The 57,671-nt window shown below is 48.3% G+C and carries 47 protein-coding genes, 5 tRNA genes and 1 other RNA gene (1 of these 53 running past the window's edge); 15 read left to right on the top strand and 38 right to left on the bottom strand.

From position 1 onward, the window contains the following. The 5 genes from ACFVS2_RS27220 to ACFVS2_RS27200 form a co-directional block, all read right to left on the bottom strand. Positions 1-5,232: the 5' portion of an SDR family NAD(P)-dependent oxidoreductase gene (locus tag ACFVS2_RS27220; RefSeq protein WP_390239518.1), read on the bottom strand. The gene continues 4,500 nt to the left of window position 1, outside the view; the window shows 5,232 of its 9,732 coding nt (coding positions 1-5,232); its start codon is at positions 5,230-5,232; its stop codon lies beyond the left edge, outside the window. 49 nt (positions 5,233-5,281) lie between these two features. Continuing rightward, positions 5,282-9,838 carry an SDR family NAD(P)-dependent oxidoreductase gene (locus tag ACFVS2_RS27215; protein WP_390239517.1) on the bottom strand — a complete coding sequence of 1,519 codons (4,557 nt, stop codon included), beginning with the start codon at positions 9,836-9,838 and terminating at the stop codon, positions 5,282-5,284. 17 nt (positions 9,839-9,855) lie between these two features. After that, positions 9,856-13,149: an ACP S-malonyltransferase gene (gene fabD, locus ACFVS2_RS27210; RefSeq protein WP_390239516.1), complete on the bottom strand. Its 3,294-nt coding sequence runs from the start codon at positions 13,147-13,149 to the stop codon at positions 9,856-9,858. Between the two features lie 13 nt (positions 13,150-13,162). Further along, on the bottom strand, positions 13,163-13,855 hold the full coding sequence (locus ACFVS2_RS27205; protein WP_390239515.1) for an MBL fold metallo-hydrolase: 693 nt from the start codon (positions 13,853-13,855) through the stop codon (positions 13,163-13,165). 98 nt (positions 13,856-13,953) lie between these two features. After that, positions 13,954-14,733 carry a 4'-phosphopantetheinyl transferase family protein gene (locus ACFVS2_RS27200; protein ID WP_390239514.1) on the bottom strand — a complete coding sequence of 260 codons (780 nt, stop codon included), beginning with the start codon at positions 14,731-14,733 and terminating at the stop codon, positions 13,954-13,956. Between the two features lie 276 nt (positions 14,734-15,009). On the opposite strand from ACFVS2_RS27200, the gene loaP reads away from it, so the two are divergent. Beyond that, positions 15,010-15,540 (top strand): antiterminator LoaP, encoded by a 531-nt coding sequence (gene loaP / locus ACFVS2_RS27195; RefSeq protein ID WP_173616943.1) that lies wholly within the window; start codon positions 15,010-15,012, stop codon positions 15,538-15,540. Positions 15,541-15,927: 387 nt separating this feature from the next. On the opposite strand, the gene ssrA is transcribed toward loaP, so the two are convergent. The 4 genes from ssrA to secG all read right to left on the bottom strand — a co-directional run bounded on the left by ssrA (position 15,928) and on the right by secG (position 19,971). Further along, positions 15,928-16,283: a transfer-messenger RNA gene (gene ssrA, locus ACFVS2_RS27190) on the bottom strand. Positions 16,284-16,441: 158 nt separating this feature from the next. Continuing rightward, positions 16,442-16,915, bottom strand: coding sequence for an SsrA-binding protein SmpB (gene smpB / locus ACFVS2_RS27185; protein ID WP_173616944.1), 474 nt, complete (start codon positions 16,913-16,915; stop codon positions 16,442-16,444). Between the two features lie 148 nt (positions 16,916-17,063). Then, positions 17,064-19,586 carry a ribonuclease R gene (gene rnr, locus ACFVS2_RS27180; RefSeq protein WP_390239513.1) on the bottom strand — a complete coding sequence of 841 codons (2,523 nt, stop codon included), beginning with the start codon at positions 19,584-19,586 and terminating at the stop codon, positions 17,064-17,066. A 142-nt stretch (positions 19,587-19,728) separates the two neighbouring features. Then, positions 19,729-19,971 carry a preprotein translocase subunit SecG gene (gene secG / locus ACFVS2_RS27175; RefSeq protein WP_007728789.1) on the bottom strand — a complete coding sequence of 81 codons (243 nt, stop codon included), beginning with the start codon at positions 19,969-19,971 and terminating at the stop codon, positions 19,729-19,731. A gap of 281 nt (positions 19,972-20,252) precedes the next feature. Here secG and ACFVS2_RS27170 point away from each other — a divergent pair, with 281 nt between their 5' ends. The 5 genes from ACFVS2_RS27170 to ACFVS2_RS27150 all read left to right on the top strand — a co-directional run bounded on the left by ACFVS2_RS27170 (position 20,253) and on the right by ACFVS2_RS27150 (position 24,103). Beyond that, the gene (locus ACFVS2_RS27170) at positions 20,253-20,648 is read left to right on the top strand and encodes a YqzM family protein (protein ID WP_007728788.1); all 396 of its coding nucleotides are present in this window, start codon (positions 20,253-20,255) and stop codon (positions 20,646-20,648) included. Between the two features lie 82 nt (positions 20,649-20,730). Beyond that, positions 20,731-21,483, top strand: a complete 753-nt coding sequence (locus ACFVS2_RS27165; RefSeq protein ID WP_390239512.1) for an ABC transporter ATP-binding protein — start codon at positions 20,731-20,733, stop codon at positions 21,481-21,483. After that, on the top strand, positions 21,480-22,244 hold the full coding sequence (locus ACFVS2_RS27160; RefSeq protein ID WP_173616947.1) for an ABC transporter permease: 765 nt from the start codon (positions 21,480-21,482) through the stop codon (positions 22,242-22,244). Before ACFVS2_RS27165 ends, ACFVS2_RS27160 begins: the two co-directional genes overlap by 4 nt. Positions 22,245-22,350: 106 nt before the next feature. Continuing rightward, complete coding sequence (locus tag ACFVS2_RS27155) at positions 22,351-22,875, top strand: RNA polymerase sigma factor (protein ID WP_390239511.1); 525 nt, start codon at positions 22,351-22,353, stop codon at positions 22,873-22,875. Continuing rightward, complete coding sequence (locus ACFVS2_RS27150) at positions 22,865-24,103, top strand: YjgB family protein (protein ID WP_390239510.1); 1,239 nt, start codon at positions 22,865-22,867, stop codon at positions 24,101-24,103. The genes ACFVS2_RS27155 and ACFVS2_RS27150 overlap by 11 nt, the downstream gene beginning before the upstream one ends. A gap of 41 nt (positions 24,104-24,144) precedes the next feature. On the opposite strand, the gene ACFVS2_RS27145 is transcribed toward ACFVS2_RS27150, so the two are convergent. After that, positions 24,145-25,155, bottom strand: coding sequence for an ABC transporter substrate-binding protein (locus tag ACFVS2_RS27145; protein ID WP_390239509.1), 1,011 nt, complete (start codon positions 25,153-25,155; stop codon positions 24,145-24,147). 183 nt (positions 25,156-25,338) lie between these two features. Here ACFVS2_RS27145 and ACFVS2_RS27140 point away from each other — a divergent pair, with 183 nt between their 5' ends. The 3 genes from ACFVS2_RS27140 to ACFVS2_RS27130 all read left to right on the top strand — a co-directional run bounded on the left by ACFVS2_RS27140 (position 25,339) and on the right by ACFVS2_RS27130 (position 28,791). Beyond that, complete coding sequence (locus tag ACFVS2_RS27140; protein WP_173616951.1) at positions 25,339-26,346, top strand: FecCD family ABC transporter permease; 1,008 nt, start codon at positions 25,339-25,341, stop codon at positions 26,344-26,346. After that, the gene (locus ACFVS2_RS27135) at positions 26,346-27,383 is read left to right on the top strand and encodes a FecCD family ABC transporter permease (protein WP_390239508.1); all 1,038 of its coding nucleotides are present in this window, start codon (positions 26,346-26,348) and stop codon (positions 27,381-27,383) included. Before ACFVS2_RS27140 ends, ACFVS2_RS27135 begins: the two co-directional genes overlap by 1 nt. A gap of 580 nt (positions 27,384-27,963) precedes the next feature. Continuing rightward, on the top strand, positions 27,964-28,791 hold the full coding sequence (locus ACFVS2_RS27130; RefSeq protein WP_007729437.1) for an ABC transporter ATP-binding protein: 828 nt from the start codon (positions 27,964-27,966) through the stop codon (positions 28,789-28,791). A gap of 192 nt (positions 28,792-28,983) precedes the next feature. On the opposite strand, the gene eno is transcribed toward ACFVS2_RS27130, so the two are convergent. The 9 genes from eno to rpoN form a co-directional block, all read right to left on the bottom strand. Next, on the bottom strand, positions 28,984-30,270 hold the full coding sequence (gene eno, locus ACFVS2_RS27125; RefSeq protein WP_173616953.1) for a phosphopyruvate hydratase: 1,287 nt from the start codon (positions 30,268-30,270) through the stop codon (positions 28,984-28,986). Positions 30,271-30,357: 87 nt separating this feature from the next. Beyond that, positions 30,358-31,899 carry a 2,3-bisphosphoglycerate-independent phosphoglycerate mutase gene (gene gpmI, locus ACFVS2_RS27120; RefSeq protein ID WP_390239507.1) on the bottom strand — a complete coding sequence of 514 codons (1,542 nt, stop codon included), beginning with the start codon at positions 31,897-31,899 and terminating at the stop codon, positions 30,358-30,360. 12 nt (positions 31,900-31,911) lie between these two features. Beyond that, on the bottom strand, positions 31,912-32,670 hold the full coding sequence (gene tpiA / locus ACFVS2_RS27115; RefSeq protein WP_390239506.1) for a triose-phosphate isomerase: 759 nt from the start codon (positions 32,668-32,670) through the stop codon (positions 31,912-31,914). A 24-nt stretch (positions 32,671-32,694) separates the two neighbouring features. Then, entirely contained in the window at positions 32,695-33,876 is a 1,182-nt protein-coding gene (locus ACFVS2_RS27110) for a phosphoglycerate kinase (RefSeq protein ID WP_390239505.1), read from the bottom strand. A gap of 99 nt (positions 33,877-33,975) precedes the next feature. Beyond that, positions 33,976-34,980 carry a type I glyceraldehyde-3-phosphate dehydrogenase gene (gene gap, locus ACFVS2_RS27105; RefSeq protein ID WP_390239504.1) on the bottom strand — a complete coding sequence of 335 codons (1,005 nt, stop codon included), beginning with the start codon at positions 34,978-34,980 and terminating at the stop codon, positions 33,976-33,978. A gap of 19 nt (positions 34,981-34,999) precedes the next feature. After that, positions 35,000-36,364 (bottom strand): Na+/H+ antiporter NhaC family protein, encoded by a 1,365-nt coding sequence (locus tag ACFVS2_RS27100; protein ID WP_390239503.1) that lies wholly within the window; start codon positions 36,362-36,364, stop codon positions 35,000-35,002. Between the two features lie 18 nt (positions 36,365-36,382). Continuing rightward, positions 36,383-37,408 carry a sugar-binding transcriptional regulator gene (locus ACFVS2_RS27095; protein ID WP_173616958.1) on the bottom strand — a complete coding sequence of 342 codons (1,026 nt, stop codon included), beginning with the start codon at positions 37,406-37,408 and terminating at the stop codon, positions 36,383-36,385. Between the two features lie 167 nt (positions 37,409-37,575). Next, on the bottom strand, positions 37,576-37,854 hold the full coding sequence (locus tag ACFVS2_RS27090; protein WP_390239502.1) for a glutaredoxin family protein: 279 nt from the start codon (positions 37,852-37,854) through the stop codon (positions 37,576-37,578). After that, positions 37,854-39,227: an RNA polymerase factor sigma-54 gene (gene rpoN, locus ACFVS2_RS27085; protein ID WP_390239501.1), complete on the bottom strand. Its 1,374-nt coding sequence runs from the start codon at positions 39,225-39,227 to the stop codon at positions 37,854-37,856. The genes ACFVS2_RS27090 and rpoN overlap by 1 nt, the downstream gene beginning before the upstream one ends. A 242-nt stretch (positions 39,228-39,469) precedes the next feature. On the opposite strand from rpoN, the gene ACFVS2_RS27080 reads away from it, so the two are divergent. Continuing rightward, positions 39,470-39,544 (top strand) — tRNA-Arg (locus ACFVS2_RS27080). A 165-nt stretch (positions 39,545-39,709) separates the two neighbouring features. Here ACFVS2_RS27080 and ACFVS2_RS27075 read toward each other — a convergent pair. The 4 genes from ACFVS2_RS27075 to ACFVS2_RS27060 all read right to left on the bottom strand — a co-directional run bounded on the left by ACFVS2_RS27075 (position 39,710) and on the right by ACFVS2_RS27060 (position 43,167). Continuing rightward, positions 39,710-40,192, bottom strand: a complete 483-nt coding sequence (locus ACFVS2_RS27075; protein WP_390239500.1) for a hypothetical protein — start codon at positions 40,190-40,192, stop codon at positions 39,710-39,712. Between the two features lie 42 nt (positions 40,193-40,234). After that, on the bottom strand, positions 40,235-40,726 hold the full coding sequence (locus ACFVS2_RS27070) for a hypothetical protein (RefSeq protein WP_390239499.1): 492 nt from the start codon (positions 40,724-40,726) through the stop codon (positions 40,235-40,237). Positions 40,727-41,117: 391 nt separating this feature from the next. Beyond that, positions 41,118-42,158, bottom strand: coding sequence for a FecCD family ABC transporter permease (locus ACFVS2_RS27065; RefSeq protein WP_390239498.1), 1,041 nt, complete (start codon positions 42,156-42,158; stop codon positions 41,118-41,120). After that, the gene (locus tag ACFVS2_RS27060; protein ID WP_390239497.1) at positions 42,151-43,167 is read right to left on the bottom strand and encodes a FecCD family ABC transporter permease; all 1,017 of its coding nucleotides are present in this window, start codon (positions 43,165-43,167) and stop codon (positions 42,151-42,153) included. The genes ACFVS2_RS27065 and ACFVS2_RS27060 overlap by 8 nt, the downstream gene beginning before the upstream one ends. A 266-nt stretch (positions 43,168-43,433) precedes the next feature. On the opposite strand from ACFVS2_RS27060, the gene ACFVS2_RS27055 reads away from it, so the two are divergent. After that, the gene (locus ACFVS2_RS27055; RefSeq protein ID WP_390239496.1) at positions 43,434-44,450 is read left to right on the top strand and encodes an ABC transporter substrate-binding protein; all 1,017 of its coding nucleotides are present in this window, start codon (positions 43,434-43,436) and stop codon (positions 44,448-44,450) included. Between the two features lie 75 nt (positions 44,451-44,525). On the opposite strand, the gene ACFVS2_RS27050 is transcribed toward ACFVS2_RS27055, so the two are convergent. Continuing rightward, on the bottom strand, positions 44,526-44,684 hold the full coding sequence (locus tag ACFVS2_RS27050) for a hypothetical protein (protein ID WP_390239495.1): 159 nt from the start codon (positions 44,682-44,684) through the stop codon (positions 44,526-44,528). Positions 44,685-44,878: 194 nt separating this feature from the next. On the opposite strand from ACFVS2_RS27050, the gene ACFVS2_RS27045 reads away from it, so the two are divergent. Continuing rightward, positions 44,879-46,747 (top strand): PAS domain-containing sensor histidine kinase, encoded by a 1,869-nt coding sequence (locus ACFVS2_RS27045; protein ID WP_173616967.1) that lies wholly within the window; start codon positions 44,879-44,881, stop codon positions 46,745-46,747. Between the two features lie 35 nt (positions 46,748-46,782). Beyond that, positions 46,783-46,917 carry a DUF4023 domain-containing protein gene (locus ACFVS2_RS27040; RefSeq protein WP_007720451.1) on the top strand — a complete coding sequence of 45 codons (135 nt, stop codon included), beginning with the start codon at positions 46,783-46,785 and terminating at the stop codon, positions 46,915-46,917. Between the two features lie 249 nt (positions 46,918-47,166). Here the strand turns inward: ACFVS2_RS27040 and ACFVS2_RS27035 are convergent, their stop codons facing one another. Both ACFVS2_RS27035 and ACFVS2_RS27030 read right to left on the bottom strand, forming a co-directional pair. Beyond that, positions 47,167-48,402, bottom strand: coding sequence for a branched-chain amino acid ABC transporter substrate-binding protein (locus ACFVS2_RS27035; RefSeq protein ID WP_390239494.1), 1,236 nt, complete (start codon positions 48,400-48,402; stop codon positions 47,167-47,169). Positions 48,403-48,619: 217 nt separating this feature from the next. Beyond that, positions 48,620-49,087 (bottom strand): copper amine oxidase N-terminal domain-containing protein, encoded by a 468-nt coding sequence (locus tag ACFVS2_RS27030; protein WP_390239493.1) that lies wholly within the window; start codon positions 49,085-49,087, stop codon positions 48,620-48,622. Positions 49,088-49,302: 215 nt separating this feature from the next. Here ACFVS2_RS27030 and ACFVS2_RS27025 point away from each other — a divergent pair, with 215 nt between their 5' ends. Then, entirely contained in the window at positions 49,303-49,524 is a 222-nt protein-coding gene (locus ACFVS2_RS27025) for a hypothetical protein (RefSeq protein ID WP_390239492.1), read from the top strand. A gap of 131 nt (positions 49,525-49,655) precedes the next feature. Then, positions 49,656-50,258, top strand: coding sequence for an ATP-dependent Clp endopeptidase proteolytic subunit ClpP (gene clpP / locus ACFVS2_RS27020; protein WP_304502538.1), 603 nt, complete (start codon positions 49,656-49,658; stop codon positions 50,256-50,258). Between the two features lie 114 nt (positions 50,259-50,372). Here clpP and ACFVS2_RS27015 read toward each other — a convergent pair whose 3' ends face one another. From ACFVS2_RS27015 to ACFVS2_RS26960, 12 genes are all read right to left on the bottom strand, one after another. Continuing rightward, positions 50,373-50,558: an H-type small acid-soluble spore protein gene (locus tag ACFVS2_RS27015; RefSeq protein WP_173616971.1), complete on the bottom strand. Its 186-nt coding sequence runs from the start codon at positions 50,556-50,558 to the stop codon at positions 50,373-50,375. A 10-nt stretch (positions 50,559-50,568) separates the two neighbouring features. Further along, positions 50,569-50,751, bottom strand: a complete 183-nt coding sequence (locus tag ACFVS2_RS27010) for a hypothetical protein (RefSeq protein WP_390239491.1) — start codon at positions 50,749-50,751, stop codon at positions 50,569-50,571. Between the two features lie 128 nt (positions 50,752-50,879). Then, on the bottom strand, positions 50,880-51,137 hold the full coding sequence (locus tag ACFVS2_RS27005) for an HPr family phosphocarrier protein (RefSeq protein WP_173616972.1): 258 nt from the start codon (positions 51,135-51,137) through the stop codon (positions 50,880-50,882). 49 nt (positions 51,138-51,186) lie between these two features. After that, complete coding sequence (gene whiA, locus ACFVS2_RS27000; RefSeq protein WP_106656365.1) at positions 51,187-52,134, bottom strand: DNA-binding protein WhiA; 948 nt, start codon at positions 52,132-52,134, stop codon at positions 51,187-51,189. A gap of 8 nt (positions 52,135-52,142) precedes the next feature. After that, positions 52,143-53,153: a gluconeogenesis factor YvcK family protein gene (locus tag ACFVS2_RS26995; protein ID WP_390239490.1), complete on the bottom strand. Its 1,011-nt coding sequence runs from the start codon at positions 53,151-53,153 to the stop codon at positions 52,143-52,145. Positions 53,154-53,231: 78 nt separating this feature from the next. Then, positions 53,232-54,113, bottom strand: coding sequence for an RNase adapter RapZ (gene rapZ / locus ACFVS2_RS26990; protein WP_173616975.1), 882 nt, complete (start codon positions 54,111-54,113; stop codon positions 53,232-53,234). A gap of 235 nt (positions 54,114-54,348) precedes the next feature. Next, positions 54,349-55,308 carry a thioredoxin-disulfide reductase gene (gene trxB, locus ACFVS2_RS26985; protein ID WP_173616976.1) on the bottom strand — a complete coding sequence of 320 codons (960 nt, stop codon included), beginning with the start codon at positions 55,306-55,308 and terminating at the stop codon, positions 54,349-54,351. A gap of 64 nt (positions 55,309-55,372) precedes the next feature. Then, the gene (locus ACFVS2_RS26980) at positions 55,373-57,019 is read right to left on the bottom strand and encodes a tetratricopeptide repeat protein (RefSeq protein ID WP_390239489.1); all 1,647 of its coding nucleotides are present in this window, start codon (positions 57,017-57,019) and stop codon (positions 55,373-55,375) included. A 146-nt stretch (positions 57,020-57,165) separates the two neighbouring features. Continuing rightward, positions 57,166-57,241, bottom strand: a tRNA-Gly gene (locus ACFVS2_RS26975). A 41-nt stretch (positions 57,242-57,282) separates the two neighbouring features. Then, positions 57,283-57,358: transfer RNA gene (locus ACFVS2_RS26970), tRNA-Lys, on the bottom strand. Between the two features lie 5 nt (positions 57,359-57,363). Further along, positions 57,364-57,439: transfer RNA gene (locus tag ACFVS2_RS26965), tRNA-Phe, on the bottom strand. A gap of 31 nt (positions 57,440-57,470) precedes the next feature. After that, positions 57,471-57,547: transfer RNA gene (locus tag ACFVS2_RS26960), tRNA-Asp, on the bottom strand. Positions 57,548-57,671: the final 124 nt, after the last annotated feature.

The raw sequence follows: 57,671 nt of genomic DNA, 5'->3' as shown, positions 1-57,671 counted from the left end.
ATGCTTCGTTGCTTGATCCAGGTGGACGAGCCCCGAAACCTTAGGAGCCAATACCGCATTCCATTCGTCCTTGCTTTTGCGAAGTAAATAATTATCCGCATGCACGCCTGCACTGTGAAGGACCCCGTTCAATCCGCCGTATTCCGTCTCGATAGCGTGAACCAGCCGCTTTACCTCTTCCATCCGTGTCATATCGGCTTGCTTGTATACAATGTCGGCGTTTCCCGAAACTGAATTTTTGATCTCGTACAGCTTATTTGGATCGCACTGCGCTCGGCCGGTCAGAATGATCGTCGCTCCGCGTACGGCTCGTGCGATTTCCTTCGCAAAAATGATACCCAAGCCGCCTGCTCCGCCCGTAATGAGATAAACGCCATCGTCCTTCCATAACCGGGAATTCGTTCCCTCTTCAGGAGCCCGCCTCTTGAGCGTCATCACCATACGGCGGGAACCTTGATAGCCGATATGCGTATCCTCGGGATGATCGAGATTATCGCGAAGCTTTTGCACGATTGCGAGCTCTGTATCGTCTTGCGATATTTCGATCAGTTGCCCTGACATATGCGGGTTTTCCAGACGCATCGTTTTTAGCAGCCCGCGCAGTCCCGCTAGCAGCTCGTGTCCGCTACCGGGGGTATAGACGATCTGTATGACGCCTCTCCCTGTTACTTGGCGTAGTAAGCGCTGGGTCTCTTCGAAGATCCGCTGCGCGAAGTGGCTGAATCTCTGCTCCATGGCGGCCTCTTCAGCTGTCAGCACCAAGCAACGGACGCCGGGAAATGTGCTTTTCACTGATGCTTGCAGCATGGGAGCAGGCTCGCACAAGATCACGGTATGCTCGGTTACCGGCGAATTCGCAATTCCAGGCTGCGGAGCTTTGTCACTCCATTCCGGAACCATAAAGAGGACATCCTCTTGCCTGGTACCCGCCTCCATCGCTCTGGCGCAATACCCCTTCATTCGCACGCAAATATTACCCTGCTCGTCCAGCAGATCGATGTCAAGGCTTGGAAGCTGATTGTGCCGACCGCTGCCGCTACTGAAGCGGGCGAAAGCCCACATAACAGGCAGGCATTCATTCAGCAGCTCCATCTCCTGCAACGCAAAAGGAAGCGGAGGGTAGGTACCTGGTTGGCAGCCGGCTTCCGTATCGAGTCCGAGCAGCAGGCATGAAGCTGCCTGCAGCGCGCCGTCCAGCAAGCTCGGGTGCAACGCAAAACTCCGCACAGACGCAGCTAAGGATTCGGGAAGCACCAGCTTCGCAAGCGCCTTGCCCTGTCCGGTGAGCAGAATGTCCATGACCTGATGAGAAGGACCATAATGGACACCGATCCTATTAAATGTCTCGTAGCATTCCGTCCGGCTGATCGAACGTGCAGCACATTCCTTCAGCAGCCGGTCGATCTGAATGCGCGGCTGCTCACCCGGCTCCTCCAGGCATACGGATCCTTCACTGCATAAGAGGGTTTCGGCTTCTGCCGGACCGTATACCCGAAAAGCAATATCGCCGTCGGTCGACGGTGTCAGCGTAATTTCGGCCGAAACGGCTGCAGCCCCTGCCGTGATGGGCTTAGCCCATATCACATTTTTGAGCCGGATCTTCTTCCCGCTGTATTCCCCATCGCTTACGGCCGATTGAATGGCCGCCCTTGCCATCTCTAAATATGCAGCTCCCGGCAGCACCCGCTGCCCGTGCACCACATGGTCTTCCAAGAAAAACTCTTTGCCGGTAAAGATCGACTTAAACCGTTGTTCGGCAAACGTAGAAACATTCCGATGCAGCAACGGATGAAAAGCCTCCGAGGATTGCAAAGCTTCCTGTAATCCTGCACGCGGACTGCTCCCGCCCTCGTTTACCCAATACCGCTCATCGGCAAAGGGGTAGGTCGGAAGAGACACTCTGTTATAACTGCACCCTTCGAACAATTGTTCATAGTTCAAGGAATAGCCTTGGCTGTATAAGTCTGCCACGGCGGTCAGACTCTCGATAAACTTGGCATCTTGGTCGGCCGCTGCGCAAATGGCTATACATTCATTTCCATACTGTTTCAGATCCGGCTTCTCCCGTTGCTCTTTCGTAAGGCCATCAGATCCATAGATACCCGTACCTTCTCCATTCATCAGCCAAGTTTCAAGCCGGAGAAGAAGCTCCTCCGTATCCCTGACCAAGAAGGCGAGCCGGTCGGCAAAATGTCTCCGTCCAAGAAGAAGCGTTAAGCTCATATCCCCGATGAATATACTGCCGTTCTCCCGCTTGCAAAACGCAGCGAGCCTGTCTGCTTGCATACGCAGCTGCTCACCTGTCCGGGCGGATAGTACAATCAAGTAGAGAGGGCGCCTCCGCTTACCGCGTCCGATATGCGGCGGCGCCTCCTCAATGACCGCATGGGCGTTCGTGCCGCTGAAGCCAAACGAACTGACAGCAGCGCGGCGCGGCGTGCCGGGCTCCGTCTCCCAAGCCCGTATGGACTTGTTGATGAAAAACGGACTGCCTTCCAGGCGGATATTCGAATTGATGCGCTCTGCGTGCAGCGACGGCGGCAGCTGCTTATGCTTCAAAGCAAGCAATATTTTCATAACGCCGGCTACTCCGGCAGCGCCGACTGAATGGCCGATATTCGTTTTGATCGAACCAAGAGCGCAATAATGCTCCTTATCCGTATAATGCCGGAACGCACGCGTTAAGGCCTGAAACTCGATCGGATCGCCTAGTCTTGTTCCCGTTCCATGCGCCTCTATCATTTGGATCCCCTGCGGATCGAGCTGGAAGCGGTCATACACTTGGCGCTCCAGTCGTTCCTGGGATTTGGCGCTTGGCGCTGTAATGCCGTTGGTCGTCCCATCCTGATTAATTCCGGAGCCCCGGATGACACCATAAATATGGTCGCCGTCTGCCAATGCGTCCTTCAGCCGCTTCAGCATCACGACACCAACCCCTTCGCCGGGTACAAAGCCGTCCGCCCGTTCATCGAACGTATAGCAGCGGCCGCTCGGCGAGAGCATGCCGGCTCGAATGGCGTTTTCATAAAATCGAGAAGTCGCTTGCACGAAAACACCGCCTGCCAATGCCATTTCGACCTCATTGGACATAAGCGCTTGGCAAGCCAAATGAATAGCCGTCAGCGAGCTGGAGCAGGCCGTGTCAATCGTAACCGCAGGCCCCTGCAGATTAAGAAAGTACGAGATACGGGATGGGATTACGGATATGGCGTTCCCCCAAAACGATTGAGCCGGCGGATGATTACCGAATAATTCATTGTAATCGCTTCCGCAGCATCCGACATAGACCCCGCATTGCCGGCTTGAAGCTGCCGATCCCGCGTAGCCCGCATCCTCAAGCGTCTTCCACGCTTCTTCGAGAAACAGCCTTTGCTGGGGATCCATATACGATGCTTCGAGTCCCGAAATATTAAAGAACATCGGATCAAACCGGTCGATCTTGTCCAAAAAGCTGCCGTCGCGGCAAGCATCCGAGCCGCTCCAGGCTAAGTGGGAAGAAAGATCCCAGCGGGTGATCGGGCCCACCAAATCATGGCCGCTTGCGATATGCTGCCACAGCTCATCCGTCGTTTCCGAGCCAGCAAACCGTCCACTCATCCCGATAATCGCAATGCCCTCCGCCGTCATCGGGTCACAAGCAATCTCCTTTTCTTGCTCCGCAGTATCGATTACGACGCTGCCGGCTGCAGCATTAGCTGCTTCTACTTTTGGTTCAAGCACATTTTTATGTATAAAAACGTCCATATAAGCCGACTGGATATATGCAGTCAATTCGTTCACGGAGGAGTAGTCGAACAGACTCGTTGTTTCCAGCTCCACCTTTAGCGCCTCGTTCAATATACGCACCAGATGAATGCCAAGGATGGAGTCGACGCCATAATCGGCAAACGATTCATCGTCTTGGATCATATCGGCACTCACCTTCAACGATTCGGCCAGTTTCTCCCGAATAACCACTCGAATCATTTCCGATATCGCGTGTCGGTCGATGTCCTGAACGTTCGCCGCTTCTACCTTGACGGGCGGCGCTGGGTAACCATGCTGCGTTTCGATCCGATCCAAGCGTACCGAAGACGAAGCCCGGGATCTCGCAGGCTCTGCAACACCGGCAGAGGCCGGACGTTTTTCAAGCTGTCGAACGATGCCGTCGCTCTCTGCAATGACAATTTGCTGCCCCCATTCATGTCTGCTTTCAGCAGGGAAAAATACGTGCCGAAAGCCCTCCTCCTCCAGCACCCGCTTCCATGTCTCGGGGTACAAGCCGGGACAGCCGGGTATTCGGAGCTCTGCATCCTCATACTTCCACCAGCCATCCAGAAATCCAAAGGTAAGATGGGAGAACAGGAAGTTGTCATTTAATTCATTGAGAAGAAGCAACCCATTCTTTTTAAGCGCGGCTTTGGCATTGCGCAGTGTTTGCCTGATCTGCTTTGTAGCATGAAGAACGTTCGTCGCAATCACCAGGTCATAGGCTCCCGGCTCTATGCGCTGCTCCGCTAGGGGTTTCTCCAGATCGAATAATTGACAGGTCAAATACGGATTGTCAGGCCGGTATTCTTTCTCGGCGTGCATAAAAAAAGCACGGGACAGATCCGTGTAGCAGTACTCCTCAATATTCGCCTGGTGCGGTTTCAGCTTGCGAAAGACCATCGCGCTCGTTCCGCCCGTGCCGGCGCCGATCTCTAAAATCCGGATGCGTACCGATGCGTCCTGACGCTTTCGTTCTTGTACATAATCGACCACGAGGTCTGCGATCACTTCATTGAAGTAATCCGCGGCCAGATTGTTCTTGTAAATCCCCTCCGTCAGCGCCATGGAGGCTTGAGGGAATATAACGTCGGTTGCAGGAATTTTGCCCGTAATGATCTCCGGCAGCGCCTTAAGCGCGGCTTCGACCAAGACGGCCTGCGATTTAAGATTCGGGTCGGCGAGCCACTCCATTTTTTGTCGGTCCCATTCAGCCCAGATGGTCTCGATATGGACAAGCGATGGATCGTAAACATTGATATTGCCGCCGCTAACCTCGAGATAACCGTGCCGCGCAAGTGCGGCGACACTTTCTTCCAGCCATCTATCGTATATCCCGCGCAAGCCGGCAGCTGCTTTTAGCGCATCCAGTGTCGTATTTCGTTCCCTAAACATGCCAATCGATTGCAGTTGACCCCAGAGCAACCGGCAAAGAAGCGGATCGTTCCACTTCATTTGCAGACTTCCAACCTTAAATCCCGACATTAGCAGGCCATCCTTTCTTTTATTATGCATCGCCTTCGGTTATTGGGTATCAGCTCTTGTCAGCGCCAATTCCTATTGCCTCGCGCACACATGAACTGATCTGACGCAGCGATGCTTGAGCAGACAGCTCAGCCGGCTGCAAATCGATATGATATTGCAGGTTTACGGACACGAGCATTTCATTAAAAACGACCGCATCAATCCCGTATTCCTCCAGCCGAGTATCCACGCAAATTTCACCGAAATCCACTTGAAGCCATTCAGCGGCTAAACCGGATAAATACGTCAGCACAGGATCGTCTGTCTCATCAACCGATACCGAAGAAGCTGGGACAGGATACTCCTGCTCCGATGCACTGCGCCTCTTTCGCTCCGTTATCAGCCGTTGGATATTGGACGAGAGCTGTTCCGGATAGTTTGCAATCCATTCATCATGCTTCATATCAATTAGCGGATAAGGCTTTGTTGTTTTGATTAGCATCATTTGGTCAAACGGCCCGGCAAGGAGCGTCTCCAGTGCGTCCATCGCTTCTTCCGGCTCGATGGAGCCAACCCCTGCTTGTGCCATGCGCTTTCGGTATTGTTCCGAGGAAACGATGCCTGTGCCTCCCCAGTAGCCCCAGTTTATGACCTTCACTTTGCATGGCCATTCCATCGCCAGACGCTGTGCGAATGCATCTTTGAAGGTGCACCCTGCCGCGTAATTGCTCTGACCTCCGGGTTTTGCAAAAGAGTTCATGGAAGAGAAGAACAGAACGAAATCCAATTGTTCCCTTCCGAATACCTGTACGATCCTTACGCTCACGTCCACCTTTGCCGTCAATCCCGCTGCGAACCGCTCCTCCGACATATTCGCCAAACTTTGATCCAAAAGCACAATTGCCGAGTGTATGACGCCATGGATCCGTCCGTAGCTGGATTTTATGCTCTCGTACGCCAGTTCCAGCGCCTTCCCGTCCTTTGCGTCTGCTTGGATGTAGCACGGAGACGGCCCCAGTTTTGACAGCCGATCGATCTTCTCCTGAATACCGGCGTCAATCTCCCGTCGGCCAATCCAGACGATGTTCGCCTGATACCGGCGAATCATATATTCGCTCCATGCTTCTCCGATTCCGCCGGTTCCGCCGATTACCGCATAGACCCCTCCCTTCCGGTATACTGTACCTTCAGGTTTGGGGATCCGCGACGGGATCATTTTCTGCCGGTACCACTTCCTGGACCGGTATGCCCATACGTCGCCCCGCTCATCAGGCGGCAATGCGATCAACTCCTCGATCGGCCAAGCATCTTCCCGCTCCAAATCGGCAAAGCTAACCGACCAGTTCGGATATTCCTTGGCCATCGAGCCGATAAGCCCATGAAGGCTTGCATGGGCCGGCCGAATCGTTTCCTTCCGGAATACCTGCACGGTTTGGAATGTGATGACGCTCCACTTTAACGACTTTGCGCCATATCCAAGCATAAGCAGCACTTTGATGATCCGAAACAGGAGTAGCACGCCTTCATGCTGCGCCGCAAGCATCGCATCCGATTCCGCTGACTCTATCGAATCGTCAGGCGCAATCCAAACAAAATGACCGATCTCGCCGCACTGCTCCAGCTTTCTTGCCAATACTTCCAGGTCATCCTCCACCTGTAGCTGCACATCCTGCGCATTCGGAATAACCCGCCCTATCTTGTCACGGCTCGCTGCCGAACCTCCGGCTATTATGGTTCGTATGTTCGGAGCATCCGTTTTACGTGCAGCCGGTGTGATCGGGTCCCATACCGGCACCATTAATCCCGCATATGCCTTTGACGCCTCCGGTTTTGCAGGATCTGAGACGCCGCCGGCGAACCCGCCCTCCAGCGGCCTTAGGACGAAGCCCTTGATGCTCACACAGACGCTGCCGTCCTCATCGCATACATCAATACGGAGACGTTTCATTTTGCTGTCTCCCGCTTCTTCCTCGCTTACAATCGCCCAAGCAGCAGAAGCGCACGGACGTATAATTTCGAGCTCCCGCAGCGTAAAAGGCAGCAAGGGCTTGCCGCTTTCACCAACAGTCGTTTGTCCGGCATTTGAATAACTGTAAACCGCCGTCTGCAGAGCCGCATCCATCAAGCTCGGATGAAGAACAAAGTGATTTCGCGTATCGGAAATGGATTCCGGCAGCAACAACTTAGCGGCAATAAAGCCGTCCATTTGATATAGTTGCTCAATTCCTTGATGAGCCGGACCATAATGAAGACCCATCGCTTCCATACGTTCATAACAGACGAGCGATGGGACGGGGGTTCGCCCGGAGTTTAAGAAATCTTGAATTTGCAGTTTCCTGGAAGCCGGATCAGCCGAACGAAACGAGACATGACCTTCGCAATGAAGAACACGATCTTGCTCTGATTCACCGGATACGCTGTACACTTGAAAGCTGCAGCTATCATCATTTTGAACCGAAAGCGACACATGAACCTCAACGGAGCTATCCGTCACAATAACAGGCTGCGACCACACCACCCGATTCAGCACGATACGCTTACGCTCGCCTAACCATTTCCTGCCGGCCTGTTCAGCCGCCTCGCGGACCATTTCCAAGTAAATGACACCCGGCAATACACGCTTCCCGGCGACGACATGATGAGCGAGAAAAAATTCCTCTCCTGTGAAAACCGAACTGTAGCGAACCCCGGCAAAGTCCGATGTGTTCCAATGCAGTACAGGATGAAGCTCACCTCCACCTCCGCTGCCTGACGTCGGCACAATGGCGGAATCCGGAGTACTGCCCGAAATCCAGTATCGGTCTTTGGTAAAAGCATAGGCAGGCAGTCGAAGTCTGTTCAGGTCCATTCCTTCAAAGAGCGCCAATGCATCGAAGTCATAGCCCTTTACGTACAGCTCTGCCAAAGCCGATATTTTCTCCCGATACTTTTGCGTATCATTCACACATTCGCGGAGCTCCCGGATCAGTAGGCCTGCCAGCTCTTGAAAAAGCGCAGTTTTGGTCTTTTCTATTTTTGAAGCTTCCTGCTTCAAAAATCGCTGTGCTTCTTCCCGGTCAGACAACAGCTCCTTTAAACGACCTTTAAGCTCCTCCGCACTTTGAGCCACGATAGCGGTACGAATGCCAAAATGCTGCTTGCGCAGAAGCAAGGCGGCACTCAGGTCCACAGCTTCGCACTCACTTCCTTCGCTGTCCAACCATGAGACTAACGTCTCTAGCGATAGAAGAAGCGATTTTTCAGACTTTGCGGAAAAACAAAATAGATGGCACGGCAATTCATGCCGCGCCATCTTGCGAGACGGCCTCTGCGGCGCTTCCTCGATCAGCACATGCCCATTCGTCCCTCCGAAGCCGAACGAGCTTACGCCGGCTCTTCTCGGAAGCGGCTGTTGATTATGATCCAGAAGCGGCTCCCATTCCCGCGGCCGGTCCACCATATAGAAAGGAGTCCCGGTTAATTCAACCCGATGGTTCAACGTTTTGAAATTTTGTAATCCGGGGAGTGTTCGGTGCTTCATGGAAAGCAGCACTTTAATCACGCCCGCGATGCCTGCTGCGGATTCGGCATGCCCGATATTTGTTTTGGCTGAACCGATGCCGCAATAACGCTGACTAAGCGGCTTATCCATCTCTGCTTCGAGTTTTTGAAACGCAAGCGTAAGGCCCTGAAACTCAATCGGATCGCCTTTAGGCGTTCCGGTGCCGTGTGCCTCCATATAGTTCACCTGATCCGGCGTTAGACCCGCTTTGCGGAACGCCTCCTCGATGACTTCAGCCTGCGCCTGTGCATTCGGATAAGTTAAGGTGTGTGTCTTACCGACATGATTCACAGCGCTTCCTTTAATGACGCCATAGATTAAATCGCCGTCTTTTTCCGCCAGTGCCAAGGGCTTAAGCAAAATAAGACCGGCGCCTTCACTGCGGACATATCCATCCGCGTTATCATCAAACGTTTTACAGGAGCCTGTAGGTGACAGCATGCCTGTTCTGGAAAATGAAATATGGCGGGTCGGAGTCAGGATTAGACTGACGCCACCCGCCAAAGCCATGCTGCATTCACCTGTCTGCAGCGATTGGACCGCCAAATGAATCGCTTGCAGCGAACTTGAGCACGAGGTGTCCACTGAAAGGCTCGGCCCTCTCAGATTCATAAAATGGGATATTCGATTCGCGATAACAGCAGCTGCGGTTCCCGTCGAATAATGAGCTTCAATAAGGCTGGAGGGCCTCTCCTGCAGTTCCTTGTAATCCAAGTTGAACACGCCGATATAGACCCCTGTCTTGCTGCCCGATAACGCTGACGGGACGATCCCAGCATCTTCAAGACACGACCAGGAAAGCTGAAGCATCATCCGCTGCTGCGGGTCCATCACCTCCGCCTCTCTGGCCGATATGCCGAAGAACGCTGCATCAAAAGCGTCTACATCGTCAATAAAGCCGCCCCATTTGCTGTTGGTCTTCGCATATTCAACTTTCGGATCTCCCCAATAGTCTCTCCAGTCCCACCGCTCCTTGGGAATTTCCCGGATAGATGAACGGCCCTCGATCAGATTGGACCAGTATTCATGATAATTCCGCGCCCCAGGTAGTCTGCAGGACATCCCGATGATTGCTATATCAACCATAACGTTCTCCTTCTCAGTCAATTGCCAACCAATTCGGAAATTCGGTGGTTCAACAGGGCTGCCGTTTCATTCAGCAGCATCTCTCCAATCTGATCAATATGACGGTTTCTCCAATGCTCCAGCTCCGTGCCCAGCACCCACTGGTTGAATGCTCCGAGCGCAGGACCGCAATGAATTTGGTAATCTACCTTATGTTCCTTGCTGCCCGTCATCGCCAACCGCGTCGAATAGGAGAAATACCACTTAAATATAAGGGCCATTTTATGCTTCGGATTACGCTCCGCCTTCTCGATTTCGGCAGGAGCTTTGTGTGCTATGACTTCCTGATAGATTTCTTCAAAGGAGCGATGGAAATACTTATCCTGAAGACGCTCCCTTGTCGGCTCGTCCAATTCTTCCAAGGCGTTGAAATGCCGGTACAGATCATACAATTTATTCGCTCTTGCGGGGAAAAACAGGCCCTTCTTTAAAACCTGTATCTTGGCGCCAATTTCAAACATATCGCCCGCCGGCGCATAATCGGTATCCTGCACATTCGCCTGCTGCAGAAGGTCTTTAGCGGCATCACTAGTCGCAGCTTCCACCGTACATTGGTTAATGGAACCAGTCACAAGGAAATCCGCACCTAGCAATATTGCGGCAGCCGCCGCCTCAGGAGTTCCTATCCCTCCGGCAGCACCTACGGAAATCTCGCTCGTATAACCATGTTCGCGTACCATGTCGTCACGCAGCCTGATCAATGTCGGCATGAGCACATACGCGCTGCCTTGATCGGTATGTCCGCCCGAATCCGCTTCAACGCACAGATCGTCGGCAACCGGCACCATTTGCAGCAAGCGGCCTTCTTCCTGCGTGATTTTACCTTCTTGAACAAGCCTCTCGATGATCCGCTCCGGTGCCGGCCTTAGGAAGTTGGATGCGACCTCTGGTCTGGAAACCTTGGCGATAATTTTGTTTCGAATCTCCACCGTTCCGTCCGCTCTTCTTGTCAGTCCCTTCGCCCGATATTTAATTAGCGCAGGAGTCATCGTAATGAAGGAAGAAGCCTCTATTACGGTTATGCCGTACTTCAAGTAAAGATCGGCAACCGCTTCTTCGAGAGCCTGGTTATCCGGATGGTGAAGAAAATTCATTCCATAGGGCTCGCCGCCGCGTAATTGGCGCTGAATGTCCCGAATCGCTTCCTCGATTTGCGTAATCCTTAGTCCTCCGGCGCCAAAGAAACAGAGCATGCCGGCCTTTCCTGCTTTCACAACCATTTCGGCCGAGGCAATCCCCTTGTACATAGCGCCCAAAACATAGGCATATTTCAGACCATACCGTTCCTTGAACGCCGGGCTGCCAAGCGAAGCTGCAGTGATCGTCTTCCGGGCGCTGGGCATGGAGGCCGATTCCCTGTCAACGAACGGCAGGTCGTTCATTTGTTCGTTTGTGCTCGGCTCCTCCGGCGTTTCTTCCTCTACGAATAACGGAGAGCTCGACTGCCTGATCTTCTCCGTCAGCTTTGTAAGCACGTCCTTCGGCCCAACCTCCTCGAACAGCTCTACCTCTTTTCCCATTAAATAGCGAATGGTGTCCGTCCAATTGACGGAGCTTGTGATTTGCTCAGTCAAGTTGCGTTTGATTTCGTTGAACGGATAGGGACGGGCAGACACGTTTGCGATGACAGGGATAACAGGCTCGTTGAAGATAAAGTTATTCAGAAATTGCTCGAATTCTTTCTTCGCTTCATTCATATACCGGGAATGGAATGCACCGCTGACATTAAGCGGAATGTACATCCCTGCCCCAGCCTGTTCAAAAATGCGCTGCGCCTCCATTATATGGTCTTTACGCCCCGACAAGACGGTTTGCACGGGCGAATTATAATTGGCAACGTCGATTTCCAAGTGTCCATTCCGGCGAATAATGTCTTCAACCTCTTGTGCTTGCATGCCGATTACTGCCGCCATTCCTCCGCCTGTAGCCAGTGCCATCAGCTCGCCCCGCTTCTTAACGAGACGCAGTCCGGTTTCGAAATCGAAAACCTCTGCCGCAAACAGGGCATTATACTCGCCCAAGCTATGACCGGCTACAAAGTCGGGACGTCTGCCTGTTTCCCTTCTTTTCTTCATATACATCAGAGCATTGACCGTGTATAAAAGCGGTTGGGTAAAAGCGGTGTTGCCCAACTGATGCTTCGGATCGTTCAGGCATAGCTCTTTTACCGAATAACCAAGAATGGCATCCGCCTTTGCAGTCAAATCCGGAAATTCATCAAAAAGTCCCTCCCCCATACCAACGTGCTGGGAGCCTTGTCCTGGAAAAAGATATGCGATCATGCTTTCGTCGTCCCTTCTCGTAATCGAGTCATTTGGTCGTGCGATCGTTCGCTTGAGCTCATTCATTTTCTCAAAGTCAAAACCATATACCGTCAGAAGCCCGGCGCTTTCAGAGCTTGAATCGTCCCTAAAGAGCCGTTTCGTGAAATTTGCGAGCACCCCTGAAGGGCTCAAATCCAAATAAACGGCCGGCTGTTCCCGCTCCATAGCAGTTACCGCTTCCCGAAACCTCATTGGCTGCCTGACCACATCCCAGAAGTATTCGTGCCTCAAAGCTTCAACCCATTCTCCATACATGCCGGACAAAAAAGGAACGGCCGGTTTCTGAAGCGATAAAGTACGAAGATGACTGATAAACGCGTTTTCGGCAGGTTCAATTTCCCTAGAATGGAACGCGTAGGAGACAGGAAGCCGAATGGAAGCAATACCTTTATCCCTCAAATGCGTATGAATACCGTCCAAGCCCACATTACCGCCTGCGATTACGAAATGCCCATCGTAGTTAACTCCTGCCAGCTCGGTGTTGTTATATAAGAGCGGGTTCTCCCGAAAGGTGCGCGGATCATCCAATACGGCCAGCATCCCCCCGCTTTCACAACTCATCTCAAAGATTTGAGCCTGTTTGATGACAGCAATGAGGGCCTGCTCTGGGTCCAAAATATTGGAGACAGCGGCCGCGACAAATTCCCCGAGACTGCTGCCCAATACATAATCAGGAAAGATCCCGTGATGAAGCATCTCTTGTGCCAAGGCGTACTGCACCATAAAAAGAGCCGGATGAGTAAAAAGCGTTCTATCGAAAGATTCTGCTTTCGAATGTCGAGGGTCATAGAGCAGCTGCATGATGGATCGGCCAACTAACGGTTCGGCAATTTGATCTAGCCGGGTCATCCATTTTTCGAATACATCTCCCTCGGCCAGGAGCGTCTCACCCATGTGATAATATTGGGAGCCTTGACCCGAGAACATAAACACGACTTTTTTCTCCATTGTCCCCTCCGTTTTACTTTCGTCTCTCTCTCGCATCCGAGCCATAGCCTTGAGCATGACGCATTCGGAACGAAATGAATTGCGCGCGATTCACAAGGTGAAAATAGATGTTGTTCTCCAATAAATACCAAAGCGGATATCCAGGCTCTTTCCCGTATGAATGTCCAGGATAGACTCTGGCGTAGATCGGCACGGTGTCTCGTATTTTTTGCAAGCTGTCAAACATATCATCCGGATTTCCGCCGGTTGTATCGCATCTGCCGCAACCTTCGATAAATAGCGTATCTCCTGTTATCAAACAACCGGATAATAGATAACAGGCGCTTCCGGCAGTATGGCCCGGCGTAAGCATACAGGTAATCGTGGTGTTTCCCAGCGAAATGGTATCTAGATCGTTAAACGTATGTAAATTGGGAGCAGAAAACGCGTAATACCGCGCTTCCTTCGCTGATATGTACACCTTGGGCGCATACCGTACACTTAGCAATTCCACAAGATTTACGTGATCAAAATGGGAATGAGTTAACAAAATGGCATGCAGCTTAACGTCCAGCCCTTCGATCACCGTCAAAATTCGATCGAGCTCCCAAGAAGGATCTACAAGAGCGGCCAGCTTTGTCGCTTTATCGACGATTAAATAATTGTAATTGGACAATTCATTGAGATAGCTCGTACAAATGGTATGGATCTGATAGGAATCGCTCATTGCAGCTAACTCTCCCTTCAGGAGCAAAACCCAAAACAAAAAGCCCCACTAAGTGGAGCTCATCCTTCGAAGCATAATTTTTTCTATAAACACGGCTTTTATTTTATAGTTGCACTTCGTTTACGGCAGACGCAATCGAATGCCAGAAAATGATTTTGCATTTGCAAGGGATCTAAATGCCACTCGCTTTTGCGAGGGGCTACGATTGACCAGACGTAGCCGCAAGTCAGGTATGTTTTGGCGCTGTACTGCGGAAAATGCGTGAACGTACTCACATAAAACCCGTCGTAAGTCTGAATCGTTTCGATCTCTAGCAATTCTAACGGGATGGTAAGTCCCGTACGGAGCACCTTTGACAGCGCCTCTTTGCTGGACCACAACAACGTTAACAAGAATGCTTTGCTGCTAATAACAGTTGCGCCGCTCTCCATCTCCGCCACTGTCATTTGACTGGCCATTGTTTCGTTTCTTGACGGATTGATGGCTTCCACATCGATTCCCATTGGGCTCCCTTCGGGGAAAACAATAGCAGCTCCCACGCATTGGCAATGAGAAATGCTGACCGCTAATTTATCCGGGCTGCCGGTATGAAGAACTGGCTGTCCGAAGACTCCCCGGCTAATGGTTATCTTTGTTAAATCAGACCGGCTCATCATTGTCGAAGCCGCTCGTTTGGCAGCTATTCTGCCTAACAAATAATTTCTTTTTCCGACATCAAATGTCAATTTTTTACAATATTCCATTTCGTCGAGGCCGAATATAAGCGGATCTATCCCAGGTTCCTTATCCTCGCTGATATGAACGAAGCTTAGCCCGGCGTTCATGGTTAGATCGGACCTATTCAACACGATGCATTTCTCGAACGAACGCCACTGCAAAGATGACCACCACCCAAAAATGGACATGACGAGACATTTCGCGGCTATATAGCAGCAAAAAAATGCATCCATAATATTCAGAATCCAAAGCGAACTAACGTGCCGTAACAACGATTAGTTCGTGCCCTTTTGGACTATGTACAAAGATTGTTTAGTTAATTATAATATTAAAATATGTATCTTATTGTACCACAATTTCAAAATTATGTCGATTTTTAAAAATTATGTCGAAATAAATGTAATATTTTCAACTTACATCCTATGAGGAGGCAATCGATGAATTGGTATGCCCTTTATGTAGAGACCGGATACGAAGAACGAGTGGCCAAATTTCTTTCGGATAAATTCTCTTCTCGCCAATTAAGGGCCGTTGTACCGAAAAGAAGGCTTCCTGAACGAAAACAGGGTCTTATTACCCACCCCTTAAAAATTATGTTTCCGGGTTATCTACTCATCCAAACGAATATGGACACGAAGACATACTACGACATTAAAGAAACCCCTAGAACTTTCAGACTCGTAAATAACAATAAGCAGATAAGACAACGATCGGATGGTTTACTGCAAGTGTCTGAAATCGAAGAAGCAGAAATCCGTCCGATTTTAAAAATGCTGGACACAGACGGGGTACTCGGATATTCAACCTTAATGATTACCGACTCCAAAATTACCGTCAAAAAAGGTCCCCTTGCCGGAAAAGAAGGAATAATAAAGAAAGTGGATCGGCGAAAGAAAAGAGCCAAAATTGTAATCGACTTTCTAGGAGACGAGAGAATGATTGACGTTGGAATTGAAATATTGGAATAAATATTCATATAGCGCAGAAAGGCTGCCGAATCAATTACCTGGCAGCCTCGTGTTGTGTTTTATTTAACTATCGCTCTCCGTTAGCGGAATGACTGTGGAACCTCCTGTCATAACTTGATAAGTATCGAAATATAATAAAAACCCGACCTGAAGGTCGGGTTATTTCTTAAATCGCAATAATTTTAGTTTAATATAATAATGATATACCAAGACTTTTAGCAAAGTTAACTTGAGTCATATTATGTTGTTTCTAAAAGTCCCTTATGCCCGAATATAAATAAAAAACTTAAAGCATATGTTTGCCTAAAGTTTTTTAAAGCAGAATCTTGCCGTTGCGGCAAATATATGGTTTAAGTTACACCTCATCAGGGCTTCACTTTATGTATTTGGTGGAGGCGGGGGGATTCGAACCCCCGTCCGAAAACAGCGATACATGAGCATCTCCGAGCGCAGTCACTCATTTAAATTTCGGTACCGGATTCGCGGAGTGACGCGCTGACCCGTTACCTAGCCTGATTGATCTTCTTCCTTCGGCTCCAGGCGGAAGCCTCCGGCGTATCCCACTAAAGTTGAGCGCTAGTCATGCCACATGGGCGATGGAATGGTAGCGCCTCACTGGTTATTAAGCAGCGAGAGAAAGTTGTTTGTTGCCAGTTAATGGCGTTCCGCGTTGTTGACGAGGTCCGCAGCCCCCCGGCTCGCTTCTCATGCTCTACCATCCCCGTCGAATCCAGAACGCCCCCAGGTAGGTGAGAAAAAGTCTAGGTGAAGAGCCATTAAATCCGCACCTAGACTATATTATAACTAACAGTGTATTGGCTTGTTGTTGCTTATTAAATATAGCACAGGCGACAACCAAAACTCAACGTTGATTGCTACCAAGCCTGCCAGTGCAATCCAATCAAACCTTCTGACGTTCGCGCAGAGCACGCTCGATATCACGCGCAGACTCTTTTTTCTTGAGGTCTTCACGCTTGTCGTAGTTCTTTTTCCCTTTGACAAGTGCGAGCTCGACCTTGGCCCAGCCACCCTTCAAATAAATGCTGAGCGGGACCAGCGAGTACCCTCTTTCGCGAATCAGACCATTGAGCTTGAGGATTTCCAAGCGGCGCATCAGCAGCTTGCGAGTCCGTTCTGGCTCATGGTTAAAACGATTTCCCTGCTCGTATGGACTGATGTGCACATTGTACAGAAGCAATTCGCCATCCTGTACACGGGCGAAGCTGTCCTTGAGCTGGACACGCGCCGCACGCACGGACTTGATCTCCGTACCGGTCAGCTCAATGCCTGCCTCGTATACTTGCTCGATGTGGTAATCGTGGCGCGCTTTTCGGTTTTGGGCGATTGTCTTGGTTCCGGCCTTATCTTTTGACATGGAGATCACCTCACTTGTACGTACTGCGTTTCGTACCAGTTAGTCTAGCAAATTTTGCCCATTGTGGCAAGTCATTTACCCGGTAAATAGCCATCCCCGAAAAGGGGACCCGATCGCTCCGAGTACTTTTCGGGGATTAAACAACTGTTTAACGGCGTTTCCGTTTCACCTGACTGGCTACATTTTTGCGATTCTTTTTCTTGGACTTGACGAGATCTTCCCAGAATCCCTTCTGGCGTTTCGTTGGGGTATCCCCTTCTCCTGTACCAATTGGCAGCACTTCTTCACCGCTCGAAGCTTTGCCCGATCCAGCACGACGAGGAGGTTTGTTCCCTTCCGCTTTACGGCGATCCTTGTATTTCTGACGGATTTCCGCCGGATGCTTTTTATCCTTTTGACGATCTGGTCTGCCTGGACGATCTGGACGATCTGGACGGCCTGTACGTGAACGATCTTGTTGCTTGCCACGTGTCGGCTTACGGTCTCCACCGCGACCATCTATTACGCGAGGCGCACGCTCACGGCTACCGCGGAAGCCAGCCTTCGGCATCCCGACGACTTCGAAGTCGATGGTGCGTTCATCCACGTTGACATTCGCTACACGTACCTCAACGACATCGCCGATCCGATACTGCTTGCCTGTACGCTCACCGACCAGTGCGAACATTTTCTCATGGTAATGATAGTAGTCGTCGGTCAAAAAGCTGACGTGCACCAAACCTTCAATCGTGTTAGGCAGCTCGACGAAAATTCCAAACGAAGTGACGCTGGAGATGACGCCTTCGAATTCTTCTCCCACTCGTTCCAGCATGAACTCCGCTTTTTTCAGATCGTCTGTTTCACGCTCGGCATCGACAGCCAATCGTTCACGCTGTGACGCATGCTCTGCGATTACTGGCATTTGCTCTGCCCAGTACCCCAGACGTTTTTCTGATATTTGATTCCCTAGCTCGATCCATTCGCGAATGCGACGATGTACGATCAGGTCGGGATAACGGCGAATCGGCGAAGTAAAATGGGTATAAAACTCCGTAGACAAGCCGTAATGCCCCAGACTTTCCGCGTCGTAGCGCGCTTGCTTCATCGACCGCAGCATGACGGTGCTGATAATAATTTCTTCCGGCGTTCCTTTTACCTCTTCCAGCAACTGCTGCAACGCACGTGGATGAACAGAATTGCCCTTGCCGCGGATCGAGTAGCCAAAATTCGTGATGAACTCCATGAAGGCCATGAGCTTTTCAGCGTTCGGGTCTTCGTGAATCCGGTACATGAACGGCTGCTTCATCCAGTGGAAGTGCTCTGCCACCGTTTCGTTGGCTGCGAGCATGAACTCTTCGATGATCTGTTCCGCAATCGATCTCGTACGGAAGCCGATTTCCGTAGGGGTTCCCTCTTCATCGACGTAAATTTTCGCTTCGCGGAAGTCAAAGTCAATGGCACCACGCTGCATCCGTTTCTTACGTAGCGTCAGGGCCAGGTTTTTCATTTCCTCGAACATCGGGACGAGCTGGCTGTACTTCTCGATCAGCGCTTCGTCCTTTTCGTCCAAAATACTTCGTACATCCGCATACGTCATGCGCTCATCTGTACGAATCACGCTCAAAAATATATCGTACTTAACGGTGTTCCCGCCTGCATCCATCTCCATATCACAAGAAATCGTCAAGCGATCCACCTGCGGATTGAGACTGCATATTCCGTTGGACAAGCGATGTGGCAGCATCGGAATGACGCGGTCAACTAAGTAGACACTGGTACCACGACGATACGCCTCATTATCCAGCTGGGACTTATCGCGAACGTAGTAGCTCACGTCAGCGATATGCACGCCGAGTCTTACGTTTCCATTTGGCAGCTTCTCAAGAGACACAGCATCATCCAAATCTTTGGCATCTGCTCCATCAATGGTGACCATCATCCGATCACGCAAGTCACGACGACCCTTGATCTCTTCCTCGGATATCTCATCTGGTGCTGCCTCAGCCTCAGCTAATACGTCCTCAGGAAAAGCCTCAGGCAAGTTAAACTTGCGGATGATCGACAGAATATCGACGCCCGGATCGTTCTTATGTCCGAGAATCTCGACGACTTCACCCTCTGGATTCACACGTCCCTCTGGATAGCGAACGATGCTCACGACTACCTTGTGACCATCTACTGCTCCGTTGAAGGAGTCTTTCGGGATGAAAATATCTTTGCCGATTCGTTTTTCGTCGGGGATGACAAACGCGTAATGCCTCTCATCCTTGAATGTCCCTACTACCTGCTTGATTCCACGCTCGACAATGCGAATGATCTGCCCTTCCAGACGATTGCCGCCTGCTTCTTTTTCCACGCGGACAAAAACCGTATCGCCATGGAGCGCTCCATTCATATCATTCGCATGTACGTATACGTCATCCATGTCAGGTGTCTCCGGGATCACAAATCCAAAGCCCTTCGGATGACTTTGCAGACGTCCACGTACCAGATTCATTTTTTCAGGGACGCCGTACCGATTCGCTCTGGTGCGGATCACCTCTCCGCTCGCTTCCAGTGCATTCAGCATTTTCACAAGCTCCTTGAACGTGGCAGAATCCTTAATTCCAAACGCTTCTTCCAGTTCCCTCACCGTCATCGGGTGGTATGCTTGCTCTCGCATAAACGCGAGTATTTTTTCTTGGTCTTCCATTCACAAACCTCCTTTTTCGCGTGGCATTCCCGCGTTTCTCCATGACCATCCTATTATGTAGTATTCACCGTTCCCGCATATCGCAATCGGAATAGAGAAAAAGACAGCAAGTTGCACTCGCTGTCTTTCGGCCATTCGTCTATTACGCTCCTGATTTCAAGAAATACCCGAGCAAAATCGCAAAAATCATGAAGCCAACCGCAAATACAACGGTCAGTTTCCCTAAAAGTGCGTCAATCCCGCGGGCTTTTTGTTTGCCCATCAGTTGCTCAGCTCCGCCACCAATCGCTCCGGAAAGGCCGGCACTTTTTCCCGATTGCAGCAACACGACGATAATTAAGCCAATACTTGCAATCACAAGTAAAATTTTCGCAGCCAATGCCATTTTCATTCACCTCAAAACGTATTTCCAAGGCGGAAAAAACCAATACAACAACTTTATCATACTTGTCTGGTAACAGCAACCCGCTATCCCTTCCATTATAAGAGAAATTCTTTCAAATAATATTGACCGTTATAAGGTAGAATAACAGCAACGTGTTTTTACGAAAAAATGGCAAATTGTGTACTTTCTTTGTCTTGTTTGGTAGTCGCCTTGATATTGTCAAACTTTTGCCGTAAAATTACCATGAAACTTTATAATTTGCTTTGGGAGGTCTTTGTCAGATGGCTGGGTCCAACAAAAAAGACATGAATCAAAACGATGTAATTGATTCCGCGAAGGCCTTTTTCACTTCGTTTGGTATCTTGTTTCTAGTTTTTCTCATTGCACTTGTAGGATCAATTATTTTTCCACCAAAACATGGGGAAGAGGCCAATGGTGGCGGCGCACCAACTGCACAAATTGACGCTGCTGCTGTATTTAAACAAAATTGCGCTTCCTGTCACGGTCAAAATCTCGAAGGCATTGCAGGTCCAAATCTGACGAAAATTGGAGCAACGCTCAGCGCTGACGACATTGCTAAAATCATCAAAGACGGTAAGGGCGGCATGCCTCCTGGAATGCTGAAGAAACAACCAGAAATTCAAGCGGTTTCACAGTGGCTGTCGGAGAAAAAATAAGTACATAGATAGCCTGTAGGAAAGAAACACCGAAGACTCGTCCTCTTCGGTGTTTTCCGCGTTAATGGGGAGGCTTTTACATATGACCATCAAGATTGAAGCTTTAGGGAAACAAATACACTCTCCCACGAGTACATGGTTGTTCCGTGACGTAAACGCTAGTATTAAAGAACCTACGATTATTGGAATTCTGGGAAAATCAGGTCAGGGAAAAAGCACCTTGCTTCGTATTTTGGGTCGTCTTCTACAACCTGACGCCGGTACGGTTTTCTTGGAGAATAAAGAAATGTCACTATGGGACGCTAGAGCTTGGCGAATGAAAATCAGTTATGTGGCACAGCAAGCCGTTATGCTGCCCGGCAACGTGGAAGACAACCTACGGACAGTGAGCAGCCTGCATCAGCGTCCTTTTGATAAGAAGCTCGCTTCTGACTTGATGGAGCAGTTATATATGGAAGAGATCGATTGGTCAAAACCAGCCGCTCAACTGTCTGGCGGAGAAAAGCAACGGCTCGCTCTCGTTCGCAGCCTGATGCTTCAGCCACCTGTCCTGCTGCTGGATGAGGTCACCGCTTCACTCGATACGAAAAGCAAGCAGGCTGCTGAGCGGCTCCTCGTCGATTTGCACCGCCAAACGGGTACGACCTTAATTTGGGTCACACATGATTTAGAAGAAGCGCGAGTCGCTTGCAAGCGCATTTGGTTTATGGCCAACCACCAGCTCGCAGAAGACGCTGAATGTGAAGCGTTTTTCCACTCTCCCCAATCCGTTGAAGCTCGTGAATTTTTGCAAGATGGAAATGTCCATGCTGGCCTAAGTGAGGTACAGCGATGACGCATACATTTACGTTTTCATACATGTGGCTACTCTTTGCCTATGCCTTTGTTTTCATCGCCCTTCTGCTCTCCGTTTGGCAGAAGCTCGGCTTGGAAAAAGACATTTTGATTGGCACCATCCGCTCTACCGTTCAATTGCTCGCAATCGGCTACGTCCTACATTTTGTCTTTGCTGCCGATAGTGTCTGGTTTATTTTATTAATCATTCTCATGATGATCTCGGTCGCTTCATGGAACGCTGCCAGCAGAGCGAAGCATTTATCGGGGATCTTTTGGCGGATCTCCCTTTCACTTGCGATAACAGAGATCATCACCATGGGACTGTTGGTTGTGCTCGGGCTTGTCTCTCCTACGCCGCAGTATCTCATACCGATGAGCGGCATGATTATTGGCAGCTCCATGATCGTCACGAGCCTTTTTCTCACACATATGAACAGAGAAGTAGAAGCCTCTCGTGGGGAAATCGAAACACTGCTTTGTCTGGGAGCCACTACACGCCAAGCCGTGCATGTAGTGTTGAAGCGCGCGGTCAAAGCGAGCATGATTCCTACCTTTGACACGATGAAAACAATCGGACTCGTCCAATTGCCAGGGATGATGACCGGAATGATCGTCGCTGGTGCCAGTCCTATCGAGGCCGTACGCTATCAAATCCTCATTATGCTCAGCTTCAGCTCCTCTGCGGCCATTTCGGCGGTTCTGATCAGCATGCTCAGTTATCAGCTCTGGTTTACGCGTGATTCCATGCTCCACTCTTAAATACACACACTGTCGGATACAGCTTCCGGCAGTTTTTTTGTTTTTGTAATGAAATGCACCCTGAGTCGTCAAATTACAAGTAGAACGTACAAAAGGTGGTTCAGCTATGGACAAAAACGGTTTAATGGAACAATGGTTCCTGCGCTATGGCGATGATATTTACAAATTTCTTATTTACTACACAGGAACCCGCGATGTAGAAGACCTCGTTCAGGATGTCTTTTTAAAAGCGCTTAAGTCTCTAGATGCATTCGAAGGCAGATCGCAACCGAAAACATGGCTATTGACGATCGCGAGAAATACCGCCATCGATCATAAACGAAAGCAACGTCTTCGTAATTGGCTGCCAGATAAATGGCTGGCGAACGTAGAGGCGGAAGAGAAAACACCGGAAGAAATTCTGCACGTACATGAGGAGCAACAAGCACTTTACCATGCAATCCGTGAGGTAAAACCCGCTTTTCGCGAGGTGCTCATTTTGCGTGGAGTCAAGGGACTGTCCTCCAAGGAGACGGCTGAAATACTTGGGTGGTCCGAAAACAAAGTAAACGTGACACTGCACCGCGCCATGAAAGCCGTCAGGGAAATACTTGAGCGTGAGAAAAAGGAGATGATTGGCGATGCGATCTAATTCAGACCATGACTTACTAGCTAAATTGAAAGGGATGCCGGATATGAAAATGAGCGGAGAAAAAAATCACGAGATCGTTTCTGCTATTCGCCAAACAAATGTGAGTAAATCTGGAGGGACTGCTTCATTTCGTGGTTTCTCTGCACTTGGCAAGGGCTTGGCCCTCTGCTCCGTACTTGCTGTGACCGTCTGGCTGGGAGCCTCACTCCTTACGAACCAACAACAGAGCACATTACCAGACACCGTTGCGCCTATTGCTCCTGGCTCTCCTACCGCTTCTCCGGGACCGGGTCCTAACAACAGCGTAACAACTCAGCCTATTCCGCAGTCAGAGGAGCTATTGTCACAAATTCGCTCAAATGCTAAAGAAGGCAGAGTCATCTCCCTTCCTTTCGTTCTGGAAAAAACGGTAGATGACGTAGAAAAGGGCTGGGGAAAGCCTGAGAAAACCTACACAGCAAATGGACTAATCTACTCCGCCTACCCGAAAAAAGAAGTCGTGTTTGGCTACAACAAAGGCATGCAGCTCGTAGACATGCACAGGACAGATTCACGTTTGCAGCAAATCAGCCTGTCTGCCGTCGAAAAGAGCTGGGGAAAGCCGGGGCGTATCAGCGAGTTTGGCGATCATACGATTTATACCTATGATGTGACGAGCAAATATCAGGTCAAGCTGATCTTCCGAGGAACAAAAAGCACGAGCAAGGAAGACCTGATTCTTGTTGAATACCATCTGTATTACCCGCAAGGAAACAAAAATCTCATGCTGTATGCGGACAATGCCGAGTTGTTGCAAAGCGTGCGTGATCTCGCCGGGAAAGGCCAAATCTTTGGCAGTCCGTATCGTTTGGAAAAGGATGTCTTCGATGACGCAGAAAAACAGCTGGGCAAACCGGATGTCGTCTCCTTCATCAATGGCATCACGTACAATACGTACCGGGATCTCAATCTAGTCTTCGCCTTTAACAAAGGAATGCAGATCGTTGATATTCGTTCCTATGATCCACGCCTGCAGGCAATCACACTTGCCGAGGTGCGTGAAACACTTGGGGAGCCAACTAGCAAAACCACAACGGGCGGCCAAACCATCTACACCTACAAGGTAACCCCTGATTATGATTTGAAATTCATTTTCTCAGGTATCATGACCGATGATCCCAACACCCTCTATATCGATCACGTAAACATTTACTACCCGCGAGGAACATTCAATAACATGGCGGGATAACAACAAAAAAAAGACGGGAGCATCAGTCCCGTCTTTTCTTATTATTTACCGATGATGTAGCCTTCCAGCTCATCCAGTACTTTATTGGCTGCGATTACGCCACCGGAAGTATTCCAGATGGTGTCATCCACTTTGAATGCTTTGCCCGTTTTCACGACGTTCAGGTTTTTCCACAGAGAATCGTTCGTCCACTCTTGCTCCAGCTTGGAAGCCTCGCCTTTGCCTGTTTCGTACGTGAAGTAGAACATGATGTCGCCGTCCATTTCTGGAATGCGCTCTTTCGTAACTTCTGCTGCGAAATCGTCTTTGTCTTGGGAAGCTGGACGTGCCAGACCAAGGTCTTTGAAGATCGCGCCAGTGAAGGTGTTTTTGTAGTAGATGCGAACTTTGCCTGGCATGAAGCGTACAACGGATACTTTCGTGTTCAGCTTGTCGCCAGCTTTTGTTTTGAATTCTTCTACGCGCTTGTTCCAGTCAGCGAGGACTTTTTCACCCTCAGCCTTTTTGTTTACTGCTTCTGAGAACAAGGAGAAATTTTCTTTCCAGTCGCCGCGTGGCTCATCAACGAATACGGTTGGAGCGATTGCAGTCAATTGTTGATAAATTTTTTCGTGACGGAATTTCATACCCAGAATCAGGTCAGGTTTCAGTGCAGCAATTGCTTCCAGGTTAGGTTGACCTTCTGTACCTACGGATTTTGTCCCCTCAAGGAAAGACTTGGTGAAATCGTAGAATTGAGTAGGATCAACGGTCGAACCTACAGCCCCTACTGGTTTCACACCGAGAGCCATCAGAGTTTCAGTACCTTGGTTAGTCAACATGACGATGCGTTCTGGTGTACCTTTAATGGTTGTTTCGCCCATCGCGTGCTTCACTGTGTAGCTTTGGCCGGAACCCTCCGAATTGCCTGTTGCTTGATCAGCAGGCTTTTGTTCTGCCGGCTTTTGCTCACTTGCTTGCGGAGTACCACAACCAGTAACAACCAGCAAGAGCGCCATTAAGACAGCAAAGAAAGCTTTACCGCCTGCGGTCCGATATGTACGAGATAACATGATGAAAGGACCCCTTTCCCTTTTCTATAATGAGAATTCATATCAATGACAGAGTCTATCCTACTCCCCTGCTTGTCAAAAGTCAATGACAAAATGATAATGACTATCAACGTCATTGACACTTCCTTTATGTAGCTCTACACTTAACTATGAAACCATCTAAGAAATAAGGATGTAGCCATCATGAATTCTTTTTTAGCTAGCAACTTTCGTAAAATTCTGGGAGTGGTATTCGCCCTTTTCCTCCTGACTTACCTCAGTTATGCCAGCCTCATCTTTGGCGTCATTGACACGAGTTGGCAAACTGCGATTGATGCCTACACGAATTTCAACGGCTCCAATGAGCACATCGTCATTAAAGAAGTGCGAGTACCGCGTGTGCTCAATGCGCTTACAGTCGGTTTCTGCCTCGGCTTGGCCGGAACTCTGCTCCAATCCTTGACGAGAAACCCTGTTGCAGACGTTGAACTGTTCGGTCTTAATGCAGGTGCTTCTCTTTTTGTTGTGTTCGCCGTTACTTTTGTCGGGATCAGCTCCTTGACCCAGTTTACGTGGATTTCCTTTTTAGGAGCCGCTGTAGCAGGTTTGATCGTCTACTTGCTCGGTTCATTCGGCAGAGATGGGCTATCGCCTGTGAAGCTGGTTCTAGCGGGTGCAGCTATCACCGCTTTGGCTTCCTCGATCCGACACGGCATGATGGTCCTGAATGAAAAGGCTACTGATGAGGTGCTTTTCTGGTTGGCGGGTTCCGTTGGAGGCAGAAAGCTGGAGTATTTAGCCACTGTCTTTCCTTATATGATCATCGCTTGGATCGCTGCTTTTGTCCTCGCACGTCCGATTCAAACGTTGTTGATGGGTGATGACGTAGCAAAAGGTCTCGGACAACGCACATTATTGGTCAAATTCAGTGTTGGAATCGTCATTGTTCTCTTATCCGGTTGCGCGGTTGCTGTTGCTGGACCTATTGGTTTTGTCGGATTGGTCACTCCGCATCTGGCTCGCTATCTAGTCGGAATCGATACACGCTGGGTGCTTTTGTACAGCGGTCTGCTTGGTTCCATCCTGCTGCTGTTAGCAGACATCGGCGCTCGCTATATCGCAATGCCTGCTGAAGTTCCTATTGGAGTAATGACAGCCCTGATCGGGATTCCGTTCTTCATCTATGTCGCACGCAAGGGGCTGGATAAATAATGAAAGACTACCTGTCTCTTCGTATCGGCAACCGCTTTTCATCGCTTCAGCTACATAAAAAGACGATCTGGTTTTCGCTACTCGCCTTGCTGATCGTCATCGCAGTGGCGGTTGTCAGTCTCGGAATGGGTGAAATGAAAATCGCCCCGCTCGATGTAGTAAAAGTTTTGTTGGGAATCGGTTCAGAAGAGAACGCTTTGATTGTGGAGCAATTTCGCCTGCCGCGCATCGTCATTGCTATTCTGGTAGGTGCCGCACTCGCCGTTGCTGGTGCCATTATGCAGGGTCTCGTCCGCAATCCGTTGGCTTCCCCGGATATTCTTGGGGTATCAGGTGGAGCATCTGTGTTTGCAGTCGGCTTCTTGATCCTATTTGAAACAGCGAGCATCAAGTGGCTTCCGCCCATCGCTTTTTTGGGAGCAACATTGACGACATTCCTGCTGTACGCTCTCTCTTGGAAAAAAGGCGTCACGCCGCTTCGTCTCGTCATGATCGGTGTTGGAATCAAAATCGCAGCGGGTGCCATTGTCACCATGCTGATCATGTTCAGCCCGTTTTTGCTGCAAAATAAGGCATTGCTCTGGCTGACAGGAAGCATCTACGGCGTTGCCTGGAACGATGTATTCATGATTTTGCCGTGGGTCGTCGGACTGATTCTCGTAGCCGGCTTACTTGCTAGACGCGTGAACATTCAACAGCTCGGCGATGATCTGGCGACGAGTCTCGGCAGTTCCTTGCAATTGGATCGCTTCCTCCTACTCATGATTTGCGCGGCTTTGACGGGAACAGCCGTCTCTGTTGGAGGAGATATCAGCTTTGTGGCTTTGCTGGCCCCACACATTGCCAAGCAACTGATTGGTCCGTCCTTTGGCGGTGCCATGACACTCTCGGCTTTCTTGGGTGCCATTATCGTATTGCTTGCGGATTTGATTGCACGCATGGCTTTTTCACCAATCGAAGTGCCTGTAGGGGTATTCACCTCTGCCATCGGCGCTCCGTTTTTCATCTACTTGCTGTATAAAAACCGAAATCGCTAGTAAAGAACTTTGTCCCGCTGTGGTGGGGGGGAGGAAACAGGAGAAAACGCTCAGCTTCTTGGGCCACCCGCTGTGGGATGGACTGCCCGACTCCATGAAAAAAAGCGAAACCCGCGTCCAAAGTAGCCATTTCACGTTGTGTCTCAGAGGTGGACGCTAAAAGCGCGTTTCTCTTTTTTTCATTGCGTCTCGGTCGGCGTCCCAAAGACCTTCGCTTATTTCTCCTGTTTCCTCTACGAGCTTTCCATGTTATCCATGTTTTTAAAGATTGAAAAGATTGAAGAACGTCATCAGTTACGACAGAGAAGAATATTTCCAGACGTAGCGACTTGTGGAGTCCTACCGAGCGGAGAAGGGATTCGCGGGCAACAGAAACGCAACCTGCCCATGCTACGTAGCGGCTACCACTTTTGCGTTTCCCCGCGAATCCCTTCGGAGCGGACAGTCTAATCCCCCCAGTGGGACGAAGCCTGGAGCCTAGACTGGAAATATTCTTCTCCCCACCGCAGCCACATCGGGCCTTCATGCGCTCTCGAATCAATTTTTTACATTCCTATACGTTGAAAGGAGTCCAACCCATATGCAAGCTTTGGAAACCCAACGGCTTACGTTATCGTACGGAGAACGCAACATCATTGAAGCATTAGATTTAAACATCCCGCGTGGAAAAATCACAGTTTTCATTGGCAGTAATGGCAGTGGCAAATCGACATTGCTGCGCTCTCTGGCACGTTTACTCAAACCAAAGGAAGGCGCTATCCTGCTTGAAGGAGAATCGATCGCAAAACGCTCTACCAAAGAGGTAGCCAAACGTCTTGCTATCCTTCCCCAAGGCCCATCTGCACCAGAAGGATTGACGATTCTGCAATTGGTCAAACAAGGACGCTATCCTTATCAAAACTGGCTACAGCAATGGTCAGAAGAAGACGAGCAGATGGTCAACAAAGCATTGGCGGCTACTCAACTCACCGATATGGCTAACCGTGCCGTCGACAGTCTCTCTGGCGGACAACGTCAGCGCGCCTGGATTGCTATGACGCTCGCCCAAGGAACCGAAACGATTTTGCTGGATGAGCCTACGACTTATTTGGATATGTCGCATCAGATTGAGATTTTGGACCTGTTGTTTGAACTGAATCAAACGGAACAGCGCACCATTGTCATGGTTCTCCACGATCTGAATCTCGCTTGTCGCTATGCCCACCATATCGTTGCCGTGCACAATCAGACCGTAGTGGCAGAGGGCGCTCCAAACGAAGTGCTGACGACCGACCTTGTCCGTACGGTATTCGATATGGATTGCCAAATTACGCAAGACCCGCTGTACGGAACTCCTATGTGCATCCCGTACAGTAAAAGTCGCCTGGGCACTGTGCAGACCGAACGAAAAGCATTCGCCATGTCATAAGCGCCAAACAACAAAAAGACTGTCCATCGAGTAGTATGGGCAGTCTTTTTTCGTATGCAAAAACTTGAACGGGCAACGAATGGAGGCTTCCGGTGGCAGGTTTCTTCCATCCTATAAAAAACAGCGGCAATCCCGGACTTTTTTTTGCGTCCTGGACTGCCGCGTGCTCTTTTTATCTATCAATCATACTGCTTACTTCTTCAGGTTGTAGAATGCAGAACGACCGCCAAAACGAGCTGTATCAGCGAGTTCGTCTTCAATACGCAGCAATTGGTTGTACTTCGCTACGCGGTCAGTGCGGGAAGGCGCACCAGTCTTGATTTGACCTGCATTTGTAGCGACTGCGATATCAGAGATGGTAGAGTCTTCGGTTTCACCGGAACGGTGGGAAATCACCGCAGTATAGCCAGCCAGCTTCGCCATTTCGATTGCTTCGAATGTTTCTGTCAGCGTACCGATTTGGTTTACTTTTACCAGAATGGAGTTACCAGTAGAGGTCTCGATTCCACGTGCCAGACGCTCTGTGTTCGTTACGAACAAGTCGTCACCTACCAGCTGAACTTTGCTGCCCAACTTGTCAGTCAGCGCTTTCCAGCCATCCCAGTCGTCTTCAGACAGACCGTCTTCGATGGAGATGATTGGGTATTTGTTTACCAGCTCTTCGTAGAACGCGATCATTTCTTCAGTTGTTTTCACAACGCCTTCGCCTTCGAAGTGGTATTTGTCATCTTTGAACATTTCTGTAGCTGCTACGTCCAGCGCGAGGAACACGTCTTTGCCTGGCTCATAGCCTGCTGCTTTGATCGCATCCAAAATGGTTGTGATCGCTTCTTCGTTGGATTTCAGGTTTGGAGCGAAGCCGCCCTCATCCCCTACTGCTGTGCTCAGGCCTTTTTCACCCAATACTTTTTTCAGGGAGTGGAAAATTTCCGCACCTGTACGCAGTGCTTCCTTGAAGGAAGTAGCACCTACTGGCATGACCATGAATTCCTGAATGTCTACGGTGTTGTCTGCGTGCTTACCACCGTTCAGGATGTTCATCATAGGAACTGGCAACATTCTCGCGTTGAAGCCGCCGAGGTAGTTGTAGAGAGGAACGCCGAGAGAATCTGCAGCTGCACGTGCTACTGCCATGGACACGCCGAGAATCGCGTTTGCGCCCAGCTTGGCTTTGTTTGGCGTACCGTCGAGCTGAATCATCGCCATATCGATGCCGACTTGATCCAGGGCATCCATGCCGATCAGTTCAGGAGCAATGATTTCATTCACGTTCTCTACGGCTTTCAGAACGCCTTTACCCAAGTAACGGGATTTGTCACCGTCGCGAAGCTCAACTGCTTCATACGCACCTGTAGACGCTCCAGATGGAACATCTGCGCGACCCATCGAGCCATCTTCGAGATACACTTCTACTTCCACAGTTGGATTACCGCGGGAGTCCATAATTTCGCGTGCATAAATGTCAGTAATCATTGCCATTTCTCGTCCATCTCCTTTTTTCATGTGCACTTACAATCTATTTTTCGATAAACGCCAAGCTACCCTTACAGTGTGTCCCAGTAAAGCCTATTTTGCAAGTAACGATTTGCCTGTCATTTCGACCGGTTGCGCTACCCCCAAAAGCTCCAAAAGCGTTGGCGACAAGTCGGCCAAAATACCGTCTTCGCGCAGAGCAGCCCCGTCTTTGGTCACGATTACAGGCACCGGATACGTACTGTGTGAAGTAATCGGACGTCCCGCTTCATCCAGCATCAGATCCGCATTTCCGTGGTCAGCCGTGATGACGGCTACGCCACCTTTTGCTACGATTGCATCGACTACTCTGCCCAAGCATGCATCGACTGTCTCGACTGCTTTGATCGTCGGCTCCATCATACCGGAATGACCAACCATGTCGCAGTTTGCAAAGTTCAGGATGATCGCATCAAAATTATCTGCCTCGATCTCAGCGACAACAGCGTCTGTCAGCTCTGGTGCACTCATCTCTGGCTGCAAATCGTACGTCGCCACTTTTGGCGAAGGAATCAAGATTCGTGTCTCACCTGGAAACTCCTTTTCACGCCCGCCACTGAAGAAGAACGTCACGTGCGGATATTTCTCCGTCTCGGCAATGCGCAGCTGCTTCAAGCCTTGCTGGGAAAGCACCTCTCCCAACGTGTTATCCAGATTGGAAGGCTTGTAAGCGACATACCCGTCAACCGTCTCGGAAAAATGCGTGAGGCACACAAAATGCAGATCGCGTGGGCGCTCATCTCCGCGGTCAAAGCCACGGAAATCTTCATTCGTAAAGGCTTGCGACATTTGAATCGCACGATCCGGGCGGAAATTATAAAAAATAACTGAATCGCCGCTTTGAACGGTCGTCACTGGTTTTCCTGCCTCATCGAGAACCACCGTCGGCATGACGAATTCATCCATGATGGACTTTTCGTAGGATTCCTTTACCGCTTGAACCGGATCACGATAAGCCGGAGCATCTGCGTACACCATGGCACGATACGCCTTCTCTACACGCTCCCAGCGTTTGTCACGATCCATCGCATAGTAGCGGCCTTGTACGGTAGCAATACGGCCAACGCCGATCTCTGCGATTTTAGCTTGCAGCTGTTCGATATAGCCCACTGCACTGTCAGGCGATACATCGCGACCATCGAGAAAACCGTGGATGAACACATCTGCAAAGTCCTGCTTTTTCGCCAACTCGAGCATCGCAAACAAGTGGTTAATGTGACTGTGTACACCACCATCGGACAAAAGCCCGAACAGATGGAGCTGCTTGCCGTTTTGCTTCGCGTGCTGGAAAGCAGCGATCAGTGTTTCGTTTTCAAAAAAAGCGCCTTCTTGAATCGACTTGGTAATGCGCGTCAGATCCTGATAAACAACACGCCCTGCCCCGATATTGAGATGGCCTACCTCGGAGTTCCCCATCTGTCCTTCTGGCAGCCCAACAGCCAGCCCACTTGCCTCCAGGGTCGCGTGAGGGTATTGATTCCAGTAACGGTCAAAATTCGGCTTGTTGGCTTGTGCTACTGCGTTTCCATGCGTCTCGTTACGCAGAGCAAAACCATCCACAATCAAAAGGGCAACCGGTTTTGGTCTTTGTGCCATTGCTTTCTCCTCCTATCGCGACGTAGCTCCTGCCACAAGCTGCAAGTAACTGTCCGCTACGAGACTCGCTCCACCGACCAATGCTCCGTCGATATCCGGCTGTGCCATGTAGCTTGCGATGTTTTCCGGCTTTACGCTTCCGCCGTATTGAATGCGCACTTTCTCGGCTGTCGCTTGTCCGAAGCGTTCACCGATTACACGGCGAATAATAGCAATCGTTTCATTCGCATCCTCTGCCGTGGAAGACTTGCCTGTGCCAATCGCCCAAATCGGCTCGTATGCAATAACGGTATCCGCCACTTGTGCAGCGTCCACTCCAGCAAAGGCACCTTCTGTCTGCGTACGGACTACGTCAGCTGTCTCGCCCGCTTCCCGTTGCTCCAGACTCTCGCCTACACACACAATTGGTACGAGACCTGCTGCTAATGCGGCTACAACCTTTTTGTTCACAGTCTCATCTGTTTCATTGAAATATTGACGGCGCTCGGAGTGACCAAGGATCACGTACTCCACACCGATTTCTTTCAGCATGGACGCGCTGATTTCCCCTGTATAAGCACCTTGCTCTTCAAAATGCATGTTTTGCGCGCCGATGGCAATATCCGTGCCCGCCAGCTCTTCCTTAAATGCAGCCAGCGCTGTAAAAGGTGCGCAAATGACTTTTTGTACCCCGGAAGTATTGTTGCCTGCCTTGGCTTCCTGCGCAAACGCTCTTGCCTCGGCCATCGTTTTGAACATCTTCCAGTTCCCCGCGATAATTGGTGTTCGCATGCAAACTCCCCCTCTTCGCTCTTATTAGTTATCTGCCAACACAGCTACGCCTGGCAGTTCCTTGCCTTCCATGAATTCCAGGGACGCTCCGCCGCCTGTAGAAATGTGTGTCATCTGCTCGGCTACGCCTGCTTTCTCCACAGCTGCTACGGAATCACCGCCACCGATGATGGTTGTTCCGCTGCATGCTGCCATCGCCTTGGCTACGCCAATCGTGCCGCCTGCAAAAGCATCCATTTCAAATACGCCCATCGGACCGTTCCACACCACTGTTTTGGATTCTACAATGACACTGTGGTACTGCTCGACTGTTTTTGGCCCGATATCGAGTGCCATCCAGCCGTCTGGGATCGCATCAATTGCCACGACCTGCTTTTCTGCATCTGCCGCAAAACGGTCAGCTACGACAACATCAACTGGCATCAGCAATTGAACGCCGCGCTCTTTTGCCTGACCCATCAACGTACGTGCGAGATCGAGCTTGTCGTCTTCACACAGAGAAGCCCCAATGCCGTAACCCTGTGCTTTGAGGAATGTATTCGCCATACCGCCACCAATAATCAAGTGATCGACTTTGGTCAACAAATTTTCAATGACAGCAATCTTATCTTTTACTTTTGCACCGCCGACAATCGCTGTAAACGGACGCTCTGGATTGGACAGGGCTCCGCCCATAAAGCGAATCTCCTTTTCCATCAACAAGCCCGCAACTGCTGGTATGTACTCAGCGATTCCCGCTGTAGAAGCATGTGCCCGGTGAGCTGTCCCGAATGCATCATTCACAAACAGATCAGCCAAGGCCGCAAAGCTTTTTGCCAGTTCTGGATCGTTCTTTTCTTCTCCCGCATGGAAGCGTACGTTTTCCAACAGGATGACGTCGCCAGACTCCATCCGTTCTACTGCCGCTTCTACGTCAGCACCATGGCAATCCTCCAGCTTACGCACGTCCTTGCCCAAGAGCGAAGACAGATGAGCTGCGACAGGAGTAAGACGCATCTCTTCCACTACTTGGCCTTTAGGACGCCCAAAATGGCTCGCCAGGATTACTTTGGCTCCTGCCTCCATCATGAAACGGATGGTTGGTACAGCAGCACGAATGCGTGTATCGTCGGTGATTACCCCGTCCTGCATCGGCACGTTAAAGTCGACACGGCAGAATACGCGCTTGCCTGCCAGCTCAACATCGCGGATAGATTTCTTGTTCATGAACGATCCTCCCAAATCATTGGCTTTTTATTCGGAAAAAAGATATGGGAAAAGGGAGATTGCTCTCCCTTTTTTTCCACAACAGTTCTATTTTACGTGTTAGAAGCCGCGCTGTGCAACATAATGACACAAGTCTACGACACGATTGGAGTAACCCCACTCGTTATCGTACCAGGAAACGACTTTCACCATGTTTCCTTCCAGTACCATTGTAGACAAAGCATCGATTGTGGAGGATGCAGGGTTTCCATTGTAATCAGACGATACGAGCGGCTCTTCGGAGTAGCCGAGAATGCCTTTGAGTGGGCCTTCTGCCGCTTCCTTCAGAGCGTTGTTGATTTCTTCAACAGTTGCGTCTGTCTTCAACTCAACTACCAAGTCCACTACGGATACGTTTGGAGTTGGTACGCGCATTGCGAAACCATTCAGCTTGCCTTTCAGCTCAGGCAGTACGAGTGCTACCGCTTTTGCCGCTCCTGTAGAGGTTGGAATGATGTTCTCCGCAGCTGCACGGGCACGGCGCAAATCTTTGTGCGGCAGGTCGAGAATTTGTTGGTCATTGGTGTATGAGTGAACAGTTGTCATCAATCCGCGCACGATACCGAATTTTTCATTGAGGACCTTCGCATATGGCGCCAAGCAGTTCGTTGTGCAGGACGCGTTGGAGATCACAGTGTGTTGTGCTGGATCGTACTTGTCTTCGTTTACACCGATTACGACTGTAATGTCTTCATTTGTTGCTGGAGCAGAGATGATGACTTTTTTCGCGCCACCTTCCAAGTGCTTCGCTGCATCTTCGCGCTTCGTGAAGCGTCCAGTCGATTCCACTACGATTTCAACACCGTAATCTGCCCACTTGAGTTGAGCTGGGTCGCGCTCTGCCAATACCTTGATTTCTTTGCCGTCAACGATGAGCGTGTTTTCGAAAGCTTCAACGCTCACGTTCAGAACACCATGAACTGAGTCATATTTCAAAAGGTGAGCCAGTGTGTGTGCATCTGTCAGGTCATTGACCGCCACGATTTCTACATTCGGATTGTTCAGTGCTGCACGAAATACGTTACGACCAATACGACCAAATCCGTTAATACCTACTTTTACCATAATGTATACCTCCTGCTCATTAGCTAGCTTTATTCTTCATCGCGAGAAACCTGCCCTCTGGCGAAAACCAGCGGGTCGATAATATCGTAACAATCGGTAATAAGATTGGAAAAAACACAAAGGGTAATGTCTGGATCGTCGAAACACCTAACGTGAGTGCCATCATCATCGATAGTCCGTTCCATGGGATCAGTACAGGCATGACAACTGTGGAGTCCAGCATCGTCTTGCCCAATAACTCGCGCCCTCCCTCCCATTGGGAGAACCTCCCGAGAAGAGTCGAGCCTAGAACCAGAATCGGAATGGTTTGATTACAACTGATGATGACCACTAACAACGACAATGCCGTTGCCTTCGCTACCAACACCGTCTTATTTTTTGTATGACCCATCATTTTGTCTACGATGGGGGTTAATAAATTGGCTCTGTTCAAAATGCCGTTTAAAAAGCCTGCGAGAATGATTAACGCCAGAACACTGAAGATGGCGAACATCCCGCCCCCATGGACCAATTGATCCAGCGGCGTTCCTGAATGAAGCTCAAATCCATATAGCATCGATGTAAAAAACGCCTTCACATCCAAATTCCCATTGATCCCGACTAGAATCGCACTGGCTCCGATACCGAAAAGCAATGCCTTCACTGCTTTTACTCTCAGTGCAAAAGAGGCAATTAATACGACGAGAGGCAGCATGAGCAGCCAATGTACAGAAAAATGACTGACTAACAGCTCTTGGTACATCTGAATGGTATCCGTCGAGTTCGCCTGAGATCGAAACAGATCAAGGATCAGGAAAAGTAACGCGCAAATCACTACCGTAAGCAATGCAGGACGCCGTATTTTTCTTTCCTGCTCTTCTGTCATACCGACATTCGAAAGCACCAGTAATCTACTGCTGGATATCGGTGAGAAACGTTCCCCCACCATCGCTCCAGAGATGAGCGCACCTCCTACGATTGCAGGTGATATCCCTGCTGCTTGGGCAATGCCCATCAGAGACAGCCCAATCGTACTCAGCGTACCGATTGATGTACCCAATAAATAACTGACGCCTGCGGTCAACAGAAAAGAGAGAACGAACAAATACTCGACATTCACAATCGATAATCCGTAGTAAATGATGGCGGGAATAGTTCCTCCCATCATTAATAGCGGGATCAAGAGTCCTACTAAAAACAAAATCGTAAGGACTGGCTTTGCCTTTTGGACACCTTCCCAGCCAAACACGAACTGCTGCATCCACGGATAACCCAATCTTTTTACACTAACCAGTGTGACCAAGATCGCAAAAACAATCCCCCATGCAATCGGAAAACCGAGCGATAGGCTCAAAATGATACCAGCGATCATTGCCAAGATGGGTGTTACCGATGTGATAGACATGCGACCGACTTCCTTCCGTTACAATCGTGTGGACAACAGCGTATAAGCTGCCCCTTCGTCCGTAATGAGTACATTCTGACACGATTGCTTAGCAAAGGAAAGAATCGCTTTTGCCTTGCTTTCGCCCCCCGCAATGGAGAGCACAGTTTCTGCCTTGTGCACTTCCTCTAGCTGTAAACCAATTGTCGGCATTCTGTGGACCGTTTCTCCCGCTTCATTAAAGTAGTAGCCGAATGCTTCTGATACAGCACCCGTTTCCACTAATTCTGCGAGTTCTTCCTCCGAATAATTCCGCCTTCTCGCCATCGTGACGGCATCCCCGATCCCATGCAAAACGATTCGAGTTTCGCCCAAGAGAGACAGCACATCTTGTACTTGCGGCTCTTTAACCAATGTCTGCAAGGCTTCTGGATGAAGGCGATCCGGTACGTGAAGAAGCCGATAAGAAGCACCTGTTTTCGCTGCCATGGCGGAAGCGAGCGTATTCGCTTGCAGCTCTACGCGTTCTCCCAGTCCACCGCGAGCAGGGACAAACTGAACGTTTTTGAACGAAGCAGAAGGCATCAGATGACTTGCTACGCTGGCGATGGATGAACCACCTGTTACCGCTACAATGTCTCCTTCTTGCACGACCTGTTTGAGGATCCTTGCCCCTACCCGTCCAAGCTCTTCCTTTACCCAAGGCGATTGGTCTGCATTGCCCTGCACCACAATGACTTCTGATATGCCCAGCTTTTTTTGCAGTCGCTCCGCCAAGTCTGTAAGGCCGAATAGCTCTCCGACGAGAGGCTCCATGTCGTCCAAGACTTGTTGTCCTTCTTCACTCAGGCTCATTCCCGCAGCCGTTACATGAAGGAGCCCCGTCTCTTTTAGCAGTTCCACTTCTGCCCGCAAAATACGCTCAGTGGTATCCATGGCTTGAGCAAGACCTCTTCTGCCAATCGGCTGCAAATGATAGATGGATCGGAGCAACATGTACCGCTGACGCAAAACCTGAATCAAGTCAGGCAACAATTTTTGTTGCAGTTCCAGTAAACGTCGCATTTTGCCTTCTTCCTTGGTTACAAATTGTTGATCGGGACGTTTAATGTCCCTGTATATACATTTTATGTCCCGCTTGGTGCAAAAAAAAGATCACTTGCTACGACTTGAATGTATCATATTTAACAATATCTTGCAAGTTCCCGCGAACCCATATAAAAAAGTGCCACTCATGACCGAGCGGCACGTCTATGTAATTCGTTTCGCAGCTCCTCGAGCGTCACCACATGTGTAATGGAACGAAATACGATCTCTCCATCAATCTCGACTACTGGAATGACAAACATCATTTCTTCATGTAAGACTGGATCACTTTCAATATCAACGATGTGCATGCGAAGGGGGAACTCCTCCGCCAAACTGCGGATGTAGAGCTCCACCTCGTCGCACAAATGACATTTATTTCGTCCGTACAAGACCATTTCAAACGTTTTTTCATTCATTCCCATTAAAACCTCTTTCGTTTAGCCGACGATGGGATCAGCATTTCTTCCCGGTACTTGGCAACCGTGCGGCGGGAGATTTCAATCCCCTCTGTAAGCAGCATCTCACCCAGCTTTTGATCAGATAACGGAGACTTCCGATCTTCTTGCTCGATCAGTGCTTTGATTCTGCGCTTCACACTCTCAGAAGAAGTCGCTTCCCCGCTGGAAGTAGAGAGTGCTGACGTAAAGAAATACTTCAGTTCAAAGATTCCGCGCGGTGTCTGGACGTATTTGTTGCTAGTTGCCCGGCTGATCGTCGATTCATGCAGGCTCACCCGCTCTGCTATTTCCTTTTGTGTCATGGGCTTTAAATAATGAATCCCCCGATCAAAAAACTCCCGTTGCATATCGAGGATGGCCTGTGTTACACGCATGAGCGTCAGGCGGCGCTGCTCTAGACTTTTTGCCAGCCACATGGCGGCATTCAGCTTATCGTGAATGAACTGCTTGGCTTCATCTTGACTTTTTTGCTGGCTCAGCATTTTTTCATAAAAGCTGTTGATTTTCAGCCGCGGTGCAGCAACATCATTGACCAATACCACATAATCATTCCCGACCTTCTCTACTGTCACATCTGGAATGACATATCTTGTCTCTACTGTGGAAAAGGCCGCCCCTGGACGCGGATTCAGCGTACGGATCAGGTCTGCCATCGCCTGTACCTCTTGCGGTGTACATCCGATTTTGTCTGCAATCCGCTGATAGCGATTGTCCGCTAAATCTTGCAGGTGGTTGCGAACGACCTGAACGATCTTTTCGTCATCGAGTGCCAAATGCCCGAGCTGTAGCAAAAGACATTCTTCCAAGCTACGTGAAGCTACGCCTACTGGATCAAAATGCTGCAAAACGGACAACACGTCCTCAATCTCCAGCATTTCAGCACCCAGGCGCGCACTCGCTTCCTCCAGTGTAATTTCCAAATATCCTTTCTCATCTAGATTCCCGATCAAAAAGAGAGCGATCTGTTTTTGCAGCGACGAGAATCCTTTTACATAGCCAAGTTGACGCTCCAGATGTTCGTACAGCGTCTCCGCACCTTGCTGGACGTAATCCAGCGGATTGTAAGTGCTTTCATTTTTCGACGAAGGGTACTCACCTGTCGCGCGATTGCCCACAATTTCTTTCCAGTCAATCTCAGGAGCTGGTTTCTCTGCTTTTGCAGAAGCGACTTCTCCAGCCACTTCAAGGTCAAAAACAGGATTTTCATTGGCCTGGTCCTGCAAATAGGAGATGAGATCAATGGCTGAATACTGCAATATGGTAATCGCTTGGCGTAATTCCGGCGTCATCACTAATTTCAGTGTTTGTTCTTGAAATAACCCCAATCCCATGTTCATGAAGCTCGCCTCCTTCGCACTTGCTCATGCTGCTCGATGACTCTTTATTTTCATTATATTCGTTCTCTCATGCAATTTTCCTGCCAAATTGATGAAACAGAACACAAAAAATGGCGAAAGATCTTCACCAATGGACTTTTTCACTCTCGCTTACCTTATCGCTAGTTTTTTCTGCTGAACTACTTTTTTTCGTTTGCATTGAGATTCTCGATGTTTTATAATAAAAGTTGTCGTCACAATATACGCCTGTAGCTCAGTGGATAGAGCAATGGTCTCCGGAACCATGTGCGGGGGTTCGATTCCCTTCAGGCGTACCATACCTTTACAACCAAGAAGCAATCTCCTGAATCAGGAGGTTGCTTTTTTGATTTGCTTTACAATGATTACGTTTACTTCATAAAACAAAAAACAGCCCCTACGAAGGGGCTATTTTTCGAGCGTGCCAAGTATAGACGAATCACTTGATCACGAGCAGTTGATCCTTACTGATTAAAGATCGCTTTGAATGAGTATGGAATTGGCGTAATTGGGATCGTTGGATTAAAAGCTCCATCGTAATGGGCAATTAGAATCTTATAATTTCCTTCCGCTGGGAGGTTTGCTGAGAAGTTAATGTTTGCCTTCCCATTAACATACTTCAATGTCTTCATATCTGGTGTAAAGATAGTGATATCTACAGTCTTAGAGTCAGAAGATAATTTACTTAATGCAAATTTGATTTCACCTGGTTTTGCGTAAAAATTATAATAGTCAAAATCTTTGTTGTGAGAGATCGCTGAAGTATATGAAACATTCGAATTGATGTAGGAAGCAAATGCAGGATCATCATTTGGCTCATAAGAGTCGCTTACGGAAGCTGCTTTTGAAGAAGCTTTCACATTCTTTACAGGTTCAGCTGCAAATGCAGATGCGGATAGAGACATTGCTACTGTCAGAGTCAATACGCTAGCTACGAATTTTTTCATGAATAATACCTCCAGTTATATTAGCAGGAATAGTCAGTCGTCTTATTGATTAAAAATGGCCTTAAGTGCATAAGGAACTGGTTTAATTGGTTTTGGATTTACTACCATAGCACGTTTATCAATTATTGAAATCGTATACGTTCCCTCTGCCGTGATATTAGTCGTAAAGTTAACAGTTCCGTTTACTGCGAAAAAGTCCTTTGTTCCTGAACCTGGTTCATCATATTTGTGCAGAATAACCCAAAATTGTCCTTGTTCCGCTGTTAAGCTGCTAAGTAAAAATTTCAGTTCTCCTGGTTTTGCATAAAATTTAAAAACGTCTGCATCTTTAACGTGACCAATCTCTGCTGAATATGAAACATTCGAATTGATATAGGAAGCAAATGCAGGATCATCATTTGGCTCATAAGGATCATTTGCCGAAGCAGCTTTTTGAGATGATTTAGAGATTTTTACAGGTTCTGCAGCCAGTGCAGATACAGAAGCAGATAATACAAGTGACAGGCTCAATAGACTTGCTACGACTTTTTTCACGAATAAATCCCTCCAAAAGCTGTGATAGTAGGTACTATTATTTTTTACCATTTTACAACTTAATTGTAAATATAAGTTTTGTAATTTTTTGTAATAATTTGATGATTTCACTAGAATTACGTCTACATTTATCGAACTATGACTGTTAATATCGATTTTTGCTATTCTCCGTATAATAGGGGTTCCCATGCACAAAGTAGCCCTTAACGATTAATCCCATTGATTATCACAAATGTAATTTATACTAATCTTTACCATATTTAAAGCGTTTTGTAAATTCGGATTTTGTAATATTTTGTAATAAATTGACAGATAGTAAACACAAAAAACCCTGAAGCACTACTCTCCTTCAGGGTTCTCACTCAACTATCGATAAACACACTTCGATTCCCTATTGATAATTCCTCGTTTTATACAATAGATAAACAAAAAACGGCGCTCCAATCGCTGCGGTAAAAATCCCAGCTGGCAAATCATGCGGTAAAAACACCGTTCTCCCAATCAAATCAGCCAAGACGACGAGCATCCCGCCCAAAACAGCGGAAGCCGGCAGCAAGTAGCCATACGCAGAGCCAACTAGCCTACGAGCAATGTGTGGAGCCATCAAACCGATAAAACTGATCCCTCCTGCCACACCGACCGCTGCACCTGCCAGTGCCACACTGATCGCAATCAAGAGCAATCGCTTCTTATCAATCGCTACACCAATGCCTTTAGCAATATCATCACCGAGCTCCTGGGCATTCAAATAACGGATTTGGAAAATCGTAGCGACGAGAAACAAAACGGTCCACGGAAGCAACGTCATGACATTTACCCAAGACATACCGTACACCGTTCCAGTCATCCATCCTAGAGCGTTTGAGGCTTTGTGGGTTTGGGTGATCACCAGGAAAAAGATCGTTAATGCCCCCATACCCGCTGAGATACATACACCGACAAGCGCGAGGCGAAAAGGTGAGACTCCCTCCTTCCACGCAGTGAGATACGTAAGCGTAGCCGTTAACAATCCACCAACCAAGGCCACCAATGGCATCCATTGCACACTTACATCTTTTGCGAATGTGATAAATGCTACCGCCGCTGCCGTCGCTCCCGCTGTAGTCCCGATCAAATCAGGCGAAGCTAACGGATTTCGCACCAAAGACTGCAAGATGGCCCCCGATACCGCCAGGGAAGCTCCCACCATGACTGAAACGACAACGCGAGGCAACCGCCAATCGAGCACGATCAATTCATTCTGTTCACTGCCTGCTCCCACAAAAGCTTTGATGACTTCCCACACAGGAATATGCAAGCTACCTAAGCCAATACTCAATACAATCACAACAGCTAACAGCAAAAATAGTATGAAATTAATTCCTAACGCCCGCTTATTTACATGAAACGAGAGCGCTGGCTTTTTAGTCCGAATAACTACATGTCTATGCATACGCCCTCCCCCTGACCAGCGGGATGATAAAAGCCACTCCGATCATGGCAGTTGCTACGCCTACTGGTACTTCCAGACGCATAGGCATCAAAACAAGGCGAGAAAGCAAATCAGCGCAAACCAGAAAAGCTCCGCCAAAGACAATCGAATAGGGAACCAACCAGCGATGATCAAGGCCGACTAAAAAACGACAAAGATGCGGGATGATGATGCCCACAAATGCAATTGGTCCGGCGAGCGCGACACTCCCACCTGCCAAGAGCACCACGAGGAAAATCGCTGTAGCTTTTACCAAGATAATCTTTTGGCCCAGGCCAGTCGCTACATCATCACCGAGTACCATCAAGTTTAACGAGCCGGTCAGTAACATAGCGCCTAACCAGCCTATTAGCAAATAAGGAATGATCATAAAAAAATGATCGAGCTGTCTTCCCTCCACAGAACCAACTAACCAGTAAAAGGCCTCTGTCATCGTCTTTTCTTGCAGCAGCATAAATAGAGAAGTCACAGACGAAGCAAAAGCGGCCACCGCTGCACCCGAAAGTGTCAGCTTGATCGGAGTCATGCCTCCCCGCCCAGCGGAAGCCAACCCGTATACAAGCAGAGCCGTCACACCCGCTCCAATAAAACCTGCCCACATCATTTGCGACATTGGGAATTGCGAGCCAAAAACAGCAATCGTCGTCACAATAGCTGCTGCAGCTCCAGCGTTCACACCGATAAGAGATGGTGAAGCCAAAGGGTTACGCGTCAACGCCTGCAACAAAACACCAGCTACAGCGAGGCTGCTCCCCACCGCTACCGCTGTCAGTGTACGCGGCATTCGGGAAGTCGTAATAATCAAATGTTCCTCTGAACCGGAAAATTGGGTGTATGCCTCTACTGCAGTAGTGAGCGAATACCGATTGATTCCGAAAAGGATACTAGCTACCATCACAACTGCCAGGACGACGAGCCCTACTATGAGTACAGTAGTCTTTTGCAGTCGGCTGGACAAAATCACATTCACGCCTGTTCCCTTCTTTCCATTGCATTCTACCTATTCTGTCTATTCGCTACATAAGTATGTAAGTTTCTCCCACTAATCAGTCTAAGCTTGCGGATAGGGCTAGTCAATGATATTGATTTTTATTATCGCTATTGGAAAATTCAGCACAAAAATATCTATAGTTTTCCTTTGATTCCAAAAAATATATTGACACATTGTCATATAAGCATATACAGTAGTGAAGAAAAAATGATAATCATTATCAGTTAAAAGGGGGATTTTCCATCATGCGCAAAACTTCCCTGCGTTTGATGCTCGGGGCTATGCTTTCCGCTGTAATGCTCGTAACAGGTTGCGGGGGACAGGCAACGTCTTCATCCAGCTCATCTTCTTCTACTCCAGCTGCATCAACAACTACACCAGCGCCTGCATCGGCAGCGTCTGAAGAGAGAGAAGTAAAACACTTTATGGGGTCAACAAAAATAAAAGGGACTCCGCAACGTGTCGTCGCTCTTACCAGTGAAAGCACAGAGGCTGTTCTCGCATTAGGGATTACGCCAGTTGGTGCTGTCATGAGTGGTCTCGGTAAACCTGGTGACCCATGGCATCCACATATTAAAGAAAAAATGAAGGATGCAATTGATTTGGGTGACGAGAACCAACCAAACGTTGAGCTGATCGCCAGCCTGAAGCCAGACCTGATTCTGGGAACAAAAGGACGCCAAGGACAAGAAAAAGTATACGCTCAGCTTTCCTCGATTGCCCCAACCGTCTTCTCCGAGGATCTCGTAGGCAGATGGAAAATCAACTTTGCACTTTACTCAGAAGCACTGAATAAAAAAGCTGAAGGCGACAAGCTGATGGCTGATTTCGATAAGAAGATTGAGGAAGCAAAAGGAAAACTGGGTGACAAGACGAAGATGAAAGTCTCTGTCGTTCGTTTCGTAGCTGGTAAAACTCGTCTTTACTTGAAAGACACTTTCTCTGGCGTTGTTTTGAGCCAGCTCGGCTTTGCTCGACCAGCCTCCCAAGACATCGATGAGTTCAAAAAAGACATTCCAAAAGAGCTCATGGCTGAAATGGATGGCGACATCATGTTTTACTGGATCGGCGATTATTCCGGTGATGGATCTGCCAATAAATACACCGAGGAATGGATGAAAGATCCGCTCTATCAAAAACTGAATGTCGCGAAAAACAATAAGGCATTCCAAGTTGACGAAGTGATCTGGAACGTAGGCGGCGGTATCCTTTCTGCGGAACTGCTTGTTGATGACATCGTAGAACGCTTCTCCAAACTGTAGGCTATATACTTTCCGATACCGTCAATAAAGCAGGAGTGGTTGAGATAACCACTCCTTTTCTTTTGCCTACTGGCATTATTGATCGAGTTCCTTACTACCAGCAGTATCCTTACTGGGCAGAATCGGATCTATTTGTTCAGGTTTACGTGAATAAGCTTTGTTTGTAACCAAAATCGTCGCACCGATGATGACGATAAAAATGATCACCAACGCAACGATAAAACCAGTAGTCATGCATACACCCCCGACTTTTTTCTAACTCTCATTATAGCTGATTTCCATGCGAGTCAGAACCTTCATGCATAACCAATTCATTATGGAATAACAAACTATTCCAAATTTTGATAGGAAAATGGCTCCTATATCTCGAATAGTTACGACAACGCTATCTCACTCAAATACTTGATAGACTATGCGGGGGAAATCTGATGAACAAGCTTAATACCCCTTTCTTATGGAAAAAGAAACGCTCAAAAAAGGAAATCACGCAAGTGTTGTTTCCAGATCAAATATTAAAAGCATTTTTTCACTTTACGACGGATGCCATCTCGATTAGTGATCTCGATAACAATATCGTCTTGGTAAATCATGCTTTTGAGCAATACTACGGTTGGTCCATGGAGGAGATTTACGCTTCACCGCTCTGCTTTATTCCAGACGAGTATAGGAGCGAGACCAAACAGTTATTTGATGCGGTCAGGAGCATGGGTGTATTACTAACCAATTACGAAACCATCAGGCAGCGAAAAGATGGCACGAAGATGGATGTCATTCTGTCAGCTGCTCCAATCAAAGATGAAACGGGAAAAATTATTGGTGCATCCTGCATTACCCGTGACATTTCCGACCGCAAAAAAATTGAAGAGGCCTTGCGTCAAACCGAAGCCAAATATCGTCTCCTCATCGATCATACCCAGGATATCGTGACGATTTATGATTTATCCATGCGACGCATCTATGCATCCCCATCAATCGAGCAATTGGGATTTGTTCCAGCCGAGGTTACTTCCCCTAACAACCTGCAACTCACACATCCAGAGGATATCCCTATGTTCCGGGACAAATTTCAAGAGATCATGGCAACGAAACAACCCGTTCATTTCGAGACCCGCTCTATGGATAGGAATGGAAACGAGGTCTCCTTCGAAACACGCGGAATCCCTATTTTAAGCGCGGTAGGAGACGTCCAAAACATCATGTTAGTCTCGCGAAATGTCACAGAACGCAAATACTCTGAGGCCGCCTTGTTTAAAAGTGAGAATACGAACAAAATCATCTCGGAATACACAGATGATCTTATTCTGATTACGGATAAAAACGGGGATATCCTCTATCTCTCCCCATCGCATTCACGTGTAATCGAAACGAGTGAAAATTGCCGCCAGCTCACCTTTGTCGAGATTCATCCAGAAGATCGGCAAACTGTCATTGACCATTTTCACCATTTGCTGGCGACCAAAGAACCAAAGATATGCGAGTTTCGTTTCCAAACGAAAAATAACAAATGGATCGTTCTCGAATCAAAGGGTGCCCCTATCCTGACAAAAACGGGAGATTGTGATGGCTTTATCATTGTATCGCGGGATATTACAGAACGCCGAAATAACGAGGAACTATTACGAAAGGCTGAGAAGCTGTCCGTAATTGGGGAGCTGGCTGCTGGAATCGCCCATGAGATTCGCAATCCGCTCACATCTTTGAAGGGCTTTATCCAGTTTCTTTATCCGAGCATGAATGATAACCAGCAGTACGCCGACATCATGCTCTCTGAACTGGACCGGATCAATTTTATTGTGAGTGAATTGTTAGTCTTGGCAAAGCCACATAGCATCCAAATCAAGCCTCTTCCGCTCATCCCTTTGCTGGAAAGTGTCTTGGCACTATTGAGATCGGAAGCAAATTTGAAAAACATCAATTTCCGTACCGCATTTGCTTACCATCCGATCATTGCAGGAGAAGAAAACCAGCTCAAGCAAGTTTTTATTAACATCATTAAAAATGCCATCGAAGCGATCGACGGACATGGTGAGGTTCTTATTGCCACCGCCTTAAAAGACAACCATCAAGTACTCATTACACTCACGGATACTGGCTGTGGAATCTCTGAAGAAATGATTCACAAGCTGGGTGCCCCCTTTTTCACGACAAAAGAAAATGGAACTGGCCTCGGCCTCATGATCAGCAGCAAAATCATGAAAGACCATAACGGCAGCCTAGAAATTAAAAGCAGGGAGCATGAAGGTACAGTGGTAGAGATTACACTGCCGATTGTTCAGGACCAAATTGGGTCATCCTAGAAAGGTGTACATCCCATCATCAGTGGAGGTGCCCTATGGATTTCACCAAAATGAGCACGAGTGAGTTCGTGGCCAAAATTCGCGAATCCCAAGCGAAAAACCTGCGTAACAAACAGCATCAGGGCTACGGTCATCCGGAACAGCGTCTGCCCAGCAAGCAACGAGTATAACGAAGCAAAAACCCACCTGCGAGCTCACTGTCGAGCCAGGTGGGTTTTTGTTTGTTATTGTGGATCCTGTTTATTCAGGTTACGATCTCTTTCGGACTTTTGCTTTTGGGTGCCTTGCGTCTTGCTGCTGTGTCCTTGGTTGCCGCCATTCTTCGTATTACGATTGTTTGACATCAGAATCCCTTCCTTTTCATTCTGGTATTCATGCCAAACGTAGTATGTCCCAAATAGCTTATTCATAATGAAGAATTACTTCGCTTCACCCATAAATACTTTCTTTCCATCCTCATACTTGTACACGTATACGGAAGCAAAGTCGTTGTCGCCTTTATCATTGAATGTTACGTTAACGAATTTGCCTTTGTAATCTTTGGTTTTATGAACAGCTTCCAGCACTTGTTCACGAGTTGGCTTTTTGCCGCCGTTTGCTTTGATCGCTTCTTCCAAACCGTTCAGCATAACACCCATGGAGTCATAACCAAACGAAGTGAAGATCCCTACTTTGTTGCCAGTCGCGCTCTCGAAGTCTGTGATCCATTTCTTACCGTCTTCCGTAGCACCAATATCGCCAACAGTAGAAGTAAAGACTACGTTATTCGCATTTTCCGCACCAGCAATTTTCACCATGTCAGCGGAGTCGTAGCCATCGCCGCCCATGAAGACACCTTTGAAGCCTTTTTCACGTGCTTGCTTCACGATGATCCCTGCATCAGAGTAATATCCACCGAAGTAGATCATCTCTGGATTTTTCGCAAGGATTTGGGTGATGATCGCACTATAATCCTTCTCGCCTGCTGTTACCCCTTCAAAGCCGAGAACTTGTACGCCGTCTTTTTCAAATTGCTTTTTCACTTCTTCCGCAAGACCTTGTCCATAAGCAGCCTTGTCATGCATAACAAAAGCCGTTTTTACATTCAACTGATTTTTGGCAAAAATAGCTGCCTTGGAGCCTTGTTGATCATCACGCGCACAAATGCGGTGTACGATCTTCTTACCTTGCTCAGTCAAATCTGATCCCGTTGCAGAAGGAGATACCATTACGAGCTTCTCTTGCTCGTATTGCGCTGCTGCTGTAATCGAAGCACCTGTTGTAGCATGGCCAACTACTCCGACTACGTCAGGATTTGAAATCAACATTTGTGCGACTGCTACCCCTTGTTTCGGGTCAGCTTGGTCATCTTGCGCGGACAATTCAACATCAAAGCCAAGTGCTTTAAATGCCTCCTTTTTTTCTTTCAATGCATATTCAGCACCAGCTTTTGCAGTGCTTCCGTAGTCAGAGTACTGACCAGACATCGGACCAACTACAGCAATCACGAGCTTCTCAGTAGCCCCGCTTGCACCGCCCGTGCTTCCTCCGCTATTGTTGCTCGGCTGTGGTGTCGCGCTTTGTCCACCAGTCCCCGTACCTCCACCACAGCCCGCGAGCAATGTACTCAGAGCAAATGTTGCAGCCAGTATCGACAATGATTTCTGTTTTTTCATAGGAAAGCTTCCCCCTCTTTATTTATGAGCAAACTATGAATCACAATCTTATTGTAGGATATTTTAGAAAATTTGCAATAGAAATGATTAAAAGAAGAATCAATCAAAAAACCTCTATCGCTGTCTGCTAATAGAGGCGTACACGTGGTGTATTGAGGCAAATAGCCACTTCTACGCATAGAAGTGGCTATCTTGATGAGAAGTATCTCATTGATTATTAGGAATTAATTGGAATACTCAGCTTGTAAGTGAGCGTTTTTGCATCGTACTCTACTTTTGCACCCAATTCTTGGGCAATGAATACGAGAGGAACGAGCACTGCTCCGGTCACTGGACGTGGCGGATTTGCTACACTGGTTTCTTTGCCGTTTTTATAAGCAAAGTTTTTGTTTTCGTACATACGCAGAGCGTAGTGGTTGTCTTTGGCAACCAGCAGAGATTTGGTCGTGCTATCCCATGCTGCAGAACCACCCAAAGCAATCGCCAATGTGCTCGCATTTACATACGCAACACCATTTTCAGTAACGATTTCTTGTGGGAATGGGAACTCCTTGCCGTTTAGCTGAACCTTGATTTTTTGTTGCTGTACAGGAGCAGGAGCAGTTTGGGCAAACGCAGCCGTTGCCGCTACACTTCCTGTTAGAAGAGCCGCTGTCAGCATCATTGTTGAAAACTTGCGAAGCATAATAAACACCCCTTAAATATCATGAAATGAATTCCAATTTTGTAAAGTTCGACACGAATCAACTTTTTCCTTCTTTTTTATTCCATACATTTCCTATGTAATTCTCTCCCCAAACATGACAAGACTAGGAAAAAAAATAAATATCCCACGAACAAACGTTTTTGTGCACAACCTGTGTATAACATTGTGGATAACTTTCGAAAGTGAGGCTTACCATGGCAGGGGAACGTTTTTTTCTCATTTATCAAGAGGCCAGTGACGAAGAATGCTTATTGACCATTGAACCGTATAAAGACCAACAGGAGCTGGCGGAAGCCATCAATCAGCTGCAAGCCAAACAAGTCGATGAATATACGATCATCAAGGGAAAAAAGATGAAAGCCACGTTGAAACTCGCCGTCGATTTGGCCGAGGCCGATGAGAATTCCAAGGAATGAATGTTTTCTTTTTTGAGTACGTTTATACAGAGGGAAATTGGCAAACATGGTAGTGAGGGCACGCACTTATGTGTTTGACCTTCATTGACCTTTTGTGTATGATATTGTTACAAAGAGAGGAGGAAGACTAGATGCATATGAATTTAATTCCAACCGTCATTGAACAGACGAACCGCGGGGAACGTGCTTATGATATTTATTCCCGCCTGCTCAAAGACCGCATCATCTTTCTGGGAACCCCAATCAACGACACCGTAGCCAATATCGTTGTGGCACAGTTGTTGTTCCTTCAGGCGGAAGATCCGGAGAAAGACATTCACTTGTACATAAACAGCCCAGGCGGTTCTATTACTGCTGGTATGGCGATTTACGATACTATGCACTTCATCAAGCCAGATGTATCCACCATTTGTATCGGAATGGCTGCTTCGATGGGAGCATTCCTGCTGGCTGCTGGGGCAAAAGGCAAACGCTTTGCTCTGCCAAACAGTGAAGTCATGATCCACCAACCATTGGGTGGAGCTCAAGGACAAGCGAGCGACATTGAGATTGCCGCAAAGCGTATTTTGAAGATGCGTGATCATCTCAACACCATCCTGGCTGAACGCACTGGACAGCCTTTGGAGCGCATCCAAAAGGATACCGATCGCGACAACTTCCTCTCTGCCGCAGAAGCAGTAGAGTACGGACTGATTGACAAAGTCATTACTTCCGAATCGTCTTCCAAAAAATAAGAGATATGTAGTAAAAAAAGAAGCACTCGTGCCTGGACTACGGGCCGAGTGTTTTTTTGTATGCCGAGCAAACCCCAAGAGGCTTCCCTTGGTTTGCTCGGCCTTTTCGATGGATCATTGTGATACTTCCATTAACTGACTGACATAGACCGTCCGGCTATGCCCTGGATTTTTTTCATCATGCACACGTGCTTTTGACGTTTTTTCGTCTACAGCATCGATCCAAACGGCTTGTCCTTCGTACTCTACCTTGATATGGTCGTCGGAGCTCATGATGGCTTGCGCTCTCGTTACATTCATAAGCGGCTCCCTATTGCTCATCTTCAATGGCTTGCTTGGCTGACGACGCCCCTGTCATCGTGTCTACAGTCGTTTCTTCAATCAGTCCGTTTTGGTCGGAAACAACTCCGCCCCCCAGCCCCTCATTTACCATCCGATCAATGTCCATATCATAACAATCGCGGCCTTCGTAACACTTGTCACGGTTACTCATGTGTCATTCCTCCTTCATGCAATATACATGGTTAGAAATGCCCTGCCCGAAGTGAATTGATACATAATCATCAAGATGACCAACAAAAAAAGACACCTCCCTACAAGGGAAAAGTGTCTCTCGTAACTCTATTCTTCCTTGCTTACCAGATTCGTAAGGCTGGTGACTGCCTGGGAGGCATCCGGCCCTTCTGCCAAAATGGTAATTTCCGTTCCAGAGCTGATTGCGAGGCTCATGATACCCATGATGCTTTTCGCATTGACCTTCTTGTTGCCTTTTTCTACGAATACTTCCGATGCAAAACGGTTAGCCTCCTGTACGAAAAAGGCTGCTGGACGAGCTTGCAAACCGGTCTTTAAGTGAACCACGACCTGCTGTTGAACCATGAATGGACCTCCTCACTTGTAGACTATTATCCTTTAGTATAACATGCATCTACATCGAAATATTTTGTTTTTCTCGTATTTTGTCAGCGATTTCGTTAATTTTTCGCAAGCGGTGGTTAATGCCCGATTTGCTCACTACTCCGCTTGGCACCATCTCACCCAATTCTTTCAAATTGATGTCAGGATGAGCCACTCGAAGCTCCGCGACCTCTCGCAGACGTTTTGGCAAATTCTCCAATCCCATCTCTTGATCGATGAGCTGAATATTTTCCATTTGTCTGGTGGCTGCATTCACCGTTTTGTTTATGTTGGCGATTTCGCAATTGTGTAAACGGTTTACCGAGTTCCGCATGTCCTTTACGATTCGGACGTCCTCGAAATACAGAAGCGCCTGATGAGCTCCAATCAAGCTCAAAAACTCTGTAATCTTTTCGCCTTCTTTAATATAGAGAACATACCCTTTTTTCCGCTCGATGCACTTGGCATTTAGTTTATACCGATTGGCGATCTTGGTCAATGCTTCGCAAAAATCCTGATAGGAAGTGAAAATCTCCAGATGATAGCTGGATGCTTCTGGATGATTCACAGATCCCCCCGCCAAAAAAGCCCCCCGCAAATAAGCAGCGCGGCAACAGGACTTTTTTACAATCTCAGGAGCGATTCCTGGGATAAACGACAGGCTTTGATCCATGATGCCCAAGTCTTGCAAGATCTCATTGGCCTTATTTGGAATACGCACAATGTAGACGTTGTTCTTTTTCAAACGCATTTTTTTGCGAACCAGTAGTTCAGCGTGTATCTGAAACAGCCTTTTGATTAACGTGTAAATGCGTCGGGCAATCGCCGCGTTCTCTGTCGTCACATCCAGCACCAGTCGTCCGGCTCCAAACTGCAGGCTTCCATTCATCCGAATCAAGGCTGAGAGCTCTGCCTTGCTGCAGCAATCGGCACCCTCCGTCATGGTAAGTTCTTTTTTGGTATGCGCGGCGAATGACATCGACTTCACTACTCCTTCTCTATCTTCAGCACCTTCCGTCTTCGTCTGACGAGTGACACAACCTGCTTGCTGACAGCATGTGCATCATGACGTAGGTATCCGTCCTCAAATGTGACTAACGGCCTCGCCACAACATGCAGACCGATTTGGCGCAATTGCTTTAAGTCACATCGGACAGGAGCTGCTCCTTTTTCCGCATATTTGTCCAATACATGGGCAGGCAGCTCGGCTGAATTGACAATGATCGTATCCAAAAATGGTCTATCTACATGTTCATACATGACTTTCACGTGCCTGGATGCAGAAAAACCGTCTGTCTCCCCCGGTTGTGTCATGACATTACAAATGTAGATTTTCGGGGCTTGTGCGCGTGTAATCGCTTCAAATAACCCGCGTACTAATAAATTGGGCAGGATGCTCGTGTACAAGCTGCCAGGCCCAATCAAAATGGCATCCGCATCGGCAATAGCCATCAGGGCTTCGCTCAGAGGAACAGCATCCTCCGGATCAAGGAACACCCGCTTGATTTCTTTGCCAGTCAACGGTATTTGGGATTCTCCGATTACGAGAGATCCATCTGTCATTTCCGCTTTCAACTGAATCGATTGCGTGGAAGCTGGCAATACATCTCCACGTACTGCCAAAACCCCGCTTAATGTTTTGACTGCGGTGACAAAATCTCCAGTGATTTCGTTCATCGCTGCAAGTAATAGATTTCCCAAATTATGCCCTGCTAATCCCGTGCCTGTGGAAAAACGATATTGCATGACTTTTTCCATCAACGGCTCTGTATCGGCCAGAGCAGTCAAGACGTTTCGAATGTCGCCAGGTGGAAGCATATCCATTTCTTCTCGCAAACGTCCAGAGCTTCCCCCATCGTCTGCTACCGTAACAATCGCTGTGATATGCACTGGCTCGTGCTTCAAACCGCGTAGAAGGACGGACAGACCCGTTCCTCCGCCAATAACGACTACCCGTAATGGCCTTGACTGTAGCCTCCCGACTCCCTTAGTAGGCATATGTCACCTCATTATTTCTAATACATATACCACAGGTGGCTATTTATGCGCGTTTCAGTCTTTCCTGCCATCTTATGCTCATTTGTTCTTTTCCATGTCTCGATGACTGACACGGACAGAAAAATCTTTGCCAAAGGTTTCTCCCAAATGTTCTGCAATGGCGACCGAGCGATGTTTGCCACCGGTGCATCCAATTCCTATCACAAGTTGACTTTTTCCTTCTCGCTGGTAATGCGGCAGGGTGTACCCCAAAAAGTCTGTAAGCTTTTCTAAGAATTCTTTTGTGTCCTTGTGCTGCATCACATACTCTGCCACGTCTGGATCACATCCTGTTTTCGGACGCAAATCCTCCACATAATGTGGGTTAGGCAAAAAACGGACATCAAACATCAAGTCAGCGTCTATCGGTGCGCCGTATTTGAAACCAAACGACAGCACATTAATCGTAAGGGGTGATCCTTGTTGACCGTATTGGTTGATGATTTTTTCTCGAAGCTGAACTGGCTTCATTTGACTCGTATCGATAATCTGATGCGCCCAGCCCTTCATTTCCTCCAACAAACGGCGCTCAGCGTGAATTCCTTCCAAAGGAGAACCGTTCGGGGAAAGCGGATGTCTGCGACGTGTTTCCTTATAGCGAGAAACCAATGTCTGATCGTTCGCATCCAGATAAAGGATGTGGTACGATAATCCATTCATCTGATTGAGGCTCTCCATGGTTACGGCTAGATTTTCAAAAAACTCACGCCCTCGCAAGTCAATCACCAATGCGACTCGCTCAATACTCCCACCAGACTGTTTGACCAACTCAGCAAATTTGGGAATCAGTACAGGGGGTAGGTTGTCTACACAAAAAAAGCCTAGGTCCTCCAAGCTTTGTACAGCAACTGTCTTTCCCGCACCTGACATTCCGGTAATAATCAGGAGATTCATGGCCTTGTCGTTTCCCAATTCCGTCACGCAACTCGCCTCCTACGATTCTGACAATAGCATACCATATTGTCCACCTTATTCGCACCTTTTTGAACCGCTTCCCCTGTTTTTCCAATGACGTCTTCAATAGGCATACAAGCTTTTTTAGAAAAAAAGATGCGTGACTGAATGCCAGCCACGCAACAATTGTTTATATAGATAAGGGGGTCAATTCATTGTCTATAGATTACTCTTGAATTATTTCACCCATGTTACAAGCAGGTTAAGAGATTGTGACATTTTGTTCCTTTAGCTTTTCATTCAGCTCTTCTACATAGTGTTGAGCAGATTGAGCAGCGATAGAACCGTCTCCAGTAGCAGTCACGACTTGACGCAGCATTTTTTCGCGTACATCTCCTGCTGCAAAAACACCTTTTACTTTGGTTTTCATTTTTTCGTCTGTCAGTACGTAGCCTGCATCGTTGGTGATGCCCAGTGGACGTACGCTTGCAGTCAATGGGTCCATACCAACGTAGATGAACGCTCCATCTGCTGGGTATTCTCTTTGTTCACCTGTTTTCGTGTTTTCCAAGAGAACCGCTTGTACTTTGCCTTCACCACGGATCTCTTTTAGTTCTGTATCCCAGATCACTTCGATTTTTTCGTTATCGAAAGCGCGTTTTTGCAGGATTTTCTGTGCACGGAACTGATCACGACGGTGAACGATCGTCACTTTGGAAGCGAAGCGAGTAAGGAATACAGCCTCTTCCACCGCGGAGTCTCCTCCACCAACAACCACCAGCTCTTTATTGCGGAAAAAGGCACCGTCGCAAACCGCGCAGTAAGAAACACCACGGCCGGACAATTCTTTTTCGCCTTGTACACCGAGCAAACGATGCTCAGCACCAGTTGCCACAATAACAGATTTGGTCAAGTATTCTTTGTCACCCGTGATAACGCGCTTGTACGGCTCTTCATCACGGATTTCCTTGATTTCGCCATATGCATACTCCGCACCGAATTGCTGTGCATGCTCAAACATTTTTGTAGAGAGATCAGGGCCAAGAATAGAAGTGAAGCCTGGGTAGTTCTCGATATCTTCCGTGTTGGCCATTTGACCGCCTGGAATTCCTCTCTCCAGCATCAATGTGCTCATGTTCGCACGGGATGTATATACTGCAGCCGTCATTCCAGCAGGGCCAGCTCCGGCAATAATAACATCATAAATTTTTTGATCGCTCATGCTTGTTGCCTCCTCATCTCACACAGTTTTGTTTCCTTATTTAAATTAATTATAATGTAATAATCTATTTAAAATCAAGTGTCGACAAAACTTTGACGCACTTTGCCAAGGTAGCGGCAGAAATGCCGTATTTTTGAGCTAGAAGGGCTTGTGACTGTTTTTCGTTCGTTATCGTTCCGTATACATATTCTAATGCTGCGACCCACGCTACTTCTTTTCGCACTTGTACACGACTTTGGGCATATTCATGATGCTTGCGCCATACATCGAGGCACCATTCTCCGGCCTCTTGCTTGCCCTGCGAGAGCAAATAACGGCTTATTTCTTCTTCTATACTGCTCTTTTGCTCTTCCGTCGTCGTTGGTGAACTATTCGATCCATCAGGAGTTCCTTCCGGCATGTCTGCACCCATATCAGCCAGAGCCAGCAAAGCCAACTTTTGCAGCTGTTGGTTATCCGTCTGGTAATAAAATTGACGAACCGCAGTTTCAGCTTCATCGTCTCCGATCAGAGACAATGTTTGCAGCACCGCGAATTTCACTTCATCGCGTCCATGCTGCAATGCCCAGAGAAGGGAAGCTCGAATCATCGGGTCTGTTTTAAAATCTTCCACTCCTGTGAACGAAGCCTTTTCCCAAGAAACATCACGTTGGGTCGTATTGTATTGGTAGGGGATCGGTTTTATAGTCTCCCCTTCTTGTTCGTTTTTTACCATTTGAATGTATTGATCTGCGATTCCTGCTTCTGGATCTAACTGCTTGGCTTTTTGCCACCAGCGCAGTGATTGATCCTTTTTCCCGCTCAAATAAGCGGAGATCGCAGCATAATGGTACGTGCACGCTTCATGCGGCCGTCCATTTCGGAGCATACGTTGGTAATGGAAATACGCTTCATCATGCTGGCCGAGCACTCCCATTGTTGTTGCGAGCTTATAGGTATTTTCCGGATGGAACGGAACGACCTTTTTCAGCATATCAATCAAGCTCAACAGCTCTGTCGTTTGATTGTGATGGGAGAGCAAAACCGCCAAGTTGCACAGTGCATGCAGGTTTCCTTCTTCCTTATCCAGCGTCTGTTCGATTGTCTCCATCGCCTTCTGGAATTCCCCAGCATAATAGTAGGCGAGAGACAAATTGTTCCACGCTGGCAAAAAGTCAGGATCAGCTTCGACTATTTCTTTTAAGGTATCCAGTGCCTCCAAGAAACGTCCCTCTTCCAGACTGCGACGAGCTCGTTCATGCTTGCTGTATACGTCCTCTTTTTCACTTGGGAGGAAGTGTCGCGGTGGCATGTCCAGCTCAAAGTAAATATAGTCGAGGAGCTCTTCGGCATCTTCCCGATACGGTCCAGTGCTATCTTCTTGTAAATAGCGAACAGCCATTTCTTCTGCCATATGGTAATCTTCTAGGTTGGCATAGTTATTCGCCATGTAGAAATACACTTCTGTCATGGATGGGTCCCATTTTTCTATCACTTCATAGAGGACTTCATTTGACGCTTCAAACTGTCCGGTTTCAGCTAAGGCACTAGCCAAATGGCAGTGGCATTCTGCATTCGTCGGCTCCATTTCAACTGCTCGGCGAAATGAACGCAATGCTTTATCATAGTCGTACCGATTCAAACAACGCATTCCCCGGTCAACAAAAAAAGCAGCATCTTGCTTAAAGTCAACAACGGTCGTTTTCTTCAAAATACTTTTGTTATGTTTCATAAAACCTCCAACATCGTAGGAGCTTACACTCCAAGTATCGTACCAGAAGCATCGGCACCCTACAAGCTGACTCGTCTTTTAAAGTGTTCAGCGGATAAAGCAAGAAACACCACTGGCCCATAGCAAGTGGTGTTTACGAACAAAAATGGAGCGGACGAAGGGTCTCGAACCCTCGACCTTCGCCTTGGCAAGGCGACGCTCTACCAATTGAGCTACGTCCGCATATCTTATCAACTATTCATATTTTGTCCGATTGAAAAAACTGGTGAGCCATGAAGGACTCGAACCTTCGACCCTCTGATTAAAAGTCAGATGCTCTACCAACTGAGCTAATGGCTCGTACATGGTGGCTCGGGACGGAATCGAACCGCCGACACGAGGATTTTCAGTCCTCTGCTCTACCGACTGAGCTACCGAGCCATATACTTTGTTCGCCACTCTTAAATAAGAATGGCGGAGCTGACGGGACTCGAACCCGCGACCTCCGGTGTGACAGACCGGCGTGAACTCCAACTTCACCACAGCTCCATATAGAAGGTTTGTTCCTTCAAAACTGAATATGCATGATTGCTAAGAATTTGTGGATAAGTCCTCGACCGATTAGTATTCGTCAGCTCCACGCGTTACCGCGCTTCCACACCGAACCTATCAA

It is taken from the genome of Brevibacillus sp. NPDC058079, from assembly GCF_042885155.1.
Lineage (GTDB): Bacteria > Bacillota > Bacilli > Brevibacillales > Brevibacillaceae > Brevibacillus.
Note: the sequence above shows the minus strand (reverse complement) of the source record. Positions and strands in the feature narration are given on the sequence as shown.

Coding starts and splice junctions, on each gene's coding strand:
- ACFVS2_RS26980 (WP_390239489.1), bottom strand. CDS start 57,019: ATGAAACATAACAAAAGTATTTTGAAGAAAACGACCGTTGTTGACTTT.
- ACFVS2_RS27010 (WP_390239491.1), bottom strand. CDS start 50,751: ATGAGTAACCGTGACAAGTGTTACGAAGGCCGCGATTGTTATGATATG.
- clpP (WP_304502538.1), top strand. CDS start 49,656: ATGCATATGAATTTAATTCCAACCGTCATTGAACAGACGAACCGCGGG.
- ACFVS2_RS27205 (WP_390239515.1), bottom strand. CDS start 13,855: ATGAGCGATTCCTATCAGATCCATACCATTTGTACGAGCTATCTCAAT.
- ACFVS2_RS27030 (WP_390239493.1), bottom strand. CDS start 49,087: ATGCTTCGCAAGTTTTCAACAATGATGCTGACAGCGGCTCTTCTAACA.
- ACFVS2_RS27170 (WP_007728788.1), top strand. CDS start 20,253: ATGGCTGGGTCCAACAAAAAAGACATGAATCAAAACGATGTAATTGAT.
- ACFVS2_RS27015 (WP_173616971.1), bottom strand. CDS start 50,558: ATGAATGTAACGAGAGCGCAAGCCATCATGAGCTCCGACGACCATATC.
- loaP (WP_173616943.1), top strand. CDS start 15,010: ATGAATTGGTATGCCCTTTATGTAGAGACCGGATACGAAGAACGAGTG.
- ACFVS2_RS27040 (WP_007720451.1), top strand. CDS start 46,783: ATGGATTTCACCAAAATGAGCACGAGTGAGTTCGTGGCCAAAATTCGC.
- fabD (WP_390239516.1), bottom strand. CDS start 13,149: ATGGAGAAAAAAGTCGTGTTTATGTTCTCGGGTCAAGGCTCCCAATAT.
- eno (WP_173616953.1), bottom strand. CDS start 30,270: ATGGCAATGATTACTGACATTTATGCACGCGAAATTATGGACTCCCGC.
- ACFVS2_RS26995 (WP_390239490.1), bottom strand. CDS start 53,153: ATGCCTACTAAGGGAGTCGGGAGGCTACAGTCAAGGCCATTACGGGTA.
- ACFVS2_RS27145 (WP_390239509.1), bottom strand. CDS start 25,155: ATGTTATCTCGTACATATCGGACCGCAGGCGGTAAAGCTTTCTTTGCT.
- trxB (WP_173616976.1), bottom strand. CDS start 55,308: ATGAGCGATCAAAAAATTTATGATGTTATTATTGCCGGAGCTGGCCCT.
- ACFVS2_RS27025 (WP_390239492.1), top strand. CDS start 49,303: ATGGCAGGGGAACGTTTTTTTCTCATTTATCAAGAGGCCAGTGACGAA.
- gap (WP_390239504.1), bottom strand. CDS start 34,980: ATGGTAAAAGTAGGTATTAACGGATTTGGTCGTATTGGTCGTAACGTA.
- ACFVS2_RS27050 (WP_390239495.1), bottom strand. CDS start 44,684: ATGACTACTGGTTTTATCGTTGCGTTGGTGATCATTTTTATCGTCATC.
- smpB (WP_173616944.1), bottom strand. CDS start 16,915: ATGTCAAAAGATAAGGCCGGAACCAAGACAATCGCCCAAAACCGAAAA.
- ACFVS2_RS27110 (WP_390239505.1), bottom strand. CDS start 33,876: ATGAACAAGAAATCTATCCGCGATGTTGAGCTGGCAGGCAAGCGCGTA.
- ACFVS2_RS27065 (WP_390239498.1), bottom strand. CDS start 42,158: ATGCATAGACATGTAGTTATTCGGACTAAAAAGCCAGCGCTCTCGTTT.
- ACFVS2_RS27135 (WP_390239508.1), top strand. CDS start 26,346: ATGAAAGACTACCTGTCTCTTCGTATCGGCAACCGCTTTTCATCGCTT.
- rnr (WP_390239513.1), bottom strand. CDS start 19,586: ATGGAAGACCAAGAAAAAATACTCGCGTTTATGCGAGAGCAAGCATAC.
- ACFVS2_RS27150 (WP_390239510.1), top strand. CDS start 22,865: ATGCGATCTAATTCAGACCATGACTTACTAGCTAAATTGAAAGGGATG.
- whiA (WP_106656365.1), bottom strand. CDS start 52,134: ATGTCATTCGCCGCGCATACCAAAAAAGAACTTACCATGACGGAGGGT.
- ACFVS2_RS27035 (WP_390239494.1), bottom strand. CDS start 48,402: ATGAAAAAACAGAAATCATTGTCGATACTGGCTGCAACATTTGCTCTG.
- ACFVS2_RS27160 (WP_173616947.1), top strand. CDS start 21,480: ATGACGCATACATTTACGTTTTCATACATGTGGCTACTCTTTGCCTAT.
- rpoN (WP_390239501.1), bottom strand. CDS start 39,227: ATGAACATGGGATTGGGGTTATTTCAAGAACAAACACTGAAATTAGTG.
- ACFVS2_RS27130 (WP_007729437.1), top strand. CDS start 27,964: ATGCAAGCTTTGGAAACCCAACGGCTTACGTTATCGTACGGAGAACGC.
- ACFVS2_RS27075 (WP_390239500.1), bottom strand. CDS start 40,192: ATGAAAAAATTCGTAGCTAGCGTATTGACTCTGACAGTAGCAATGTCT.
- gpmI (WP_390239507.1), bottom strand. CDS start 31,899: ATGGCACAAAGACCAAAACCGGTTGCCCTTTTGATTGTGGATGGTTTT.
- ACFVS2_RS27005 (WP_173616972.1), bottom strand. CDS start 51,137: ATGGTTCAACAGCAGGTCGTGGTTCACTTAAAGACCGGTTTGCAAGCT.
- secG (WP_007728789.1), bottom strand. CDS start 19,971: ATGGCATTGGCTGCGAAAATTTTACTTGTGATTGCAAGTATTGGCTTA.
- ACFVS2_RS27045 (WP_173616967.1), top strand. CDS start 44,879: ATGAACAAGCTTAATACCCCTTTCTTATGGAAAAAGAAACGCTCAAAA.
- ACFVS2_RS27095 (WP_173616958.1), bottom strand. CDS start 37,408: ATGCGACGTTTACTGGAACTGCAACAAAAATTGTTGCCTGACTTGATT.
- ACFVS2_RS27055 (WP_390239496.1), top strand. CDS start 43,434: ATGCGCAAAACTTCCCTGCGTTTGATGCTCGGGGCTATGCTTTCCGCT.
- ACFVS2_RS27140 (WP_173616951.1), top strand. CDS start 25,339: ATGAATTCTTTTTTAGCTAGCAACTTTCGTAAAATTCTGGGAGTGGTA.
- ACFVS2_RS27100 (WP_390239503.1), bottom strand. CDS start 36,364: ATGTCTATCACATCGGTAACACCCATCTTGGCAATGATCGCTGGTATC.
- ACFVS2_RS27090 (WP_390239502.1), bottom strand. CDS start 37,854: ATGGGAATGAATGAAAAAACGTTTGAAATGGTCTTGTACGGACGAAAT.
- ACFVS2_RS27165 (WP_390239512.1), top strand. CDS start 20,731: ATGACCATCAAGATTGAAGCTTTAGGGAAACAAATACACTCTCCCACG.
- ACFVS2_RS27215 (WP_390239517.1), bottom strand. CDS start 9,838: ATGGTTGATATAGCAATCATCGGGATGTCCTGCAGACTACCTGGGGCG.
- tpiA (WP_390239506.1), bottom strand. CDS start 32,670: ATGCGAACACCAATTATCGCGGGGAACTGGAAGATGTTCAAAACGATG.
- ACFVS2_RS27155 (WP_390239511.1), top strand. CDS start 22,351: ATGGACAAAAACGGTTTAATGGAACAATGGTTCCTGCGCTATGGCGAT.